This is a genomic window from Stenotrophomonas sp. TWI169 (assembly GCF_039674705.1).
Classification (GTDB): domain Bacteria; phylum Pseudomonadota; class Gammaproteobacteria; order Xanthomonadales; family Xanthomonadaceae; genus Stenotrophomonas; species Stenotrophomonas maltophilia_P.
Genome location: NZ_JBDJOB010000020.1, coordinates 1 through 57,200 on the forward strand (window position 1 = coordinate 1; position 57,200 = coordinate 57,200).

Consider the following 57,200-nt stretch of genomic DNA (forward strand, 5'->3'; position numbering starts at 1 on the left):
GTTTCTGACCCCAAGGAGGGTGGCGCCGGGCCATGCCCGGCGCTGGAATCAGCCGCGGCTGATACGGCCGACCGGCGTGTTGCCGCCGTCGCCGAGGAACTTGCGCGGGTTGACCACGTTGCCGTTTTCCCACACCTCGAAGTGCACGTGGGCGCCGGTGGAGCGACCGGTGGAACCGGCCTTGGCCACTTCCTGGCCGGCACGGACCAGATCGCCGACCTTCACCACCAGGCGCGAATTGTGCGCGTAGCGGGTGACGTAGCCGTTGCCATGGTCGACATCGACGACGTTGCCGTAGCCGCCCTTGACGCCGGAGAAGCTGACCACGCCATCGGCCACGGCCATGACCGGATCGCCGACCCGGGCGTGGAAGTCCATGCCCTTGTGGGTGGCGGCACCGCGGCCGAAGGGGTCGGCACGGGTGCCGAAGCCGGACGTGACATAGCTGTTGCGGATCGGCATGCGCGAAGGCACGGCGTTCTGCTGCAGCTGGTGATCGAACATCAGCGATTCCATCACCGACAGCTGGCGGCCTGAAGCAGCGAAACGCTGCTCCAGCACCTGTAAGTCGGCGTTGACATCCTTGACCGGGATGTCCGAGGTCGGGCCGCCGGCATCGCCGTCACCCAGGCCGGGAGTTTCGTTGAAGTCGAACTCGCCATCTTCCAGCTTGCCCATCTGGGTCAGCCGTTCGCCCAGGGCGTTGAGGCGGGTGGCCTGCGCCTGCAGCTCGCCGAGGCGGGCCGCCAACGCGTTGACCTGGGTCTGCGCATCGCGCTGGACCTTGGCCAGTTCAGCCTCCTGGCGGTCGACCTTGGCCTGCAGCCGCGAATCGTTGAACGCGTTGGCGCCGATTCCGCCTGCAAAGCCGATAATGCAGCCTACCCCGAGCACGCTGCCCAGCAGGGCACGGGGGCGGTCCTCGAAATAGAACCGCAAACGCGTGAGCGCCGATTTGGCCTGACCTTCACGCGTTTTGATTACGATCTTTTTGAATGCCATCAGTGAGTTTTCATGTCTGAGCCGAAATCCAGCGTTCGCCCCGCTTCCGTGCCGAAACCGGCACTGGATGCGGTAATGGCGGACAAAAGCGGGAACCCGCTGCGGCGTGCCTTGTGGCTCGACGCGCTGGACCGTCAGTTGCGCCCCCAGTTGCCGCCACCTCTGCGCAGCCGTTGCCGGCTGGCCAATGTGGACGGGGAACACCTCGTTTTTCTCGTCGAGTCCCCGGTCTGGCATGCCAAGTTCCGGCTTGCCGAGGCCCAGCTTCTCGACGCGGCCCGGTCCATCGGGCTGAAGGCCACCAGGGTGACCATCAAGACTGCGTCCACCACTCCCTCACGCTCCCCAGCGATCGACAACCGGAATGGCCCCCACGCAGTTTCAGCCGCCACGCACAAAGGGCTACGCGACGCCTTGGCAGCCCTGCAGGATGTTCCTTCGAAGCCGAAGAAGCGGTCCTGAGGACAACGGAGCCTCCTGCTCCGCTCCCCGTCGCGCGTGTCACCGCAGCGTGAAACATTTCGGGGGCCGGGTCGCATCCTAGCGGTCCCCGGTGGACCTGTCGTTAGATTGTTGTTAAAACAACGTTAAATTCAGGCTTCCGATCCAACAGGTTCACGAAACCGTGACGACAGACCGACAGTCGCGTCACCTGCTGCGTCGTATCCATCGCAGCCTCCAGAAATGCGGACGCCGCCCTGAGAGGCGGCGTTTTTTCCTTTCAATTCAAAACGTTATGTGGATCAGGCGTAGGCCGGGGTGGCGTACTCGACCGGATCCGGTACCGCCGGCGAGTCATAGCTGACCCACTCCCACGCGCTGGCATCGGCCATCAGCGCGCGCACCAGCTTGTTGTTGAGCGCGTGACCGGACTTGAAGCCCTCGTAGGCGCCCAGCACCTGGCCACCGGCGAGGTAGAGGTCGCCGATCGCATCAAGGATCTTGTGGCGCACGAATTCGTCGGCGTAGCGCAGCCCGTCTTCGTTGAGCACGCGGAACTCGTCAAGCACGATGGCGTTGTCCATCGACCCGCCCAGGCCCAGATTGCGTTCACGCATGTACTCCAGGTCGCGCATGAAGCCGAAGGTGCGCGCGCGGGAGATTTCCTTGGTGTACGCCAGCGTGGAGAATTCGATTTCCTGGCGTGACTGCTTGGCCGGGATCATCGGGTGGTCGAACTGGATGGTGAAGCCCAGCTTGTACCCCTCGTAGGGCGTGAAGCGGGCCACCTTGTCACCCTCGGTCACTTCCACGGTCTTGAGCACGCGGATGAAGCGCTTGGGCGCATCCTGTTCCACGATGCCTGCCGACTGCAGCAGGAACACGAACGGGCCGGCCGAACCGTCCATGATCGGCAGCTCGGCCGAGGACAGCTCGACGATGATGTTGTCCACACCCAGGCCGGCCAGAGCCGACATCAGGTGTTCAACGGTCTGGACCTTGGCGTCGTTGCAGGTCAGGCCGGTGCACAGGGTCACTTCGGTGACCAGCTCCGCCTTGGCCGGCACTTCCACCACCGGATCCAGATCCACGCGGCGGAACACGATGCCGTGGTTGACCGGTGCCGGGCGCAGGGTCATGTAGACCTTGTCACCGCTGTGCAGGCCAACGCCGGTGGCGCGGATCGTGTTCTTGAGGGTGCGTTGCTGGATCATGGGGGCAGACCGGAAGTGACACCTTAGATTAACACGCGCACTCCCCTACCCCGGCTGAAACGGCGGCAGGACACACCGGCGCGCGGGTGGGACACGCGTGAAGGGCCGCCGGGCCTATCCTGGCCCGGCGCCCGCACTTCAGGACATGGTGGCGCGACCCGGGGAGGACAAGCCCCGGGCAGCTCCGCTCAGTCCGCCTGGCGGCGCAGGAACGCCGGGATGTCCAGGTAATCGTTCGGCAGTTCCGCCGCCGCCGGGGCCGAAGAGGCCGGGGCCGACGCGGTGGAGGCTGCCGCGGTATCGCTGCTGGCACGACGCAGGCCCAGGCCCATGCCGCCCACGGCCTTGGAGACCGCATCGCCACCCGTGTCGAACTCGCCGAACTCCGGCTGGCCGGTGGTGGCATTGCGCACCAGCTTGATCGGCGCACGCTCGCCCGGACGCTGGCTCTTGCTGGCCGACACGCGGTTCAGGCCGGTAGCCACCACCGTCACGCGCACTTCGTCCTGCATGTCCGGATCCAGCACGGTACCGACCACCACGGTGGCATCTTCGGACGCGAAGCCATCGATGGTGCGGCCGATCTCGTCGAACTCGGCCATGGTGAAGTCGGCGCCGGCGGTGATGTTGACCAGGATGCCGTTGGCACCGGCCAGGTTCACATCGTCCAGCAGCGGGTTCTGGATCGCCGCTTCGGCGGCAGCCTGGGCACGGTCATCGCCACGTGCGGTGCCGGTACCCATCATCGCCAGGCCCATTTCTGACATGACGGTGCGCACGTCGGCGAAGTCGACGTTGATCAGGCCCGGACGCACGATCAGGTCAGCGATGCCCTGCACGGCGCCCTGCAGCACGTCATTGGCGGCACGGAACGCCTGGATCATGGTCGCGTTGCGGCCCAGCACGGTGATCAGCTTCTCGTTCGGAATCGTGATCAACGAGTCGCAGTGCTGGCTCAGTTCCTCGATGCCCTTCAGCGCAACCTGCATGCGGCGACGGCCTTCGAACGGGAACGGCTTGGTGACCACGGCCACGGTCAGGATGCCCATTTCCTTGGCCAGCTGCGCCACCACCGGCGCCGCACCGGTGCCGGTGCCGCCGCCCATGCCGGCGGTGATGAACACCATGTCGGCGCCCTGCAGGGCGTCCATGATGCGCTCACGGTCTTCCAGGGCGGCCTGGCGGCCCACTTCCGGGTTCGCGCCTGCGCCCAGGCCCTTGGTCACGTTGGTGCCCAGCTGCAGCTGCAGCTTCGCACCGCAATTCTTGATGGCCTGCGAGTCGGTGTTGGCGGTGATGAACTCCACGCCGTCCACCGCCGAGTTGACCATGTGCGCCACGGCATTGCCGCCGCCGCCGCCCACGCCAACCACCTTGATCACCGCATTGGGTGCCATCTTTTCGATCAGTTCAAAATGCGCCATGTCCGTGTCCTCGTTGTATCCGCTTTCGATGGCATGGGCATTCGGGCGTCCTGCCGTCCTGCTGCATGCCGCCGTTGCGGCTGTGTGGGTTGTGTGTTGCCGGTGTTGCGTTGTGTTGCGGGTGTTGCATCCGGGCGATGCCCGGCGTTAAGGGTTCCGCGTCAGAACTCGCCGCGGAACCAGGTCTTGAGTTTCTTGAACATGCTGCCGGCGCGCCCGGTCGGCAGCGATGGCCGGCGCGGATGCTCGATCTGGCTGCCCATCAGCAGCAGGCCCACGCCGGTGGCGTGCACCGGGTTGCCGACCACTTCGCCCAGGCCGGTGACGTGCTGCGGAATGCCCACGCGCACCGGCATCTGCAGCATCTCTTCAGCCAGCTCGACCACGCCTTCCATCTTCGATGCACCGCCGGTGAGCACCATGCCCGCGCGCACCAGCTCTTCGAAGCCGGAGCGACGCAGTTCGGCCTGCACCATCTCGAAGATTTCCTCGTAGCGGCCCTGCACTGCCTGCGCCAGCGAATGGCGCGGCATGCGCCGCGGCGGGCGATCACCCACCGACGGCACCTGGATGCTCTCCTCGGCAGTGGCCAGCTGGGCCAGGGCGCAGGCGTAGCGCACCTTGATCTGCTCGGCTTCCGGGGTCGGCGTGCGCAGCATGTGCGCGATGTCGTTGGTGACGTGGTCGCCGGCAATCGGCAGCGATGCGGTGTGGCAGATCGCGCCCTGCACGAACACCGCGATGTCGGTGGTGCCTGCGCCCATGTCGACGAGCACCACGCCCAGCTCGCGTTCGTCGGCGGTCAGCACCGCCACGCTGGAGGCCAGCGAGGACAGCACCAGATCATCCACCTGCAGGCCGCAGCGCTGCACGCACTTGCTGATGTTGGCGGCGGCGGACTGCGCGCACACCACCAGGTGCGCATGCACTTCCAGGCGCACACCGGTCATGCCCACCGGGTTGCGGATGCCTTCCTGCGAATCATCCAGCACGTACTCGCGCGGGATCGCATGCAGGATCTTCTGGTCAGCCGGAATCGCCACCGCCTTGGCAGCGTCGAGCACGCGGTCCAGGTCGCCCCAGGTCACCTCGCCATCGCGGATCGGCACGATGCCCGGCGAGTTCTTGCACTGCACATGGTTGCCGGAGATCGAGGCGTAGACCGAACGGATCTCGCAGCCGGCCATCAGCTCGGCCTCTTCGACCGCACGCTGGATCGACTGCACGGTCGATTCGATGTCCACCACCACGCCGCGCTTGAGGCCGCGCGACTCGTGCGATCCGATGCCGATCACTTCGATCGGGTTGCCCGGCGAATACTCGCCCACCAGCGCCACCACCTTGGAGGTGCCGATATCCAGGCCGACGATCAGCGATTTGTCACCCTTGCGATTCATGTCCTTTCCTGCGTCCTTCTTGCCGGGGTCGCCGGCGCGTCAGCCGGCGCGGCCGGGGTGCCCCAGCTCAGCGTGAAACCATTGGTGTAACGGAGATCGGCGCGCTCGATCGGCGCAGCCTGGTTGGCCAGTTGTGGCAGCACGCGCACGAAGCGCTGCAGGCGCGAACGGGCGTCATCGCGTCCGACCACCACTTCGGTGCCATTGCTCAGCACCAGCGACCAGCTGCCGCGCGCGTCCATGGTCAGCCGGCGCACGTCGACGCCGGCAGGCGCGAACAGCGCGCGTGAATCGTTGTACAGCTTGACCACTTCCTCGGTCTGGCTGTCGGGGCCATCCAGCTCGGGCAGCTGCAGGTCGGCCAGCTTCTTCGGCGTGGGGAACAGCTTGCCCTGCTCGGACAGCAGGCGACCCTCGCCCCAGCGGGCGAAAGGCTTGTGCTCGACCAGGGTCACTTCCAGCACGTCAGGCCACTGCTTGCGCACCTGCGCGCTTTCCACCCACGGCAGCTTCTCCAGTGCGTCCTGCGCATCCTGCAGCTTGACGGCGAAGAACCCGGCACGCGCATACGGCAACAGCACCTGCTGCAGCTGCTCGGCCGGCACGCGCTTGAATTCACCGTGCACGCGCAGCTTCGCCAGCGGCCAGCGCTCGGCGCCGACCCAGCCATTGACCACGGCCACCACCGGCAGTGCCACCACCGACAGCGCCAGAAGCCAGACGAAGATGCGCAGCACCGCGTTCATGCGTGGCCAGCCTCCAGGGTCTGTTCAAGCACGCGCCACACCAGCTCCTCGAAGCCGATGCCGGCCTGGCGGGCCGCCTTGGGCACCAGCGAGTGGCTGGTCATGCCGGGCGCGGTGTTCACTTCCAGCAGGAAGAAGCGGCCACTGGCCCGGTCACGCATCACGTCCACGCGCCCCCAGCCACGGCAGCCGGCGGCGCGGAACGCGGCCAGCGCGATGCGACGGATCTCGTCCTCGGCCTCGCCGTCAAGGCCCGGGCACAGGTACTGGGTATCTTCTGCGATGTACTTGGCGTTGTAGTCGTACCACTGGCCCTTGGGCACGATGCGGATCGACGGCAGTGCGACGTCGCCAAGGATGCCGACGGTCAGCTCGTCGCCGACCACCATCTGCTCCATCAGCAGCTGGCCGTCGTAGCGCGCGGCCAACGCCACCGCCTCGTCCAGGCCGGCTTCGTCGGTCACCCGGCTGATGCCCACGCTGGAGCCTTCGTTGGCCGGCTTGACCACCACCGGCAGGCCCAGCTCGCGCGCCTGTGCGTGGACGGTCTCGGCAGTGACCTTCCGGTACTGCGGGGTGGGTAAACCGACCGAGAGCCACACCTGCTTGGTGCGGATCTTGTCCATGCTCAATGCCGAACCCAGCACGTCCGAGCCGGTGTACGGCACGCCGAAGGCGTCCATCAGGCCCTGCACGATGCCATCCTCTCCGCCACCGTTGTGGCCGTGCAGGATGTTGAACACGCGATCGATGCCGCCGCCGGCCAATGCCCGGGCCAGGGCCGGAATGCCGTCCACGGCGAACGCATCGACGCCGCGCGACTGCAGCGCCTCCAGCACGTTGCGGCCGGAATCCAGCGACACCTCGCGCTCGCTGGAGGTACCGCCGAGCAGCACGGCGACGCGACCGAACGCGGCCGGGTCGGTACTGCGCAGCGGCGGGAAGGTCAGCGTGCTCACGCCTCGCCCTCCGCCTTGAAGCCTTCCACTGCGATGTGGGTGGCGACGGCGCCGATATCGCCGGCCCCCATCATCAGCAGCAGGTCACCATCCTGCAGCACGTCCGGCAGCACGCTCGCCAGCTCGGCGGCCTTGCCCACCACCACCGGCTCGCTGCGGCCGCGGGCGCGGATGGCGCGTGCCAGCGCATGCGAATCGGCACCTGCGATCGGCTCCTCGCCTGCCGGGTAGACCTCGCTCAGTACCAGCGCGTCGACGCTGGACAGCACTGCAGCGAACTTGTCGAACTGGTCGCGGGTGCGGCTGTAGCGGTGGGGCTGGAACGCGACCACCAGGCGCTTGTCGGCCCAGCCGCCGCGGGCAGCGGCGAACACCGCCTCCAGTTCGCTCGGGTGATGACCGTAATCATCGATGATCCGCACCCTGGCACCGCTGGCGGTGGTGACTTCGCCCAGGTCATTGAAGCGACGGCCGACGCCGGCGAAGGCCTCCAGCGCACGGGCAATTGCATCCGGTGCCACGCCCAGCTGCCAACCGACCGCAGCGGCGGCCAGCGCGTTGAGCACGTTGTGCCGGCCCGGCAGTGCCAGCACCACTTCCTGGCTGGTGCCCTGCGGCAGGCGCAGGGTGAAGCGCATGCGCGAGCCCTCCTGCACCACGTTCTCGGCGCGCACGTCGGCCTGCGGGCTCATGCCGTAGCTCATGACGTGGCGCGGCGTCCTAGCGGCCAGTGCAGCCACTTCCGGATCGTCGATGCACAGTACCGCCAGCCCGTAGAACGGCAGGCGCTGCAGGAACTCGGCGAATGCGGCCTGCACCCGGGCGAAGTCGTTGCCGTAGTTTTCCAGGTGGTCCGCATCGATGTTGGTGATGATCGACATCAGCGGATTCAGGCGCAGGAAGCTGCCATCGCTCTCATCGGCCTCTGCCACCAGCCACTGCCCACCGCCCAGCTTGGCATTGGCGCCGGCGGCCAGCAGCTGGCCACCGATCACGAAGGTCGGGTCCAGGCCGCCCTCGCTCAGCACCGCTGCCGTCAGGCTGGTGGTGGTGGTCTTGCCATGGGTGCCGGCCACGGCGATGCCGCGCCGGAAGCGCATCAGCTCGGCCAGCATCGCCGCACGCGGCATGATCGGAATGCGCTGGCTGCGCGCCTCCATCAGCTCCGGGTTGTCTTCGCGGATCGCGCTGGACACCACCACGCAGTCGGTGCCCAGCACATTGGCCGCCGAATGGCCACGCATGATGCGTGCGCCCAGGCCGGCCAAGCGGCGGGTGGCCGCATTGTCGGCATTGTCCGAACCGGACACTTCATAACCCAGCGTCAGCATCACTTCGGCGATGCCGCTCATGCCGGTGCCGCCGATGCCGACGAAGTGCACGCGCGGGAAGGCGCGCACCAGGTCGTTGGTGTCGTGCAGGCGACGGATCATGCGCGGCCTCGCGCAGGGCAGGCGCGCTGGCATGCCTTCTTCATACAGCTTCCTCGAGAATGATATCGGCGATGCGCTCGGCGGCATCGACCTTGGCCAGGGCACGCGCGGCTTGCGCCATCTGCATGCGGCGGCCGGGATTTTCGGACAGATCGCGCAGCAGTGCGGCAATGCCGTCTGCCAGCGTTCCGTCCTGCTTCAGCAAAACCGCCGCGCCGCGCTCGACCAGATACTCCGCGTTGCGGGTCTGGTGATCGTCGACGGCGGCGGGGAATGGCACCAGCACGCTGCCGACACCGACCGCGCACAGCTCGGCCAGGGTCGATGCCCCGGCACGGCACACGACCAGGTCGGCCCACGCGAATGCCTCGGCCATGTCCGCGATGAACGGCGTGATCTGCGCCTGCACGCCCGCCTTGGCATAGGCCTCGACCGCTTCGGCGTGCAGCTTCTCGCCGCTCTGGTGGCGCACCTGCACCGGCACTTCCGCACCGAGCGCTGCGATGGCCTGCGGCACGCCGCTGTTGAGTGCGCGCGCACCCTGGCTGCCACCCACCACCAGCACGCGCAACGGACCGTGGCGATCGGCGAAACGCTGTTCCGGCGGCGCGATCGCGGCGATCTCCGCGCGCACTGGATTGCCCACCGCTTCTTCACCCTTGGCGAAGGTGCCCGGGAACCCGGTCAGCAGGCGGCGCGAGTAGCGCGACAGGATGCGGTTGGTCATGCCGGGTGCGCGGTTCTGCTCGTGCACCAGCAGTGGCAGCCCATGCAGGCGGGTGGCCATGCCACCGGGTCCCGAGGCGAATCCGCCGAAGGCAATCACCGCACGCGGCTGGCGACGGCGGATGATCATGCCGGCCGCACGCAACGCGCGCATCAGCCGCCACGGTGCGCCCAGCAGTGCCAGCTTGCCCTTGCCACGCAGGCCGGTGATGGACAGCGTGTCGATCGGAATGTCGTGCTGCGGCACCAACCGGGTTTCCATCGCGCCTTCGGCGCCCATCCAGGTGACCGGCACGCCACGCTCGCGCAGCACGCGGGCCACGGCCAGCCCCGGGAAGATATGCCCGCCGGTACCACCGGCCAGGATCATCACCGGGCGCACATTGTGGTCGGCGGCGCTCATCCGAGCCTCCCGAAAGTCGGTTCGACGCGGGACTGCAGGCGGCTGGTGCCACGCACGGCAGGGCCCGCGCCGGCAGGCGCGTCCGCGCCCATCGGCAGCGACCCCGCGGACGGGGCGGACGGCTCTTCGGCCGGTGCGGTGGCAGCATCGTCGCCGCCGCCGATGCGCACGGCCTGGCGGCGCTCGGCACGCTTCAGCTCGTAGGACACGCGCAGCAGCAGGCCCATCGCCACGCAGGTCATCAGGACCGACGAACCGCCCGAGGAGATCAGCGGCAGGGTCAGGCCCTTGGTCGGCAGGATGCCCAGGTTCACGCCGATCGAAACGAAGGTCTGCATGCTGATCCACAGGCCGATGCCGAAGGCGATGTAGCCGGAGAAGTGGCGCTTCATTTCCACGCAGCGCATGCCCAGCCAGAAGGTGCGGCCGACCAGCAGCGCGAACAGGGCGATGATGACGCAGGTGCCCATGAAGCCGAATTCCTCGGCGGTCACCGAGAAGATGAAGTCGGTATGTGCTTCGGGCAGGTAGTACAGCTTCTGTACCGAATTGCCGAGGCCGACGCCGGTCCACTCGCCGCGCCCCACCGCCATCAGCGCGTTGGACAGCTGGTAGCCGTCGCCCTGCTGGTCGGCCCACGGGTCCAGGAACGAGGTGATGCGGCGCATGCGGTACGGCTCGATGATCGCCAGCGCGCTCATGCCGACCAGGCCGATGATCACCGGCATCGACATGCGCGGCATGTTGACTCCGCCCAGCACCAGCATGCCGGCCGTGATCGCCAGCAGCAGGGTCGACGAACCGAAGTCGGGCTGCAGCAGCAGCAGCACCACCAGCGCACCGGCCACGCCCAGCGGCTTGAGCATCGCCGGCCAGGTCGCGTTGACCTCGTCGCGGAAGCGCACCAGGTAGCTGGACAGCCAGACGATGTACAGCACCTTCACCGCTTCCACGGTCTGGAACTTGGAGACCCCCAGGTTGATCCAGCGGCGGGCACCATTGACGCTGCTGCCCAGACCGGGAATGAACACCACCAGCAGCAGTGCGAAGCAGCCCAGCAGCAGCACCTGGTTGTACTGCTCGATGGACTTCAGCTCGGTACGCGCGGCAATGGCCGCCAGCACGATGCCGATCGCCAGGAACACCAGGTGGCGGTTGAGGTAGTAGAACGGGCTGCTCATCAACGCGATCGAGCTCGACGCCACCATCACCACGCCCAGCCCGGTGAGCGCGAGCATCGCACCCAGCAGCCACTTGTCGTAGCTGCCTTCGATGGCTTCGAGGCGTGTTGCCTGGCGGGACAGGTCGTTCATCGTCAGCGCACCTTCAACGTGGCCAGGCCGATCAGCACGAGCACGACGGAGATGATCCAGAAGCGCACGATCACCCGCGGCTCCGGCCAGCCCTTCAGTTCGAAATGGTGGTGGATCGGCGCCATGCGGAACACGCGCTTGCCGGTCAGCTTGAACGAGGCGACCTGGATCATCACCGACAGGGTCTCGATGACGAATACGCCGCCCATGATCACCAGCACCAGTTCCTGGCGGGTGATCACCGCGATCGTGCCCAGCACCGCGCCCAGCGCCAGCGCGCCGATGTCGCCCATGAAGACCATCGCCGGATAGGTGTTGAACCACAGGAAGCCCAGCCCGGCGCCCGCGATGGCGGCGCAGATGATGACCAGCTCACCGGCACCGGGAATCTGCGGGATCTGCAGGTAGTTGGCGAACACCACGTTGCCGGAGGCGTAGGCGAACACGCCCAGCGCGCAGGCGACCAGCACGGTGGGCATGATCGCCAGGCCGTCCAGGCCATCGGTCAGGTTGACCGCGTTGGAGAAGCCGACGATCCAGAAGTAGGCGATGGTCACGAAGCCGATGCCGGCCAGCGGCAGCGCCACCGACTTGAACATCGGAATGTAGAAGGTCAGTGCGGCAGGCACATCGGCGGTATAGAACAGGAACAGGCCGGCGGCCAGTCCGAAGATCGACTGCAGCAGGTACTTCCAGCGCGACTTCAGGCCGTTCGGGTCGCGGCGGACGATCTTGATCCAGTCGTCGTACCAGCCGATCGCGCCGAAGCACAGCATCACGGCCAGCACCAGCCAGACGTAGCGGTTGCGGAGGTCGGCCCACATCAGCACCGACAGGGTGACGGTCAGCAGGATCAGCGAACCGCCCATGGTCGGCGTGCCGGCCTTGGAGAAATGGGTCTGCGGGCCGTCCTTGCGGATCGGCTGGCCGCCCTTGAACTGGGCAAGCTTGCGGATCATCGCCGGGCCGAGCCACAGCGACAGGAACAGGGCCGTCAACGCGGCAAGGATGGCGCGGAACGTCTGGTAGTTGAACAGCCCGAACAGGCTCTCCAACTGCTGCAACCATCGAGCCAGTTCATACAACATGCGGGGATTCCTCTCCTTGCGCCAGCAGCGCTTTGACGATCGTGTCCATGGCGCTGCCACGGGAACCCTTGACCAGGCAGCGCACGCCGGCGTGCAGCTCGTCCTTCAACGCCTGCGACAGCGCGTCATGGGTGGCGAATTGGCGGCCGCCTTCGCCGAACGCGGCGGCGGCGGCGGCACTGAGCGGACCGAGCGCATACAGGCGCTTCAGCCCTGCGGCGCGCGCGCGGACGCCGGCCTGCGCGTGCAGCGACTGCGCATCCGGGCCAAGCTCACGCATGTCACCCAGCACCAGCCAGCCCTCTTCCGGGGCGGCCGCCAGCGCATCGATGGCGGCGGCCAGCGAACCGGGATTGGCGTTGTAGCTGTCGTCCACCAGCACCGCACCATTGCGCAACTGGTGGGCGATCTGGCGTCCGGGCACCGGCTGTGCGTCGGCCAGGCCGGCGGCGACCCATGCCAGGTCGATGCCGGCGGCCAGCGCCAGGCTGGCGGCAGCAAGCGCATTGCTGACGTTGTGGCGGCCCGGCAGGCCCAGCACCACGCGTGCTTCGCCCATCGGCGAGACCAGCGTGAACTGGCTGCCCTGCGCACCGGCGCGGATGTCACGCGCGGTGATGTCGGCGGTGTGTTCCAGGCCGTAACGCAGCACGCGGCAGCGCGGCGGGACGCCGACGAAGTGCTGCTCGAACCAGCGTCCGTAGGCATCATCGACATTGATCACCGCCACGCCGTCGGCCGGCAGTGCGGCGTAGATGGCGCCCTTGGTGGTGGCCACGCCGAGCAGACTGCCCATCCGCTCGAGATGCGCAGGCGCGATGTTGTTGACCAGCGCATAGCGCGGGCGGGCGATATCGGTCAGGTAGGCGATGTCGCCCGGCTTGCCGGCGCCCATCTCGTAGATGGCGTAGTCGGCATCTTCCGGCGCATCGATCACCGCCAGCGGCAGGCCGATCTCGTTGTTGCGGTTGCCCGGGTTGGCATAGACCACCTTGTGCGCGTGCTGTGCCACCTGTTGCAGGATGGCCAGCAGCAGGCTCTTCACGCTGGTCTTGCCGTTGCTGCCGGTGATCGCGAACACCTCGGTGCTGCGGTCGCGCTGCATGCCCGTGGCGATCTTCGCCAGCGCCAGTTCGCTGTCGGCGACCAGCACCTGCGGCAGCTCGACCGGCAGCAGGCGCTCGACCAGCAGCGCGCTGGCGCCACGGGCCTGCGCGTCGGCGGCGAAGTCATGGCCATCGAAGCGCTCGCCACGCAGGGCCACGTACAGGCTGCCCGGGCCAAGACTGCGGGTATCGTTGCTGATGGCATCGATGGCGACATCGTCGCCGTGGATCTCGCCGCCGGCCCAGTGCGCGATCAGCGACAGCAGGGTGCGCTTCATCGTGCACCCTCCGCCGCCAGCACACCGGCCTTGGCAGCCAGTGCAGCGGCCGCCACTTCGGTATCGTCGAAGTCGTGGCGTACGCCCTTGATCTCCTGGTAGGGCTCATGGCCCTTGCCGGCGATCAGGATGATGTCGCCGGCACCGGCGCGCTTCACGGCCAGGCCGATCGCGCGCGCACGGTTGCGCTGCACGGTCACCGCGCCGGCATCGGTGAATCCTGCAAGGATGTCGGCGACGATGCGGTCACCGTCCTCGCCACGCGGGTTGTCATCGGTGACGATGACCTGGTTGGCCAGCCGCTCGGCAATGGCCGCCATCTGCGGGCGCTTGCCGGTGTCACGTTCACCGCCACAGCCGAACACACAGTACAGCGTGCCCTGCAGATGCCCGTGCAGGCTGTCCAGTGCCTGTTCCAGTGCATCCGGCGTGTGCGCGTAGTCGATGACCACGGTCGGCAGGCCCTGCTCGCCGCCAAGGCGGTTCATGCGGCCGCGGATCGGCTGCAGCGCCGACACTACCTCGGCGATACGCGGCAGTGACTGGCCCTGTGCGTGCAGGGTGCCGGCCACGGCCAGCAGGTTGTCGACGTTGAAGCGGCCCAGCAGCGGCGATCGGACAGCTGCGCGCTGTCCTTCGATCACCAGGTCGAAGGCGATGCCACGGCCATCAAGCTGCAGCGCGTCGGCGAGCACGACGGCGCCGTCGGTACCGCGCGAGCTCAGGCCGATCGGCAGCACGCCGGCCGGCAGGTCGGCGAACAGCTGACGCCCGAACGCGTCGTCGAGGTTGATCACCGCGGCCTTCAGGCCAGGACGATGGAACAGGCGGGCCTTGGCCGCGCCGTAGCTGGCCATGTCGCCGTGGTAATCGAGATGATCGCGGGTGAGGTTGGTGAACACGGCCACGTCGTAATGCACGGCATCGACGCGGCCCTGGTCCAGCGCATGTGAACTGACTTCCATCGCCACCGCACGCGCACCCTGGTCGCGCAGCTGCGCCAGCAGGGCATGCATCTGCAGCACCAGCGGCGTGGTGAAGCCGGTCGGCTCGACCGCGCCGTAAAGTCCAGCACCCAGCGTGCCGATACTGCCACTGGGCGTTCCCAGCAGATGCCAGGCCTGGGCCAGCAGCTGCACGGTGGACGTTTTGCCGTTGGTACCGGTGACACCCACCATCGCCATTGCCCGCGACGGTGCACCGTGGAACTGGTCAGCCATTGCGCCCATGCGTGCGCGCAGGCCCGGCACCGCGATGGCATCGGCCGGTGCGGGCAGATCGTCCGGTGCCGGTGGCTCGAACAGGATCGCGCCGGCGCCCGCCGCGCGCGCCTGATCGACGAAGCCCAGGCCATGTGCGCCGAAGCCGGCGATGGCCACGAAGGCATTGCCGGGGCGTACGGCACGGCTGTCCAGCACCAGGCCGGTCAGAACGGGATCATGGCCCGCCAGGGCCACGTCCGGAAGCAACTGCGAAAGCAACATCGAAGGGCTCATTGCGTGCCTCCCGTGGCGGGCGGCGTCTGGACCTGCGCGCTGGGCAGCGCGGCATCGAATTCGGCGGCGGCATCAACCGGCAACGCGGTCTCGGCCGGCGGGGCCGGCAGGATCGAGGCCGAGTGCCCCATCTTTCCGGACTGCTGCGCGGCCAGCCACGACTGCAGGTCGTCCAGCGGCACATCCATCAGGCGCAGAGTGCCTTCCATCACGTTGTGATAGACCGGCGCCGACACCAGGCCGCCGTAGAACTTGCCGGCCTGCGGATCATTGATGACGATGACAGTGGCGAAGCGCGGGTTGGTGGCGGGCACCACGCCGGCGAACAGCGCGTTGTAGTGACCGCGCTCGTAGCCGCCGGGGCCGGCCTTGCGCGCAGTACCAGTCTTGCCGGCGACGTGGTAGCCCAGGACCGCCGCCTGCTTGGCGCCGCCCTGGGTGACCACCGTTTCCATCATCGCCACCACCTGCTTGGCGACGTTCTCGTCGATGATCTGCTGGCCTTCGTTGCGCTGCCCCTTGACGAAGGTCGGTGCGATCAGACGACCACCGTTGGCCAGCGCCGAGTACGCGGTGGCGATCTGCAACGGCGTGACCGACAGGCCGTAGCCATAGGACATGGTGGTCTTGGTGGTTCCCGACCAACGGCCCGGACGCATCACCACACCTCCCGACTCACCCGGGAAACCGCTGTGCGGTACCGAGCCGTAGCCGAAGCGCCGCACACCGTCATAGAAGGTCTGGTCGGGCATCTTCGCCGCGACCTTGGCGGCACCCACGTTGGAGCTGCGGGTGATCACGCCGGTCACGTTCAGTACCCCGTTGTTGCGCGGCACGTCGCGGATGGTGAAGCGGCCCAGGGTCATGTAACCCGGATTGGTGTCGACGATGGTGTCCTTGGTCACCACGCCTGCCTGCAGCGCGGTGGCGATGGTCAACGGCTTCATCGTCGAGCCCGGTTCGACCAGATCGGTCACCGCGCGATTGCGGCGCGAATCGGGCAACGCACCGGTCAGCGAGTTCGGGTTGTAGGTCGGCAGGTTGACCATGGCCAGGATCTCGCCGGTGGTCACGTCCATGATGACCATCGAACCGCCGGCCGCCTTGTTGGCCACCAGCGCATTGCGCAGTTCCTTGAAGGCCAGGTACTGGATGCGGCGATCGATGCTGAGGGTCAGGTCCTTGCCCGGTTCGGCGGCACGCAGCAGATCGCTCTCGACGGTCTCGCCCTTGCGGTTGCGGATCACCCGCTTCGCGCCCGGCTTGCCGCGCAGCCATTCGTCGAACGCCAGTTCCAGGCCTTCCTGGCCGCGGTCGTCGATGTTGGTGAAACCCAGCACATGCGCCATCGCTTCGCCCTGCGGGTAGAAGCGGCGGAACTCGCGCTGCGCGGCCACGCCTGGAATCTTCAGCGCGACCACCTTTTCTGCCTCGTCCGGATTGATCCGGCGACGCAGGTACATGAATTCCTTGTCCGACTTCTGCGACAGGCGGCTGCTCAGCTCGTCCACCGACATGCCCACGGCCTGCGCCAGTTCGGGAATGCGGTCAGGGGCGCGCAGCAGGTCCTGCGGGTTCACCCAGATCGAGGCCACCGGGGTGGAGACCGCCAGCGGTTCGCCGTTGCGGTCGGTGATCATGCCGCGCGAGGTCTTGATCGGCAGCTCGCGCAGGTAGCGGGCCTCGCCCTGGCGCTGGTAGAAATCGCTGTTGATGATCTGCACGTAGGCCGCGCGGCCGACCAGCGACACCGAACACAGGCCGAGCGCCAGTGCCACCCAGCGCAGGCGCTGGCGCAGGTTGAAGGCGTTGCGTGGACGGTTGCGGCCGGTCTTGCTCATGGGCGCACCACCACTACGTCGGCGGCTTCGGGGAACTTCATGCCCAGCTTTTCACGGGCGATGCGGTCGACGCGGTTGGCTTCGGCCAGGGTGGCCTGTTCCAGCTGCAGGCGGCCGAATTCGATGTTCAGGTCATCGCGCGCACGCTCGGCGCGCGACAGCTCGATGAACGTCTGCCGGTGGCGGTGGCGCACGAACACCACGCCGATCGCCGAGGCCACGGTGGAGGCCAGCAGAATGATCAGCAGCAGGCGGCTCATGCGTCGGCCTCCCGCTTCTGGGCCACGCGCAGCACGGCGCTGCGCGCGCGCGGGTTGGCGGCCAGTTCGTCGTCCGTGGCCTTGATGGCCCCGCCGATCAGGTCCAGGGTCGGCACGAACGCGACCGCTTCAGGCAGGCGGCGGTTGGCAGGCGGCGCCTTGGCCAGACGGTTCATGTACTGCTTGACGATACGGTCTTCCAGCGAATGGAAGCTGATGACCGCCAGCCGGCCGCCGGGCTTGAGCCGCTCCACCGCCGCGTCGAGCCCGGCCTCCAGATCGGCCAGCTCGCGGTTGATGTGGATGCGGATGGCCTGGAAACTGCGGGTGGCCGGATGGATCTTGTCCTTGCCACGGGGCATCACCGACGCGATCAGTTCGGCCAGTTCGGCGGTGCGGGAGAACGGCTGCTTCTCGCGGCGGGCAACGATGGCGCGGGCGATGCGCCGGCTCTGCCGCTCTTCGCCGTAGGTCCACAGCACGTCGGCGATCTCGCGCTCTTCGACGCGGTTGATCCACTGCGCGGCACTTTCGCCGCTGTCCGGATCCATGCGCATGTCCAGCGGGCCGTCCTTGCCGAAGCTGAAACCACGTTCGGCCACGTCCAGCTGCGGTGAGGACACGCCGAGATCGAACAGCACGCCATCCAGGCCTTCGGCCGTCTCGTTCCACTGCAGCAGCTGGGCGAAGCTGCCACGGAAAATCGACACGCGCGGGTCCGGCGCGAAGTCGCGCTCGGCCACAGCGATGGCTTCCGGATCCTTGTCCATGACCAGCAGGCGTCCCTCCGGCCCCAACTGGGTGAGCACGCCACGTGCGTGACCGCCACGACCGAACGTGCCATCCAGATAACGTCCGTTTTCGATCACCCTCAGGCCGTCCAGGACCTGGGTGTACAGGACCGGCAGGTGCACCGCCGGCGACTGCGACACCGGAAGGTGACCGGCCTGCGCTTCTGGGCGCATCCGGGCACCCCGGCTCACAACTTCAGGTCGAGCAACCCATCGCCCAGATCCTCGTCAGACAACGTCTGCTGGATCAGGGCACGATGCGCCTGCTCGCTCCACAATTCGAACTTGTCGCCCATACCGAGCAATACCGCCTTCTTTTCTATGCCCACCGCACCGCGGTGGCTGGCGGGAATGCTGATACGACCGTTGCCGTCCAGCTCCAGGTGGGCGGCCGAGCCGACCAGCTTCTGCTGCAACAGGCGCACGACGCGCTGGGTATTGGGCTTGGACATGACATCGTCGCGGACCCGCTCCCATTCGGACTCGGCATACAGCCACAGGCAGCCGGCTTCGAACGGGTTGTAGGTCAACACGAGACGGTTGTTGCTGGCGCGCGCGACGAGGTCGCGGTAAGCGGTGGGAACCGCCATGCGCCCCTTGTCGTCAACTGTGATGGCCGTCTCGCCCTGAAACACGACGCCTGCACCTTGTCCTTCGCCCGGTGAAACATTGAACCACGAAAACCCACAAAACACCCGGATTTCCCTCTGATGCCCACCTTAGCAGCGAGCGAAGGGTTGTCAACAACTTTTCCGCAGGGAAATCGCCAGCCACATCAATGGCTTGCAGCAACCTTTAGAGAATTGTTCAAGGCTTATCCACAAGTTGCTGATCCGTCTCAATTTTTGAGATTGAACGGAAGTTCAGGCCTGTGCAGGGGGCGTGAAACATCGCCCCCGCATTCATCGGGAACTGGCTGAAAGCGGCGCCAGACTGCGCAAACCGGGCACAATGACGTCATGTGCCTGCTTGCTCTTGGCTGGATGCACCATCCGCGCTGGCGGCTGGTGATGACCGGCAACCGTGATGAGTTCCACGCCCGCCCCACTGCGGCGCTGGCCCGCTGGCAGGATGAGACCTCCGTCATCGGCGGGCGCGACCTCCGCTCCGGAGGAGGCTGGGCCGGCGTCGGTGCCAGCGGCCGGATGGCGGTGGTCACCAATGTGCGCGATCCGCTGGCCGCCCAGACCGGTCCCTCGCGTGGCGCGCTGGTGGCCGACTTCCTGCGTGGCCGCGACCCGGCCGCAGTGCATATCGACCGCTTGGCGGCCGTGGCCGGCGCCTACGCCCCGTTCAACCTGCTGCTGGCCGATAGCGACAGCCTGGAGTATCTGGGCAACCACCCTGCCGAACGGCAGCGCCTGGGGCCGGGCGTGCATGGCATGTCCAACGGTGCACTGGATGCCCCCTGGCCGAAGACACAGCGGCTGATGGCGGCGCTGACGGCCTGGCTGGAAGAAGACGGGGTCAGATCTCCTTCGCAAAGCGAAAGGGATCTGACCCCGGACCTGACCCCGCTATGGACCGCGCTGGCCGACGAACACCGGCCTGCCGACAGTGACCTGCCGGACACCGGCATCGGGCTGGAACGCGAGCGCTGGTTGAGCCCGGCCTTCATCCGCGGCGACGACTACGGCACCCGTGCCAGCACCGTGCTGCTGATCGATGGTGATGGCCACGGGCAGATCCATGAACGCCGCTTCGGGCCGCAGGGCGTATTTGTTGCCGGAAGCCGCATCGACTTCTGAGCGGCGGGCAGGATGCCGCCGGGCATGGCCTGGCGCTACAAAAGTGAATGGAGGCGGAGCCGGCCGATAAGCCGGGTTCTGTCGTGGACAGTCATTCCTCTAGGCGTTACGTCACCGCAACGCTCAAGCAACCTACCCGGATCCAACGCGGGCCGCGCCAAAGGATCCCTATTTGGTCTTGCTCCAGGTGGGGTTTGCCGTGCCGGTCTGTTACCAGACTCGCGGTGCGCTCTTACCGCACCATTTCACCCTTACCGGCCTTCCGAAGAAGACGTAGGCGGTATCTTTCTGTTGCACTTTCCGTCGGCTTGCGCCGCCCAGGCGTTACCTGGCACCTTGCCCTGTGGAGCCCGGACTTTCCTCGGCACCCCGCAAGGGATGACGCGACTGTCTGGCCGGCTCCGCCAGCGCGCATTCTACCGTACGCGGGTGGTTCCTGCCCGGTGGCTGTTCGATGCCGCGCGACGCGCACGCCGGGCATGGCCCGGCGCTACCGGCCGTACAACGCCTTGCGCGGTGCGCCGGTCAGCTCGGCGGCCAGCTTGGCGGCGGTCGACGGCGGCAGGTGCTCGCTCAATGTGGCGTAGACGCGACGGCCATGGGCCAGCTGCGCTTCCTCGTCGTCGCCGGCCCCCTGCACCATCACCACAAACTCGCCCTTGCGCTGGTTCTCGTCGGCTTCGACCGTTGCCAGCAAGGCCGCCAGATCGCCATCCAGCACGGTCTCGAACAGCTTGGTCAGCTCCCGCGCCAGCACCGCAGGCCGCTCACCGCCGAAGATCGCCGCCATGTCCGCCAGGGACTCGGCGATCCGGTGCGAGGATTCGTAGAACACCATCGTGCGCACCTCGCCGGCGAGCGCCTGCAGCCGGTCGCGGCGCCCGCTGGCCTTGGCCGGCAGGAATCCCTCGAAACTGAAGCGATCGCTGGGCAGGCCGGCCACGCTGAGCGCGGCAATGGCGGCACAGGCACCCGGAACCGGGCTGACCCGGATGCCCGCCGCGCGCGCGGCCCGTACCAGGCGGAAGCCGGGATCGCTGACCAGCGGCGTGCCGGCATCGCTGACCAGCGCCAGCGATTCGCCCGCCTGCAGGCGCGAGACCAGTCGCTGCGCCAGGGCGTCTTCGTTGTGCTCGTGCAGCGCCACCAGCGGCTGCTGGATGCCGAAATGGGACAACAGCTGGCCGCTGCGCCGCGTGTCTTCGGCACAGATCGCCGCTACCGAACGCAGCACCTCCTGTGCGCGCGGACTCAGATCGGCCAGGTTGCCGATCGGCGTGGCGACGACATACAGGGTGGGGACACTCATTTCAGCGGTACTCACGGGGCAAGGGTAGAATCCTAGCGTGTACCTGGCCAAGGCCGCTGCCCTCATCGCATGGACCCGATCATGAACAAGCCCGCCGCACGCATCTCCGCCCTTTCGTTGTCGCTGATGCTCCTGGCCGGCTGTGCCACCACCAGCTTCACCAGCGCGCCCGAATCGCCGGCCCAGAGCCAGGCGCTGGCGCTGATCGAACAGGGCAAGCCGCGCGACGCCGCGATGCAGCTGGAGGGCCTGGCGGCCACCCTGCGCGGCAGCGCGCGCAGCAATGCCCTGGCGGATGCAGCCTGGGCGTGGCACCTGGCCGGCGACAGCACCCGCGCGCGCAGCCTGCTGGGGCAGCTCAGCGCCCGACAGCTGTCCGGTGCCAGCCTGCAGCGTTACCAGCTGACCGGCGCCGAGCTGGCACTGGCTGACAAGCAACCCGCACAGGCGCTGGCCCTGCTCAAGGACAATGGCGACAACGTCGCACCCGGCCTGCGCACGCGCTGGCTGCTCGCCCGTGCCCAGGCCCTGCAGGCCACTGGCGATGCCTTCGGCGCCGCCAGCGACCGCGCACGCGCGCAGGCCGGCCTCACCGGCAGCGCGCGCAACGAGAACCAGGCGGCCATTTCAGGCCTGCTTGGCACCCTCGACGATGCCACGCTGCGCAGCCGTGCCGCCGCGCTGCCGGCCAACGATCCGCTGTACAACTTCGCCGGCCGTGCGTTGATCGCCCGCGGCCTGCCGCTTCCGCGTCCGTTCGACCGCGACGGTGCCGCCCAGTTCGATACCAGCAAGCGCCCGCCGGCAATGAGCGATGGCTACCGCCCGCCGGCGAAGCTGGCCGTGCTGCTGCCACTCAGTGGCCGCCTTGCCACCGCGGCACAGCCGGTGCGCGATGGCCTGCTCGCCGCCTATTACGGCGAATCGCGCCGCCGCCCGGACATCAATTTCTTCGATACCGCCGGCACGCCGGCCGGTGCATTGGCTGCTTACGACAAGGCAGTGGCCTCCGGTGCCGACTTCGTCGTTGGCCCGCTGGGCCGCGATGAAGTGGATGCGGTATACGGCCGCCAGCCGCTGCAGGTGCCGGTGCTGGCGCTGAACCGTGGCAAGGATTCACCGCCGGCCGGCAGCGCCGGCTTCTCGCTCGCCCCGGAAGACGACGGCATCGTCGCCGCCGAATACCTGCGCGGCCGTGAGCGCAATCGCGCCCTGGTCATCAGCAGCAGCGACGATACCGGCCGCCGCGCCGCCGCGGCCTTCTCCCAGCGTTTCACCCAGCGCGGTGGCCAGGTGGCCGCCACGGTATCGGTCCCTGAAGCGGTGGGCGATGTCGGCGCCCAGGTGCGCAATGCCGGCCAGGTCGACGCTGTGTTTCTCGCCGTGCGCGCTCCGCAGGCGCGGCTGCTCGCGCCGCAGCTGGCGCTGGCCGGTGTCGGCGGCGCCACCCGCGTCGGCACGTCCCAGCTGACCATCGGCAGCGGCAAGGTGGAGGAAGACGTGGCACTGGACGGCATCGTCTACCCGAATGAAGCCTGGAACGTGCGCAGTGTCTCCGGCCTGCCGTCGGCCAGCCAGGTCGCCAGCACGCTGCCCAGCGCGCGCGGTGCCGCCGGCCGCCTGTTCGCCTTCGGCGCCGACGCGTGGAAGATCAGCAGCTATCTGGACAAGCTGGCCAACGAAGGCGGCCTGGAAGGCGCCACCGGCACCCTGTTCCTCGATGGCAACGGCAACATCCTGCGCCAGCCGGCGTGGTCGACCTTCAGCGGCGGCCGGCCGATGCCCATCGTCGGTGGTCGCTGAGCGCACGCAGCGGGGCTCGGCGGTGGAAACCGCCGCCGAGCTGCACCTGCAACAGGCCGGGCTGCAGCCACGCGCGCGCAATGTCCGTTATCGAAGCGGTGAACTGGACCTGGTGATGGACGACGCCGGTACCGTGGTTTTCGTGGAGGTGCGGTACCGCGCGCGCAGCGACTTCGGCGGCGCTGCCGCCTCGGTCGACCCCCGCAAATGCCGGCGCCTGGTACAGGCCGCACAGTTGTACCTGCAGGCGCATCCTGCACTGGCCGATGCGCCCTGCCGCTTCGACGTGGTCGAGGCCAGCGGCGAACCGCCACAGCTGCACTGGCTGCGCGACGCGTTCCGGCTGGACGACTGCTGATGCCCTCGATCATCACCCACGCTGCCGTGCCGATGCCCGGCGCAGAGGCCGCCTGCAAGGCCATCCACTCCGTACCGGTTGTTCCACGAGATCCAACATGAGCCCTGCCCTGCCCGCTGCCCTGGTTGCCGAACTGTCCGCCCTGCTGGGCACGGAGGGCTGGCGCATGGATGACACCGCGCTGGAGGCGAATGCGCAGGACAACTCATGGCGCCGGCAACGCCCCGCCGCCGTCGCGCTGCCGGCCGACACCGAACAGGTGCAGGCGCTGGTCCGCGCCTGCCGTGTGCACGGCGTGGCCCTGGTCGCGCGTGGCGCGGGCACCGGCACCACCGGGGCGGCGGTGCCCCTGCCGGGCAGCATCGTGCTGTCGTTCACCCGCATGGATCGCATCGTCGAGATCCGTGCCGGTGATCGCTGCGCGGTGGTGCAGCCTGGCGTGCTCAACGGCGCCCTGCAGCAGGCGCTGACACCGCATGGGCTGTTCTGGGCGCCGGACCCGTCCAGCGCGGAGATCTGCAGCGTCGGCGGCAATCTCGCCTGCAATGCCGGTGGCCCACGCGCGGTGAAGTACGGCACCAGCCGAGACAACGTACTGGGGCTGGTCGCGGTCACCGGCACCGGCGAGGTGATCCGCTGCGGTGGTGCCTATACCAAGGATGCCACCGGCTACGACCTGACCCACCTGCTGGTGGGTAGCGAGGGCACCCTGGCGCTGATCGTGGAAGCTACCTTGAAGCTGACGCCGCTGCCGGTCGCGCAGGCCGGACTGCGCGTGCTGTACCGCGATGCCGATGCCGCCTCCGCCGCGGTATCGCGGCTGATGTCGCAGCCAGTGGTACCGAGCCGCCTGGAGTTCATGGACGCGCGCAGCCTGGAGCTGCTGCGCCTCAATGGCGCCGACGTACCGGAGGCCGGCGCGATGCTGCTGGTCGAGGCCGATGGCGACCACGACACCCTGCCCTACCTGCTGCAGGCGCTGGCCAGCGCTGCCGAAGGCGACGGCATGATGGAACTGGACGTAGCGATGGAGGGCCGCGCACGCGACCAGCTGTGGGCGGCGCGCAAGGCACTGTCGCCCGCGCTGCGCAGCGTTGCACCCGGCAAGATCAACGAAGACGTGGTGGTGCCGGTATCGCGCATTCCCGACCTGGTTGCCGGGGTACAGGCGCTGGCAGGCGAGTACAGCCTGACCATCGTCACCTTCGGCCATGCCGGCAACGGCAACCTGCATGTCAACATCCTGTACCACCCGGACGATGCCGATGAGAGCGCGCGAGCGCATGCGGCGCTGCCGAAGATCTTCGCGCTGACGCTGGCGCTGGGCGGCACACTGTCCGGTGAACATGGCATTGGCCTGGCCAAGCGCGATTTCATGGCGCAGGCGTTCACTCCCGCCACGCTGGCGACCATGCGCGCGATCAAGGCCACGCTGGACCCGGATGGCATCCTCAACCCGGGCAAGGTGCTGCCTCCTGCATGAGGCGCCGCCCTGTGCATGAACGCCGTCCGTGTCAGGACGGTAGCGCCGGGCCATGCCCGGCGTTCTCATTCGTCAGGCGAAGTGCTGATAACCACCGTCGGCCACTTCGCCATCCACGTGCACGCCCTGCCCTTCGGCGATGCGGCCAATGCGGGTGAGCGGCAGGTCCAGCGATTCGGCGAGGTAATGCAGTGCGTCGCGCTGATCGGCGGCCGCGGTGAAGCACAACTCGTAGTCGTCTCCGCCACGCAATGCACAGTCGCGCGCGCCATCGCGGCCGAGCAGCTCACGCAGCGCGTGCGAGATCGGCAACGCATCGGTATCGACATGCGCTGCCACGTCACTGCGGCGGGCGATGTGGTCCAGATCGGCCAGCAGTCCGTCGGACACATCCACTGCCGCATGCGCGAAGGCACGCAGGCGCAGGCCGAGGGTCACGCGTGGCGTCGGCCGTAGCAGGCGCTGGCGCAGGCTTTCATAGTCGGCCAGCAACGTGGCCGTGGCCACGTTCAACGCACCCTGTTGCCACAGGCGCAGCGCACCTGCCGCATCCCCCAGCGTGCCACTGACCCAGATGTCATCGCCGGCCTGTGCACGGTCGCGGCGCAGGGCCTGACCACGGCCCACCTGGCCCATTGCGGTGACAGACAACGACAGCGGTCCGCGCGTGGTGTCCCCCCCGATCAGCGCGACGTCATGCTGGTCGGCCAATGCGAAGAAGCCATCGGCGAATGCCTCGATCCAGTCTTCGGACGTTTCCGGCAATGACAGCGCCAGGGTGCACCAGGCCGGTCGCGCGCCCATCGACGCAAGATCGGACAGATTGACCGCCAGCGTCTTCCAGCCGATATCGAAGGCCGGCGTCTCCACCGGGAAGTGCACGCCACTGTTGAGTGTATCGGCGGTCACCACCAGCTGTTCATTCGCGCGCGGCTGCAGCAGCGCGGCATCGTCACCGATGCCAAGCAGCACGTCATCGCGCTCGGCGGTGCGGGCGCGGATACGGTCGATGAGGGCGAATTCGGCCAGGGACATGGGGCGTTCTGCTCTTATGTAGCAGCCGGGCCATGCGCGGCTGCAGTTCGATCACGCGCCACACTACCGGACGCAGCCCTGCCCTGCGCGGTGAGCCAGGCAGGGCACGGCTCTACAGCGATCGGATCAGTGGCCCGATTCGACCTTGCGCCATTCCACGGCGGCGCGGTCCAGCACACCGTTGACGTAGGTGTGGCCGTGTTCGGAGCCGAAGCGCTTGGCCGATTCGATGGCCTCGTTGATCACCACGCGGTACGGCACGTCCAGGCGGTAGCGCAGCTCGTACGCCGCCAGGCGCAGCACCGCGCGTTCGATGGCATCGACTTCCTCGATGCCACGGTCCAGATACGGGCCCAGCGCTTCGTCGATGTCGGTGCGGTTGTCGAGCACGCCGTGCATCAGCGCCTCGAAGTACGCCAGATCGGCGATCTCGCGGGCCTGCTCATGCGCGAACTGGGCGATCAGCGACTGTGCGTTGCCGCCGGAAATCTGCCACGCGTAGACGGCCTGCACGGCACGACGGCGCGCGCGCGAGCGCAGCACCGGATCAATGCCATCGCGGCGGACGGGTTTACCGGAGGGCTTGCCCTGGGTGTTCTTGTTCATGGCAGCTGCTCCAGAAGATTGACCATTTCCAATGCGGCGAGTGCGACTTCTTCGCCCTTGTTGCCGTGGCTGCCGCCGGCGCGGGCCTCGGCATCTTCCACGCGTTCCACCGCCAGCACGCCGTTCAGTACCGGCACGCCGAAATCCAGCTGCACGCGCATCAGGCCTTCGGCGCAGCGGTCGGCCACGTGTTCGTAATGACGGGTGTCGCCGCGGATCACACAGCCGAGGGTGAGGATGGCGGCGTGTTCATGGGCGGCGGCCATGCGTGCGGCGACCAGCGGCAGTTCCCAGGCGCCCGGCACCCGGATCACGTCGATGTTGGCTTCGGTGATGCCGTTGCCGGCCAGGCTCTGGCGTGCGCCGGCCACCAGCGTATCGGTGATGCGGGCGTTCCAGCGGCTGGCCAGGATGGCAAAGCGCGCCGACTCGGGAGTGCGAAGATCGCCTTCGTAGTGGCTCATATGCGGCTTGGGGGACTCGATAAGGGGTAATTCTAGCGTGGATGTGCCCCGGCCGTGGTTGGCGGGGGCCTGGCATCCGCCGGGCATGGCCCGGCGCTACCGGGGTCGGATCCCGCACCGCGGCCTCCGACCCCACGGGGCGACCGTTACAGGGCCACCGTCTCCACCACTTCCAGGCCATAGCCGGCCAGGCCGATCTGCCGGCGCGGCGTGCCCAGCACGCGCAGCTTGCCCAGCCCCAGATCGGACAGGATCTGCGCACCGGCGCCATTGCGGCGCCACTGGCCCACATCCTTGTCCTTGCCCGGCACCACCGGTGCGGGCTGCTGGCGCAGGCGGGCGAGCAGCGCCTCGCCATCGCGCGGCGCCGACAGCACCACCATCACGCCGGCACCTTCGGCGGCGATCGCACGCAGCGCGTCGGTGGCGGCCACGCCGAAATCGTCACGACGCCAGTGCAGCAGGTCAGCCAGCGGATTCTCCACCTGCACGCGCACCAGGGTAGGCGTGCCAGCGTCGGGAGTGCCGCGGACCAGGGCGAAGTGCAGGTCGTGGGCGATGCGGTCGCGGTAGGTCACCAGCCTGAACGGGCCAAACTCGGTATCGATGTCGCGCTCATCGACGCGTTCGACAGTCTTCTCGGTGGCCAGGCGGTAGGCGATCAGGTCGGCGATGGAGCCCATCTTCAGGCCGTGCTCGCGGGCGAACACTTCCAGCTCCGGGCGACGCGCCATGCTGCCGTCCGGGTTGAGGATCTCCACCAGCACGCCGGCCGGTTCCAGCCCGGCCAGCATGGCCAGGTCCACGCCCGCTTCGGTGTGGCCGGCGCGGGTCAGCACGCCGCCCGGCTGGGCGATCAGCGGGAAGATGTGGCCGGGCTGGTGCAGGTCCGACGGCCGCGCGTTGGGCTTCACCGCGGTGCGGATGGTATGCGCGCGGTCATGGGCGGAGATGCCGGTGGTCACGCCCTCAGCCGCTTCGATGCTGACGGTGAAATTGGTCTGGAACTGCGCGGTGTTGGCCTGCACCATCGGCGCCAGGCCCAGGTCGGCGGCGCGGGTGCGGGTCAACGGCAGGCACACCAGGCCACGGCCATGGGTAACCATGAAGTTGATGTCGCTGGCCTTGACCAGCTCGGCAGCCATGATCAGGTCGCCTTCGTTCTCGCGGTCCTCGTCATCGACGATGACGACCATGCGGCCCTGGCGGATGTCTTCCAGGATCTCGGGGATCGGCGCGAAGTTCATGCTGCGCCTCCCTGCAGGTGCCCGCCGACAAGACGTTCGACATAACGGGCGACCAGGTCGATTTCCAGGTTCACCGCACTGCCCACGCCGGAGGCGGAGAAGGCGGTGTTGGCCACGGTATGCGGGATCAGCGCGACCTCGAAGCCTTCCTCGTCCACTTCGTTGACGGTGAGGCTGACGCCGTCCACGCAGATCGAGCCTTTCTTGGCGATGTAGCGCAGCAGCGAGGCCGGCGCGGCGAAGCGCCAGCGCTGGGCGCGCGCGTCATCGTGGATGGACAGCACCTGGCCCAGGCCATCAACGTGGCCGCTGACCAGATGCCCACCCAGACGATCGGTCGGGCGCATGGCACGCTCGAGGTTGATGACCGCGCCCTGCTCGAGTTGGCCCAGCGTGGTCAGGCCCAGCGTCTCGGTGGAGGCATCGGCCTGGAAGCTGTTGGCGTCGAATGCGATGACCGTCAGGCAGACACCGTTGATGGCGATGCTTTCGCCCATCTGCACGTGATCGAACGGCAGGTTGCCGACATTGAAGGTGAAGCGGACATCGCCGCCGATGGACTCGCGTGCGGCCAGACGGCCGACGCCTTCGATGATTCCAGTAAACAAGTAACGTTCTCCGCAGGATGTGAGCGAAAAACGCCGCAAGGCAAACAGGCACGCGCAGGGCATGAGCCCTGTGGCACCGTCTTCTTTCATCCGGACTATGACCGTCGGCTCCGGCCTTGAACCGGATCTGCTGACCCCCGGCCGTGGACCGGGGCGCTCGCGGGCTCGTGCTTGCGCACCTACCGCCGGTGGGGAGTTGCACCCCGCCCTGAAGACGTTTGTGTACCGGCGAACCGGCGCAGCAAGTGTACCAGCCCGTGCTGAACGGGGTGGGATGCCCGGCGCCGCAGCCGTTTCCCGGCGGGAAACGGATCTGACCCCAAGCCTGCCCAGCCTGTGACGGCTGTCTCTCGCATTTTGTAAAACTTTCATTAAAATTCGCCGCGGACGACATGACGTCGCCACGGGCGGCGCCTCCGGCGCGCCCGCCAATGGACTGCAATTCACAGGAATTCCCATGCGCAAGCTCCTGATCATCGCCAGCCTGCTGGCCGTCGCTCCGCTGGCCTCGGCCGCCGAAGGGCTGAGCTACACCTACGTCGAAGGTGGCTGGACCCAGGTCAAGACCGACGACAGCGATTTCAACGACCCGAAGCTTGACGGCGGCTACGTGCGCGGTTCGTTCGCGCTGGCCGAGCAGGTGCACGTGTTCGGCAGCTGGTCGCGTACCAGCAAGAGCTACCACTTCACCGGTGCGTCGGCCAAGTTCGAACTGGACCAGCCTGAGCTGGGCATCGGCTACCACATGCCGTGGACGGACCGCCTGGACTACACCGCCGACATCGCCTGGGTGCGCCAGAACGCCGAGCTGACCGTGAAATCGGATCTGTTCGGCCGCGAACACCTGAAGGATCACACCAACCTGGCCCGCGCCACCATGGGCGTGCGTGGCAAGCCTTCGCCGAAGACCGAAGCGTGGGCCAAGGCCGGCTACATGGATGGCGGCAACGACTTCAAGGGCACCTGGGTCGGCACCGTCGGTGGCCAGATCAATTTCACCCCGACCTGGGGCCTGGTGGGAGAAGTCTCCGGCCAGCGCGATGTCACCCAGTTCTCGGCCGGCGTCCGCGCCAGCTTCTGATTGCCCGATCCTCGTCGTGCGATCGAACGGGCCCCGCAAGGGGCCCGTTTTTTTTCCGCTGCACACCGTTATCTGGCTGCATCGCGCCATCGAAAGCGTGGGCAGATGCGCTAGGCTTGCCCGCCTCTGGACCCGGAATCACTGTCATGAAGACCCCCCTGCGCTCCCTGCTGGCCACTGCACTGTTGTGCGCTCCCTTGTTCGCCAGCGCCGCCTCGACGCAGCTGAGCCCCGAACAGACGTTCGATCTCTATGCCCGCGTACTGCTGGAAGACGACGCGACCGCCACGCGCACGCTCAACGACGCGCTGAAGCCGGCGTTCGAGGGCCAGGATGCCGTGACCCCGAACCCGGGGGCGCTGGCCAAGGCATTGGCCGAACCCTGGCAGACCGTGCTGGCCAGCACCGGCGCCAAGGTCGACGCTGCGGCCACCGAAACCCTGTACGCCAAGGCGCTGCGTGATTCGAAGTGCCGCGCAACCCAGAGCGTGATCGAAGACAACGAATACGTTGAAGACCAGAAGCTGGCGCGGATCACCTACACCTGCCAGGTGCCCGACCTGGGCAAGGTCCGCCCGCTGTTCGCCGCCAGCCTGGCCGACCATGCCAGCCCGGCCTCGCGCAAGCAGTTCACCGACGCCTACACCCAAGCGCTGCAGCGTGGTGCACGCGTGCCGGTCAGCGGCACCTTCACCCTCTACCCGGCCAAGGACAACGGCTACTGGTACAGCGGCAACTTCGATGACTTGGTGGGCACCGTGGCCGGTGCGCTGGCACCGTTCGAAGACTGGATGCAGGACGCGCAGGCGGCCAACGCGCCGAAAGTGACCGGCATACCGGGCTGCGACCTGCTGCTGCAGCAGCACCGCGCCTGCGTGGCGAAGATCGCACCCGACCAGATCAGTGGCGTGGACGCGATGGCCGAAGAGCTGAAGGCCAAAGCGCAGGTGCAGTCGGTCGAGGAGATGACGCAGGAGTGCAAGGCACTGCGCCCGCTGGCCGAGATGATGTGGACCGACGAATGCACCTGAGCCGCTAAGTGGTAGCGCCGGGCCATGCCCGGCGACACTCGAATGCACCTGATCGCGTGATGATGGCATCGCAGCGGGGACATGCGCTGCATGACCCCGTTTGCAACTTGTTGCATTGCTTCACAGGATGCCGGGGCCGATCCTGCAGCACCTTCCCGGCCCCATACATGCGCCTGCTCGCCGCTCTGTCCTGTCTGTTCACCGGCGTGTGCATTGCCGCGCCACACACGCCGGAACAGGAGTACACGCTGCAGGCGCGTGTTGTCCTCCAGCACGATCCGGCTGCGCGCGACCAGCTGGCCCTGTGGGACGCTGCCGCTGTTCCTCGCAACGGAATCGATTGGCAGCGCAGCCTCGACGATCTGCCCACCTGGCTGCGGCAGCAGCACCTCGGCGTCGGTGATGCAGGATGTCACCGATGCACTGCTGGCGCGACTGTCGACGGCCACCTGCGCCGAGGCGTTCCTGCCGCTGGGCAGTCCCGAGATTGGTCGATTCACGCTCGCCTGCGCGTTGCCCGACCCGGCGCCCACGTTCGCGCTTTACCGGGCATTGCGCCAGGCCGGGCCCGGCGGGCAGGCGCAGCACAGCGATGTGTTCTTCAGCGCCTACGCCGTCCACCTTCGCAGTGCGCCGGCGGCATTGCATCGCACCCATGTGGTGGGGTGGTCCTCCTATCGCCATGGCGACGTGCATGAGGCACGTTCAGACCAGCTGTACCAGGCCATTCTGCTGACATTGCTGCCGTTCGAGGCATGGGACATGCGTATCGCGGGGGATGTTCCCCCAATCCTGCTCCACGACTGACCACCCCGGCTACCGCGCGTCCGTCTCGTCCGCCGCCTGCCAATGCTACGGCCGCAGCAGCAGGCGCAGGTCCTCACCCACCTGGCATTGCTCGACCACGCGCAGCCGGCGTTGCTGCTGCATCGCCTCGATGCCCAGCCCGGCCAGCAGCGGGCGGGCCCGGTCACCCAGCAGGGTGGGCGCCTGGTACAGCAGCAGCTCATCCACCCAGCCGCCGCGCAGCAGCGCACCGGCCAGCGTAGCGCCGGCTTCGGTATGCACTTCGTTGATGCCGCGCCCGGCCAGCAGGGTCAGCATCGCGCCAAGATCGAGACGGCCGTCGGCACTGGGCACGCAGGCGAACTCGGCATCGGCGGCATCCGGTGCGCTGACCGCCGCATCGTGCAGGTACAACGTGGGTGCCCCACCCTCGCGCACGCGGCTGCACTGCAGGGAACGCAGGCGCGAATCGAGCACGACGCGCAGCGGCGGCATCACGTCGACGTCCCGCAGGCGCACGGTCAGCATCGGATCATCAGCCAGGACGGTATCGGCACCGGTCAGGATCGCGCCGGCGCGTGCACGCCAGTGCTGCACGTCTTCGCGCGCCGCTGCTCCGGTGATCCATTTGGACGCGCCGTCGGCCATCGCCGTACGCCCGTCCAGGCTGGCGGCCAGCTTCACCCGCAGCCACGGGCGATTGCGCTCCACGCGTGACAGAAAGCCCTTGTTGAGCTCGCGTGCCTGCGCCGCCATCAGCCCTTCGGCGACCTCGATGCCGGCGCCGCGCAGCAGGTCGAATCCGCCGCCATCGACCTGCGGGAAGGGATCACGCAGCGCAGCGACCACACGCGATACACCGGCCTCGATCAGTGCCAGTGCGCACGGTGGTGTGCGCCCGTAATGCGCGCAGGGCTCAAGGGTGACGTAGGCAGTGGCACCGCGCGCCTCACCACCGGCCTCGCGCAACGCGAACACTTCGGCATGCGGGCCACCGGCACGCTGGTGCCAGCCCTGCCCGACCACACGTTCACCATGGGCGATCACGCAGCCGACCATCGGATTGGGGCGGGTGGTGTAGGCGGCGCGCTCGGCCAGACGCAGCGCGCTGGCCATGTGCAGATGGTCGAGTACGGAGAATGGGGTGGTCATCTGGCCATGGTAACGCTGCCGGTGTTGATCCATGCCATCGGTGCCAACCAAGGTTGGCACCCACCAGTGGATGCGCCATCAGTGCCAACCGAGGTTGGCACAGGCCACCGCAGAGGCGGTCAGCCCTTCTTCTTCTTGGCCAGGGCGATCACATCGCCCAACAGCTGCAGCTGTTCGGTGCTGGCCGGCAGCTCGCGTTCGAGTTTTTCGATTTCCTCGCGGAAATCGGCCACATCCTCGAAGCTGCGGTAGACCGAAGCGAATCGCACGTACCCCACGTGATCGAGCTTGCGCAGCTCGTTCATCACGAACTCGCCCACCTTGATCGAAGGCACTTCACGCTCGCCACTGAGGCGCAACTGATGGACCACCGCACGCACCGCCGCTTCGATCTTGTCTTCCGGCACGGCACGCTTCTGCAGCGCGCGATCGAAGCCGGCGCGTACCTTGCGCTGGTCGAAGGCCTCGCGGGTGCCATCGCTCTTGACGATGGCCGGCAGCTTCAGTTCGACGGTTTCCAGGGTGCTGAAGCGCTCGTTGCAGGCCTCGCACTCACGCCGACGGCGGATCGTCGCGCCGTCTTCAGAGACGCGCGAGTCGATGACCCGGGTATCGGCATGTTGGCAGAAGGGGCAATACATGGAACGCCTGGCTCAGGGGACAACCTACATGCCACGGTCATGGCAGCGTCGCAAAGGTACCTGAGAAGGGGCTTTCCGGCAAATTCCATGTGCTGTACGGCCCCCTCGTCAAGGGCAACCCTGCAGCCGTCCCAGATGCACCCCAATACTCGGAAACACCCTGATGCGTGAGGCTGGACAGGCGATCCCTGCACCACCATGCGACCTGCCTGGAAAGTCAGGCGCCCGGAAGGTGAGCAGGCCGCCAGCGCAGCCAGGCCAGATGCGCCGCCGGCAGCAGCAGCGGCGGGCCGAACAGCAACAGGCTGAAGCCCTCCATGCGTTCGGTCAGGCCGACCACCAGCCCGAGCACGACGGCGGGCACTGCTGCCAGCGCGCCCAGCGCCAGCAACGCCCACCACACCCGGCCCACTGCCTGCAGGCCAGACCGGCCCTGCAGCAGGAAACCGGCGCCGATGTACAACCAGGCAACAATGCCCAGCGCCCCGGCGGTGCCCCAGCACACCAGCAGCAGCCGGCTCGGCAGGCGGGTTTCCTGCGTCAGGCCGGAGTACACGCCCACCAAGGCCACGGTGCCTCCCAGCAGCACGCCTGGCAGCCCGAACAGCAGGGCCTGCACGAGGTGCAGGCGCTTGTGCAGACGTTCATCCATACGCTCATCCATGTGCGTTGCTCTCCCTGGGCCGGGGTCGGAGCCCTTCCCCTGCGGGACGGGATCCGACCCCATCAGCCGATCAACCGTAGACCGGGTACTTGCGGCACTGCGCGCTGACGGCATCGCGCACGCGGGCGATCACGGCGTCATCGTTCGGCGCATCGAGGACATCGGCGATCCAGTTGGCCAGATCCACGCAGTCCTGCTCGGTGTAGCCACGGGTGGTCACCGCCGGCGTACCCAGGCGCAGGCCCGAGGTCACGAACGGCGAACGCGGGTCGTTCGGCACCGAGTTCTTGTTGACGGTGATGTGCGCCTTGCCCAGTGCCGCTTCCGCGTCCTTGCCGGACACGTCCTTGCCGATCATGTCCACCAGCATCAGGTGGTTCTGGGTGCCGCCGGAGACGATCTTGTAGCCGCGCGCGATGAGCGTGCTGGCCATCGCCTGGGCGTTCTTCACCACCTGCTGCTGATAGGTCTTGAAGGCCGGCTCCAGCGCTTCCTTGAAGGCCACCGCCTTGCCGGCGATGACGTGCATCAGCGGACCGCCCTGGATACCCGGGAACACGATCGACTGCAGCTTCTTGACCAGGTCCTCATCGGCACCCTTGGCGACGATGATGCCGCCGCGCGGGCCGCGCAGGGTCTTGTGGGTGGTGGAGGTGACGACGTGGGCATGGTCCAGCGGGCTCGGATAGACGCCGGCGGCGACCAGACCGGCGACGTGGGCCATGTCGACGAACAGGTAGGCGCCGACCTTGTCGGCGATGGCGCGGAAGCGCGCCCAGTCGATCACCTGCGAGTAGGCCGAGAAGCCGGCCACGACCATCTTCGGCTTGTGCTCCAGGGCCAGGCGCTCGACTTCGTCGTAGTCGATCAGGCCCTGGTCGTTCACGCCGTACTGCACGGCGTTGAACAGCTTGCCCGAGGCGTTCACCTTGGCGCCATGGGTGAGGTGGCCGCCGTGGGCCAGGCTCATGCCGAGGATGGTGTCGCCCGGCTGCAGCAGCGCGAAGTACACGGCCTGGTTGGCCTGCGAGCCGCTGTGTGGCTGCACGTTGGCATAGTCGGCGCCGAACAGCTGCTTGAGGCGGTCGATCGCCAGCTGCTCGGCGATGTCCACGTATTCGCAACCACCGTAGTAGCGCTTGCCCGGATAGCCTTCGGCGTACTTGTTGGTCAGCTGGCTGCCCTGCGCTTCCATCACTGCCGGGCTGGTGTAGTTCTCGCTGGCGATCAGCTCGACATGGTCTTCCTGGCGCTGGGTCTCAGCGGCGATGGCCTTGGCCAGTTCGGGATCGTAGGATTCGATGCGGACGTCACGCGGGAACATCGGGTACTCCAGCAGGCAGGGAAAGGGGGGGTACGGCTCAGCCCCTGATTGTAGCCCCGCACCGGCCGGCTGGGGCCGAAACGGACGGGGCCGGATCCCTCGAAGGAATCCGGCCCCGTATGGTTCCGAGTGATGTTGCGGGGTCCTCAGCGGCTGCTGAGCACGTACTGGGCGATCACGCCGGTGGCGATGGCCACCAGCAGCATGTTGCCGCGGTCATCGCGGATCCAGTGGTGGCCATGCGGCGGACGGCGCAGGTGGTAGCGCGGATAGTCATTCACCACGTAGATCGGGCCGCGATAGTAGTCGCGGTAGCGGTGCCCCACCTTCCAGCCATAGCCGGGGCCGTAGGCAGGGCGGTAGACCACACGCGGCGGCGGTGCCGGGCGGTAGTAGCGGTCATGGTCACGGTGCCACTCGCGGCGGTCCTGCCGGTAATCGCGCCGGGCCTCACGGCGGTCGCGCTCCCAGTCACGACGGTCCTGTCGCCACTCGCGACGATCCTCCCGCCACTCGCGGCGGTCGTGACCGCGGCCGCGGTGGTCGTCGTCGGCAAATGCCGGGGCAACCGCGCCGAGCGCCAGCACAGAGGCCACGGCTCCGGCCATTACTCGATTGATGCGCATGTCAGACCTCTGCTTGGGTGGTGGTGACCCCATATTGCGCACCGGATCTGAACCGTTTCCGGCTGGAAACGCTTCCCGCTTCAGGACTGTGACGGCGATTCAGGCCGCGGCCAGCCCGGCCGGCTCCCCGTGGCGCGGCGGGTAACCGGTTCCGGCTATAATTGGCGGTATTCCATTCAAGTCTGTGCCCGCTGCCGCACCGGGAAACCTCCCGTGACGGTCGGGCGCAGGGTCGCGCCTACGGAGACCTCATGTCCTCGCAATACATCTACACCATGAACCGCGTGTCCAAGGTGGTCCCGCCCAAGCGGCAGATCATCAAGGACATCTCGCTGTCCTTCTTCCCGGGCGCGAAGATCGGCCTGCTGGGCCTGAACGGCGCCGGCAAGTCGACCGTGCTGAAGATCATGGCCGGCGTGGATACCGATTTCGAGGGCGAGGCACGCCCGCAGCCGGGCATCAAGGTCGGCTACCTGGCGCAGGAACCGGAACTGGACCCGAACAAGACCGTGCGCGAGTCGGTCGAGGAAGGCGTGGGCGAAGTGCTGCAGGCCCAGGCTGCGCTGGAGGCGGTGTACGCCGCCTACGCCGAGGAAGGCGCCGACTTCGACGCACTGGCCAAGGAACAGGAGCGCCTGGAGGCGATCCTGGCCGCCGGCGACGCGCACACCCTGGAAAACCAGCTGGACGTGGCTGCCGATGCGCTGCGCCTGCCGCCGTGGGATGCCAAGATCGCCAACCTGTCCGGCGGTGAAAAGCGCCGCGTCGCGCTGTGCCGCCTGCTGCTGCAGAAGCCGGACATGCTGCTGCTGGACGAACCGACCAACCACCTCGACGCCGAGTCGGTGGAATGGCTGGAACAGTTCCTGGCGCGCTACACCGGCACCGTGGTGGCCGTTACCCACGATCGCTACTTCCTGGACAACGCCGCCGAGTGGATCCTGGAACTGGACCGCGGCCGCGGCATTCCGTGGAAGGGCAACTACACCGAATGGCTGGTGCAGAAGGATGAGCGCCTGAAGCAGGAAGAAAACCAGGAAAAGGCCCGCCAGAAGGCGATCCAGAAGGAACTGGAGTGGTCGCGCCAGAACGCCAAGGGCGGCCGTTCCAAGGGCAAGGCCCGTCTGGCCCGCCTGGAAGAGCTGCAGTCGCAGGATTACCAGAAGCGCAACGAGACCAACGAAATCTTCATCCCGCCGGGCGAGCGCCTGGGCAACATGGTGATGGAGTTCAAGAACGTGTCCAAGAAGTTCGGCGACCGCCTGCTGATCGACAACCTGTCGATGCTGATTCCGCCGGGCGCGATCGTCGGCATCATCGGCCCGAACGGCGCCGGCAAGTCGACGCTGTTCAAGATGATCACCGGCCAGGAGAAGCCGGATTCGGGCGAGATCGTGATCGGCCCGACCGTGCAGCTGTCCTACGTGGACCAGAGCCGCGACAAGCTGGAAGGCAACCACAACGTCTTCCAGGAAATCGCCGGTGGCCTGGACATCCTCAACATCAACGGCATCGAGATCCAGTCGCGCGCCTACATCGGCCGCTTCAACTTCAAGGGCCAGGACCAGCAGAAGATGGTCGGCTCGCTGTCCGGTGGTGAGCGTGGCCGCCTGCACATGGCCAAGACCCTGCTGCAGGGTGGCAACGTGCTGCTGCTCGACGAACCGTCCAACGACCTGGACATCGAAACGCTGCGTGCGCTGGAAGACGCGCTGCTGGAGTTCCCGGGCAACACCTTCGTGATCTCGCACGACCGCTGGTTCCTGGACCGCATCGCCACGCACATCATCGCTTTCGAAGGCGACTCGCACGTGGAGTTCTTCCAGGGCAACTACCGCGAGTACGAGGAAGACAAGAAGCGCCGCATGGGCGATGACGCTGCGCCGAAGCGCCTGCGCTTCAAGGCACTGAAGTAACGCAACAGGAAAGGCCGCGCTCGCGCGGCCTTTCTCCTTCTGTGGGTCGCCCGCTTGCCGGGAGACACCTTCACGAGAAGCCCCATGTCCCTGTTCGAACGCCTGTTCCAGCTGCAGCAGCACGGCACCACCGTGCGCACCGAGCTGCTGGCCGGTGTCACCACCTTCCTGACGATGTCCTACATCGTCTTCGTCAACCCCGAAATCCTCGGCACCACCGGCATGGATGCGGGCGCGGTATTCGTCGCCACCTGCCTGGCGGCCGCGCTGGGCTCCACGGTGATGGCGCTGGCAGCCAATTTCCCGGTCGGCATGGCTCCGGGCATGGGCCTGAACGCGTTCTTTGCCTTCACCGTGGTCGGCGCCGCCGGCCTGCCCTGGCAGCAGGCGCTGGCGGCAGTGTTCATCTCCGGCCTGGTGTTCCTGGTGCTGTCGCTGACCGGCGTGCGTGCCTGGCTGGTATCCGGCATTCCTTCGTCACTGCGCTCGGCCATCGTCGCCGGCATCGGCCTGTTCCTGGCCATCATCGCCCTGCAGAAGTCCGGGGTGATCATCGGCAATGAGGACACGCTGGTGGCGCTGGGCCCGCTCAACACCGCCCCACCGCTGCTGGCACTGGCCGGCTTCCTGCTGATCGCCGTGCTGGAGGCGCGCCGCATCCGTGGTGCGATCCTGATCGGCATCCTGGCGGTCACTGGGGCCGGCTGGGCGCTGGGCGACGTGCAGTACCAGGGACTGGTGTCCCTGCCGCCAAGCCTGGCGCCGACCTTCCTGCAGCTGGACCTGCCGGGCCTGCTGCACCACGACGGCGGTGCCCCCATCGCGGTGCTGCTGCAGGTGGTGCTGGTGTTCGTGCTGGTGGAGGTGTTCGATGCCACCGGCACGCTGTACGGCGTGGTCGGCCGCGCCGGCCTGCTGAAGCTGCCGGGTGCGCAGAAGCGTTTCGGCCGTGCACTGCTGGCCGACAGCACGGCAATCGTCGCCGGCTCCATGCTGGGCACCAGCAGCACCACGGCATTCGCCGAAAGCGCCTCGGGCGTGCAGGTGGGCGGCCGTACCGGCCTCACCGCCCTGGTGGTCGCCGCGCTGTTCCTGGCCGCCCTGCTGTTCTCGCCGCTGGCCTCGATGGTGCCAAGCTACGCCACCGCACCGGCCCTGCTGTTCGTTGCCGGGTTGATGCTGCGCGAGCTGGTGGAAGTGGACTGGAGCGACCTCACCGAATCGGTGCCGGCGGCCCTGTGCGCGCTGGCGATGCCGTTCACCTACTCCATCGCCAATGGACTGGCTTTCGGCTTCATCGCCTACGCCGCGCTGAAGGCCGGCACTGGCCGCTGGCGCGAGGTGCATCCGGCGGTGTGGCTGGTGGCCGTGCTGTTCGTGCTGCGCTTCGCGCTGGAGTAATCAGGGCAGGGGCCCGCTGTCACGGCGGGCTTGTGGTGTACTCATCGCCATGCCGGTCGCAGCTGGCCATCCACGCCGAAACGCCAGCGGCCCTCGGCCCAGCCCCGGCCGAACAGGGCCAGCATCTGCGAATAGTAGGCCGGTGCCTCGGCACGCTGCTGTTCCGGGCTGGGCAGGCTGGCCAGCAGCGACTTCGCCAGCCCCCGCTCGCGCTGTGCCAGCACACAGGGCAGTACAGCCGCGCGGAAACCATAGTTGCCTTCGCCCTGCCCCTGCCCGCTGCGGGTATCGACCTTTTCCCAGAGTGCCGCACCGCTGCGCAGGCGCTGCAGCGGACCGGACAACGCCGCCAGCTGCCGCCGGAACAACGGATCGCGCGGGGCCGTCATGCCTGCCCACGTGTAGCAGCGGATCGCATCGTAGCCGCCCACCGCTCCGTTCACCGGATCGACCACGAAGCGCCCCTGCTGCCACGCCGCCCAGTCCGGTGCATAGCCATGCGGGCTGGTCTGCTCCAGCAGCGTGGTCGCGTTGTCCGCCAGTTCCGCCCAGGGCCCACTGCGATCGGCCGCGGCAAAGCGCCGCAGCAGCGGCAGCGGCAGATAGCTGGGATTGACCCGGGTCGCATCGCCTTCGACGAATCCCTGCGGTCCCGGCAGCAGCATCGGGCCGAGACCGGGCAGCTGCACGACTTCCCTTTCCCGCACCTGCCCCAGCATGCCCCCGGCGATGGCCTGCAACGCAGGACGGTGCCAGAGCCGCCCCGCTTCGAGCAGGGCGTAGGCCAGCCACAGATCGGAATCGGACGCCGGATTGTCGTCCAGTACGCGCCAGCCGCCCTTGTCATCGCGGCCCCACAGCCAGGCCGGCAACCGCTGCCGCATATCGCCCCCGGCCAGGTTGTCCTGGGTCCAGCCCAGAACGCGATCAAACAGCGCCTGATCGTTGTCGACCAGCGCGAAGAACAACGCATACGACTGCCCTTCCGACGTACTGCGCTGGTCGTCCTGGCTGCGATCGATCATGCGTCCGTCGTTGCTGACGCTGCTGTCCAGCAGCACCTGCCAAGCCGGCCAGCGCGGCGCTGCGAGCGCACGCCCTGCGCCCATGGCCAGCAACGGCAAGGCGGCCGTCGCCTGCAGCAGTCGGCGGCGTTGCGGGTCAGCGGAACTCGCCATAGGGCACCAGTGGCGACACGGGCAGCGGCAGGTTGCCCTGCCAGGGCTTGAAGGTATAGCGCAGATAGAGCTGGAATGTGTTCGGCGAGAAGTCACGGCTGCGCTGCAGGGTTCCCGCCGCGCCCAGGACGATGTGATCGCCCAGCCGCCGCTCCACGGCCGCGTAGAGCCGATAGCCGGTGCCGGTGCTGCGGCTGTCGCCGGTGTACAGGCCAGCCTCGTCCAGCGCGAGAGCACCGTACTGCGGCTCCAGCTGTGCCACCACGCGCTCGATCAGCGCCTGGTCCGGGAAGCGGCTGATCGACGCCGTACGCGCGCTGGAAACACTGACCGACCCATCCACCCGCAGCGACCACAGATCATTGCGCCAGGCAAAGCTGGCCGGCAGGCTCAACGAGGCATAGCGCTGCGGGCTGTAGTAGCCGCCCTGGCCCAGCGAGTAGCCGCCCAGATCCTTCTGGTAACGCCAGTACATGGCCGTGGTGCCGACGTCCAGGCGCATGTCCGTACGCTGGATCAGCTTGTGGTACCAGCCGACCATCGCACGCGCACGCGTGTTGTCCGCGACGTTGTGACCGGTCAACCGGTGCCAGCTCCAGTTCGACCAGACACCATTGCGCCCGCCCTCATCGAAGCCCAGGCTGAAGGTGATGCCATTGGCGGTCACCCCACCCCAGGCAATGCCGCTGCGAGGATCATAGGCACCGGCCTGTGACAGCAGGGAGTTGGTCATCGGCCGCCGCGACAGCGTCGCCCCCCAGCCGAGACGGCCCAGATCGCCATTGGCGGTGATGCCTCCCAGCCAGTTGCCGATCACATAGTGGGACGGCGTATGGCCAAGGTCGACATTCCAGCGATCGTCCAGCGTGCGCCAGCCGGCCGCGAACCCTGCGCCGGAACTGCGCCGCTGATGCACGAAGCGGGTACATCCCGGGGCCTGCAGCCGGGAGCCGTCGGCACGCAGCAGCGACAGGTCGCAGCTGCCGAAATCCTCGTCGTAAGTGCCGTCGGCGCCGGTGCGGAACCGCCCTGCGTCGAAGTGCACCTGTTCGATGCGCGCCCAGCCGAGCCCGCCTGCAAACGGCGCATCCAGATGCGCGATGCGGGTGTCGCGCCCGAGGCGGGAAATGCCGGGCGTTCCGTCGCTGCGACGACCGGTATCCTGCATCACCGTCAGCGTGGGATTTTCCTGCTGGTACAGCGTTTCCACGTCGCTGCGCAGGCTGCGCCGCAGCCAGTCGTCCCCCGCGGTCTCGCGACTGGCCAGGGTCAGCGCGCGGTTGTCGCGCGGCTGTGCCTGCGTTGCGGCCAGCAGGCCGTTGTCGGCCATCGCCTGCGCGTACATGTCCAGCGCCTGCTGCGGATCCTCGCGGCGCACCAGTCGCGCCGCGTCGCGCCAGGACTGTGGATCCGGACCGTCCCTGCGGGCCAGCAGCGCGCGCAGGATCGCCAATGCCTTGGCGTCCTCGTGCAGGTCGGTCCAGATGCCGGCCAGCTGGCGCTGCTGGCCGAGCGCATCTTCGGCGACCACCGGGGGCGACAGCCGCATCTGCCGCCGCGCGTTGTCCAGATCGCCGGCACCGATCCAGGCCTGCACCTGGCCAAGCTGTGCATCGACGTTGTCCGGCTGCTCCGCAAGTACCCGCTGGTAATACTGCAGGGCCTGCGGGTGGTCGCCGCGCAGGCGCGCCCAGTCGGCCAGCAGCAGGTTGTTCTCGGCACTGGCCGGTTGCTGTTGCAACAGAGCGATGGCTTCCGGCTCGCGTCCCTGCGCACGCAGCGACCAGAGATGATCGATGAGCTGCTGCCGGCGCAGCCGTGCGGACAGTGCGCGGATATCGTCATCCCATTCCGCCAGCGGCACCGCGTCCAGCACTGCCAGTGCCTGCGGCAGGCGATCGGTGCCGGACAGATACAACGCCTGCGCGTAGCGTGCTTCAGCGCTGTCATTGCGCGCCACCATGTCCGCGACCACCGCATCGGCCTCGGCAGACCGACCCACGGCCTGCAGCTCAACGGCCAGGGCACGGGCGAGCCACGCATCGGCGGGCAGCTCCACGCGCAGCTCATGCCCGAGCGCAAGGGCGGCCTCCGCATTGCCGGCCGCCAGGGCTTGCTCACGTCGTTCGCGCAGGCGACTGATCCGCAGCTGACGCAGATCCTCGGCGTACAACCGGCGCTGCGCGGCCGGCAACGCATCGATGAAGGTCTCCAGACGCTGCGGATCGGTCCTCCCATACAGCTGCACCAACCTGCGGATCACGTTGGCATCGTTCGGCGCCATCCGCCTCGCGGCCTGCAGCTGGCGTTCGGCCGAGGCGTCGTCGCCACGGGCCACGGCAACATCCACCTGCCCCAGCCGTGCGTTGACCTCGCGTGGCTGCTGCCGCCGCGCCTGCGCGTACAACGCATCCGCCTCGTCCAGCCGACCGGCACCGAGTGCGGCATCGGCCTGGTCCAGCAGCAGCCAGTAGCGCGTACTGGCAATGAGGTCGCGCCATTTGTCGCTGCTCTCGCCGACGGGCGTGGCCTGGATCGCGCGTTCGAACAGGCCGATCGCCGACGCGCGACGGCCCTGTCGCATCTGCGCCATGCCCAATCCGCCCAGGAAGGCGGCTTCGCGCGGATAGGCCCGCAACGCCTGCTGGAAGGCACGTTCGGCCTCGGCATCGCGCCCGCGTTCAAGCAGTTGCTGGCCACGCAGACCCGCCCGCCAAGCCGGATCACTGACCTGCCTGTGCTGCTCGGCATAGCGCTCGCGCACCAGGGCGATGTCATTGAAGGTGGGATTGCGGGTGATGAACTCCTGCAGGCGACGCACGCCGCGCTCATCGGCGGGCTGGTCCTGCAGGTACGCCCACTCGGCATCGGCAGCCAGCCCGCGGGCGTCGGGGTTGCGGCCCATGCGCCGCAGCGCGTCGAGCGCTTCATCGTCGCGACCGGCCGCGAACAGCAGCTGCGACAGCGTCTGCAGCAGCCCGGTGTTGCCTGGATACGCCTGGTCCAATGCGGTCAGCTCCCGGATCGCCAGCGCGCGGCCATCCGCCTGCGCGCCACGCAGACGCCAGTACTCCAGCCCCAGCTGCAACCCCGGAGGCGCGTCATTGAACAGGCGGCGGTAGATCGCCAGCGCATCGGCACTGCGGCCACCGGCTGCGAACAGGCGTGCCTGCTGCAGCTCCTGCTGCAGATCGCCCTGGTAGGCCTGCCAGAGGCGATCACCCGCAGCGAGTTCGCGACTGCCCGCACCGACCTGCCGCAATCGTTGCAGCGTCGCGGTCGCATCCTCCACCTTCTGCTGCGACAACTGCACCTCCAGGATCGCCAGCAGGGTGCCACGATCATCCGGTGCCAGCATGCGCAGCCGGGCCAACGCATCTTCGATCAGACTCTGGCGCCCGGTCGCCTCGCCGATGCGTACCTGCTGCAACAACCACTGCCGCTGCTCGGCCGCAGTGCCGCCGGGCATTTGCGGCAGCGCCTGTGCCGCGCATGCGCCGGTCCCGGCCAGACCCAGCAGCACCAGCCGGGACGCCATCAGCAGCGGCGGCGAGGTCCGGCTCATTCCTTGCCCGCATCCAGGCGCCGCGCGGCGACCCAGCGCAGTGCACGCCAGAGCAGGAAGGCGACCATCAGCACCACCAGCGTGGCCAGCACGGCCAGCAATGCCGGATGATCGGCCAGGTGGTACCACAGCAGCAGCCACCACGGCAGCGCGCCCACGTAGTAGTGTTCGCCCACGAACTGGCTGTTGATGCCGGAACTGCGCAGGATCGCCACCGATCCCGCAATGGCTTCGCGCTTGCCGGTGTCGCTGAGTGCATCATCGAGCAGCTGATAGTCGGCCGGATGGCTGGCCGCCAGCGAGACGATGCTGCGCTGTGCATGGCGGGGCGACTGCAGGCCGACGATGGCCGCGAAGGGCGCCTGTGCGGTGACCGCCACGCGGGTGACCGCAGGATCGCCCGCGCGGCTGCCGCGACGGGCCTGCTGCACCGCCAGCTCCGGCGATGACCACTGGCCATTGAGCAGGCGCGTGCGTTGATCGTCGATCAGCAGTGACAGCTGCTGGCTGCCGCGCAGCTCATCCGGCAATGCGCCCAGGACCAGCAGGTCCGCATCCAGCGCACTGGCCTGTTTCCAGTCTGCGGACAGGCGCAACCCGTAGGCCGGGTACCCACTCTGCACGCCCAGGCCTCCGATCAGGTTGAGCAGCAGGCTGACCTGGGCCTCGCTGGCGGACGGCGGCACCAGCACCACGGTTTCAGACAGGTCCGCCATGCGTGTGAACGGGAAGCCGCTGAGCGCGAACGCGGACAGGTCCGGCAGACCCATGTAGTGATGGAAGCCGGAGAAGTCGATGGTCGAATCCTCCTCGATGGCCGCCTGCAGGTTGGGCGGCAGCACGGTCTGGCAGTGGTCGCGCTGGGCACTGCCCATCACGCTGGCAAAGTTGAAGTCGAACCGCAGCTGGTTGCGGTCACCCAGCTTCAGCGCCGGAATCAACAGGCGGCCATCGTCGGCGCCGGCATCGCCAGCGAGCACAGGCAGGCGGATTTCCGCCACACCCTGCTTGCCGGTGCGGCGCACCAGCGGGAAGCTTGAAATGAACTGGTCGTTGATCGCCACGCCCAGCCGCGACTCATCACTGCCAAACGGCGGCGTGTAGCGGTAACGCAGGTTCAGTGGAATGCCCTGGTTGCGCCAGATGAACAGGTCCGGTGGCAGGTTGAGGTTGACCGTGATCGGCTGCGGCGATACCCCGTTGGCATGCAGCTGCTGCGGATAGTCCAGCAGCTCGGCCAGGCGCACCGCGCGATCGGTACGCACCCAGTTCGGCGCGTCGTACGGCCTGCGTGGCGCCAACGGCTTCATTTCGTCGATCGCGACCTGGCGGCCGCGGAACAGGACATTGCCGGCCGCCATCGCCGAAACGGCCTTCTGCAGGTCATCATCGTTGCGGCCGAGCACCAGCAGCAGCTTGCGCTGCGGATCCTCGGGCAGGGCCATCAGCTCGATCACCGGCCCCTGCACAGGCGCATGGTTGGCGATCACCGGCGGGAAGCGGCCATTCACCGCCAGCACCACCGCGTGGCCCTGCTCGGGCAGCGTGCCGAAGCTCACCGGAAAACGGGCCTGCCGCCACCATCCCGCCAGGCTGCCGAAATAGGACGCCATGACCGCCGCAGCCCGCTGCTGCGCCAGCGTGGGCGCCGCTGCAAACACCACCGGCAGTTCCAGCCGCGCGGTGTCGCGCGGATCGAAGAAGGGCAGAGGGAAATTGGCCAGATCATCCTGCATGTCCAGCGGCTGGCCGCCCAGCCTCAGCGTGCTGTTGCTCGAGAGGTTGACCCACAGCGAGCTGTGCGTGGGTTCTTCGCAGATGTCGGTGTAATGGCCGACGAATTCCAGGCGGACCTGGTTGAAATCAGCGATCAGGCGCGCGTCCAGCGGCAGCTTGGCCTGCACGGGGCGCCCCAGCTGGTCGTTGCTGATCGGTACCACGCCCATCATCGCGTCGTTCAGATAGACCCGCAGGTGCGACAGCGTCGGCAACAGCGACGGCGAGGGTGTGAAGCTCAGATCCAGTTCCGCTTCGCGCGCGAGGCGATCGCGGCGCACCTGGAATTCGAACGTGGTGCTGTTGCGGACGCCGGACAGCAGCGTGTCCTGGCGGCGGCCAAGCTGTGCGAAGGTGCTGTGCCGTTGCCAGGGCCAAGCGCTGCCGGCCCAGGTATCGGGCAAGGCCGGTTCGCCGCGCGGCGCGGGCACCGATGCCGCTGTGGTCGGGGTCGGTACCGCAACCTGCGCGGCCGGGGCATCCGGCGTTGAACCGGTGGCAGGCGCCGGCACGGGTGCTGGAGCGCCATTGCCGGACACCACTGGCAGTACCAGCAACGGCAGCAGCAGCCAGCGCAGAGAGGTCGGGATGCTCATGGACGAAGCCCTGGGTCAGCGGCTGGGTCAGCCGGGTGGGAGGGAAGCGGACGTCGTGGTGCGAAACTGGCCAGCCAGCGCAGCAGGCGACCGCTCCAGTGCACCGGGCGGTCGAGATCGAACGGCGTGAAGTCGCCCATCCGCCGATAGCCTTTCCAGCCCAGCACCAGCACGCTCCACAGGCTGCGTGGCAGGCTCTTGGGCTGGTAACCGGCATGCCAGTCCAGCCACGCATCGGCGCGGGCGAATGTGCATTGGGCGAACTCCACGCGCTGGCGCTCGTTGTCGAACTGCAGCAGCAGGCCAAGGCGATGGCCGACGCTGCGCTGTACCCGAGCCGGGAAGGCGAACTCGCGCCGGCCACGCCCGAGCAGCAGGTGTACGCGCGTGCCTTCGGCCAGTTGCGGATCCAGTCCCAACTCCAGGCCGACGCCATCGTTGGAATAGTCCTGCAGCACGCCCCGCAGTCGACGCCCATCGGGTATCTGCAGCGCCATCGGCAGGCGCGTGGTGACCCGGTGGGTGCGCCGCACCTGCTGTACCTCCGCCGCCACCGCCAGCGCGCCGCCGATGATCAGCAGGTTGTACAGCACCCACAACGAACTCACGACCACCGTGCCGCGCTCATCGGCAGGCCCCTCGATGAAACGCCACACGGCGAAGCACAGCCCCAGCACGTTCAGCAGCGCCAGTACCAGGTAGGGGCGCGCCACCCGCCAGTCGAAGCGGTCACCCGCCTGCGTGCCGCCCTTGTCGGTGACATTGAACTTGCCACGGCCGGGACTGAACAGGGCCACGGTGGTCGGCCGCGCGATGTACCAGGCCAGCACGGTTTCATAGACCTCACCCCAGAACGGGCGGCGGTACCGGCCCTGGATGCGCGCGTTGGTCAGGCTGGCGTGGGCCATGTGTGGAACGACAAACAGCAGGATCGCCAGCGCGGGGGCGTAGATGATGTAGACATGCAGCAGGAGGAAGGCCAGCGGCGCGGTGAGGAACACCAGCCGCGGGATGCCCGCGAGAAAGTGCAGCATCGCGTTGGCGTAGCAGAAGCGCTGGAACAGGCTCAGGCCCTTGCCAAGCAGCGGATTGTCGATGCGGAAGATCTGCACCATGCCGCGCGCCCAGCGGATGCGCTGGTTGACATGCGCGCCCAGGCTGTCGGTGGCCAGGCCGGCCGCCTGCGGAATGCGAAGGTAGGCCGAGTTCCAGCCCTGGCGATGCAGGCGCAGGGCGGTATGCGCATCCTCGGTGACGGTCTCGGTGGCGAAGCCGCCGATGGCATCGATGGCCTCACGCCGCAGCACCGCGCAGGAACCACAGAAGAATGCGGCATTCCACAGGTCGTTGCCGTCCTGCACCAGCCCGTAGAACAGCTCGCCCTCGTTGGGATCACTGCGGAACACCTGCAGGTTGCGCTCGAAGGGATCGGCCGAGAAGAAATGGTGCGGCGTCTGCACCAGCGCCAGCTTCGGATCGCGCAGGAACCAACCACAGGTGATCTGCAGGAACGAGCGCACCGGCAAGTGATCGCTGTCGAAGATCGCCACCAGCTCACCGTCGATCAAGGTCAGGGCGTGGTTGAGGTTGCCGGCCTTGGCGTGCCGGTTGTCGCTGCGGGTGATGTAGTTGACGCCGGTCTGCTCGGCGAAGGCACGGAACGCCTCGCGCTTGCCGTCATCGAGAAGGTGGATGCGAAGTCTGTCGGCCGGCCAGTCCAGCCCCATGGCGGCATGGACGGTATGCCGCACCAGTGACAGGTCTTCGTTGTAGGTGGGAATCAGCACATCCACCGTGGGCCACTGCCGGATGTCGGCCGGCAAGGGCGCCGGACGCCGTCGCAGCGGCCAGGCAACCTGTACGTAGCCCAGCATCAGCACCAGCCAGGAATACGTCTCGGCCACCAGCAGCACCAGACCGCAGACCAGGTCGAAGGTGCTGCTCCAGTTCAGGGTGGCGGTATAGCGCCACCAGAGGTAGCGGCAGGACACGGTGATCGACAGCACCACCAGTACCAGCGTCGCATAGCGGCCGGGCATGCGCCGTACCAGCAGCGCGATGACCCATAGCAGCAGCACGAACACGAACTGCGCCAGGTAGCTGAAGGGCTGGGTAATGCACAGCGCGGCCAGAGCCAGCGTAGCCAGGCCGGTGATGGCGGTCAGCGCGTGCCGCGCGCGCGGTGGCAGGTGCTCCAGGCGCTGTGCGAGCCACGCCGCGAGGCGACTGTTGCCGACATCGGCAGGTGCATCACGCATCGCCCGCAGGTAGCGCAGGCGACCGCGTCCTGCCGCTCCGCGCAGCTCGGCGATGCGCTGGCGCCGGGCCTGGGCCAGGCGCTGGCGGCGCAGCGAGGTATGCGGAACCAGCCGCACCAGCGACAGCCATGCGGCCTGGATCAGCAGCCGCAGTGGATCTCCGGGGCGCCAGCGGCGATCACCCTGCAACTGCGGGAACGCACGCCGCAGCCGCGGCGCCAGCGCCTGCCACGCAGGTCCTTCCAGCCTCAACAGCGCCCAGCCCAGCGCCTGCAGCGACCACAGCAGCGCGCACAGTGGCCATGCGGCGTACACGCGCTCACGCAGCCGGTTCCAGTGCAGATAGTGGATGCGTGCGCCCTTCATCGCCCGCTCTCCCGATCCTGCCGCCGCGCCGCCTCGGCCAGGCACCACAATGCCAGGCCGGCGACGTCGGCAGCCGCCAGCGCATCGGCCGCATGCTGCCCCAGCGGCTGCTTGCTGGCCAACGCGGCCGGCACCCGCGCATCTTCGTGCAGAGGCTGAGGCACCAGCATCGACGCGTGCGCATGCAGCCACAGCTGCATCAGATCGCGCTGCACCGGAACCGCCGGGTCATACCGGTTGGCCAGCAGACGGCGCGGATCGTCGTGCTGCCGCTGCAGGAAGACGTGGCTTGCCGGATCGACGCACGCCAAGCGCAACGGCAGCGTACAGCGCGCATATCGGTTGACCGCCGCCGCGTGTGCCGGCAGCCGCTGCGGCAGGTCGAACAGCAGCCAGTCGAACTGCGCCGACAGCACTGGCACGCGATCATTCCAGGTGTCGGGTGCCAGACTCAGCGCCTGCTCGATCTGCAGGGCTTCGGCCGCGCTGACACGGCCGTACGGCAGCACCGCCAGGCCCGGCGCGCAGGCGAAGGCCGCATCTCGCCAGTCGCGGCCGTCCAGCATTGCCCGCGCCCAGCCATCAGCCTCCCGTGCGGCCAACCCGACATGCAGGCCCAGCATCTGATCCGGACTGCACTCGACCAGCAGCACGCGCTGGCCCTGCGCATGCAGCGCCTGTCCCAACGCGGCCAGCACCGTGGTGACGCCTGTGCCGCCGTGCACGCCCTGCAGGGACAACAGTACGCTCATGGCTGCCGCTCCAGCTCGGCCAGCAACGGCCAGCGTGCCAGTGCCCGGGCACGTTCGTTCTGCGCCGAGAAGTCCACGTAGGGCAACCCGGGCATGCCCAGGCTGCGACGCAGCAGATCGATGTCGTCCTCCTCCACCGAAAGCGTGCTGGCAACGGCCAGGATGTCGGCCATCAGCGTTTGTCCTCCGGGTACGGGTTCCAGGCCTGGCTGCCCTGCAGCTGCAGCCAGGGCTTGCCACCGTAATCGATGACCTTGGCGCCTTCGTTCTCCGACACCGAGGGCGTACGTGGCAGCCCCTGCAGCAGGCTGTCCCAGTCGCGCGCTCCCGACGGCGACTGCGCGTTCAGCGCATACACCCGCGACACCAGTTCGGAGAGGGCCAGATAGCTGCTGGGTTCGGGCACATGACGCGGCCCTCCGCTGGCCGGCGTGCCCATCCCGACCAGCTTGACGCCGACCGGCACATGGGTGATCGAGGGGCTGGGAATCTCCCGCATGCCGGGAATCTGCATGCGGTCGCCATGCAGCGCCGCGCCATGCTCGGGCACCACGACGATCATGGCGCGACGGCCACTGCGCTCCACCGCTTCGACGAAGCCTGCCATGTCACCCAGCACCATCTGCGCGCGGGCCTTGTAGTCAGCCGCGTTGGCACGACCGTCGGCGCCGACGATGCGGTTGCCGTCGTGCAGGGAGATCGTGTTGTAGAACAGCGCGACCTGCTGCGCCTGTTCGGCCTGGCGCTGCTTCCACCAGGCGTTCAGCACGTCACCATCGCGGCGCAGCGGCGACTTGTCGAACGCGACCAGCGCCCGGGGAAACGCGCTGATGTCCATCGGCCGTGCCTGCAACCCACCGTACTGGCTCAGTTCGCCGATGAAGTTGTCGAAGTGCCCATCGTGGTTCATCGCCAGCTCGCTCTGGAAACCCAGGCGCTGCAGGTTGGAGAACAACTGGCATTCGGCTGGCACCGGGTCGAACAATGCGGTGTGCGAGGTCTGTCCGCAGCTGGCGCGCAGCAGGCGGATCGCCGCCGGTCCGCTGTAGGCGGTGGCCGAGTTGAAATCGTCGAAGATCAGGTCCATGTGGTCCAGCAGCGTGTTCTGGCGCATGCCGACTTCGTCCAGATCACTCCATGCCAGCGAACAGATGTTGAGGATGATGACGTCGAACGGCGCAGCGCTGGCCGGCGCCGGGAACACCGTCTTCAGGCCCGACTGCTGCTGGTAGAAGGCCGCCAGCCAGGCATTGAGTGTCTCGTTGCTGGCCGGCGCAAGTGCACCGGCAGCGCCGGCAGCGGCGTCAGCACCGCCGGTCGCTGCGGTGGCCTGCGACGTTCCCCAGTTCAGGCCCGCCGGCAATGGCAGTGCCACCACCGCCATGCCCAGCATGCCCAGCACGCTCAGCGTCGTGATGCGCAGCCACGGTTTCAGCAGCAGGTAGGCAACCACCAGCAGCACCAGCACCGCGACCATCTGCCAGTTGATGAAGCGCTGCGCCAGCTCCAGCCAGTAGTCGGCGGAGAAATCGAGCACGCCCGGCTGTGCGAGAAGACGCTGGAAGGGCGGCCACCAGGTGTCCTGGTAGTAGAGCACCACGGCCACCGGCACGGCGACGACCGTGCGTGTGATGCGTGCCCATCGCCACGGCAGTGGCACCAGCAGGGCGGCCAGGAACAACAGGTTGGGCAGGATCTTCAGGTCCAGCGCGCCCATCCAGGCCAGCACCACCTTGGACAGGAAATACAGGTTCCAGCCGCGCAGGTCCGACCACACGAACCGCGATGCGGGCGTCAGCTGTGCGCTCATTGCGGCCTCCGCGCATCGCGCACCCGCACGCCCGCCCGCCGCAGGTGCCGTGGGGGCAGCCAGGACGCTGCGCGGCGACGCATCGCGCGCCACAGCGCGCCCAGCATCACGCCGAACGGAATCATCACCAGCGCACAGGCCGCGATCAGCGTCCACAGCTGCTGGTCGGTGGTCATGCGGAATCTCCCAACCGGAACGGGATGGGGGCGTTGAATGCGACCTCGTTGACCGGGGCCGCGGGTTGCGGCAACGGAACGGCAGGGGCGGGCAGCGTCTCGGATTCGGAGTCGCTGCCGCGGGCATTCATCGCTGCGATGTCGTACTCGGCCAGGCGCTGGTAGCCATCGAACAGCTCGCGCCAGGGCAGCCGGTACAGGTTGGAGAGCGCCTGTTCGACCGCATCGCGGCGGCAGCCGAACAGGAACAGGCGGACCTGGCCGCGGTACACGCAGGCCACATCCCCCTGCCTGCGGATGTTCAACTGCTGCAGGGTCTGTTCCGCGCGCAGCCCGGCCACCGGCTGCAGCGCCAGCACGGCGCTTTCCACCGCGCTGCCGTCCTGATCGATGCGTTCGCCGACGATCTGCCGGAAGCGGTCGGCCGCCACGATTCCATTCACTTCCGGTGGCCGGTGGGCACGGATCAACGGTTCGGGGTCGGCCGCCAGCTGCCCCTGCCAACGCTGCCGCTGCACCGTCTCCAGCAGCGTCAGCAGCCGCGGCAGCGGAGTCGCCGCCGGCACCACCATGTTGCCGCCGCACTGCAGCAGCAGGCGCTCGTCGGCGTAGCGCAGGCACGGTTGCACCTCGCGCACCACCAGCTTCAGCAGGTCGCCGCGCTCGCGGCGCAGCCGATGCAGCAGGCGTGCCAGTGTGTCCACCTGGTCGTTGCTGCGGATCGCCAGCACCACGGTGGCCTCGCGCGCCTGCAGCGCCGAAGGCAGCAGGTCCGCCCAGCCATCGTGGAGCCGCCAGGCGGGCGACAGCGGCGGAGCGCCTTCCAGCACGTCGGCCTCGGCCAGGTACAGATCTCGATCGCCGCCGCTGGCCTCGACCGCAGAGAGCACGCTGTCCGCCTCTTCTGGCACGCGGCGCAACCCGCCTTCTGCCGCTTCGATCGCGAAGGCACGGCGGGCCACCACACCATGGGCGTTGGCCCAGTAATGCAGCAGCAGCTGCAGCGCACCGCGGTGCGGATGCAGCTGGGCGACGCCGGAACAGGTCCGGTTCAAGGCCAGCAGGCGCGGCGCCAGGGTGGCCACTTCACCGTGGCAAAGCAGCAGCAGCACCGTGCCGGCCCGCTCCGCCCAGGCTTGCAGCTGCCGGTTCCATGCCGCCAGCCGGGCATCGCTCCAGCCTTCCAGCGCCGCCAGCGGAAACTGCACCATGCACAGGCGGGTCGCGGCGGTGGCCGCGCGGGGAAGATCAACCGCCAGACCGCGCAGGGTCCGCTGCATGGCAGCGGCCGAGGAACGGAACAGACGCAACCGCGCCGGCCCCTCCCCCGGCGGCAGCTCGGCCAGCATCGCATCGGCGCCGCGCCCCAGCGTCGCCAGCACGGCGTCCTGCACGTCGCTGGCCGAACCCAGCACACCTGCGCCAACCAGGTCGGCCGGCGCGCTTCCGGCCGCGACGACCCAGTACAGCCCACCGCCGTGCATCTCGACGAACTCGGGCGGCAATCCGGCGATGGCAAGATGGGGCGCTGTCATGCCGGGTCCTTTCAGCGGACCTCAGCCGAGCCGACGCTGCGGCAGCGGAGGTGCTGTGTTGGGTGACTCGAATTTCATGACGCGCATCACACTCGTGCTGCGATACGTTCATGGCAGCTCCGATCTTGGTATTTCCGGGATCAAGACGCAGTCAACGTCGCCTGCGGAACAGGCAACGTTGGGGCACAGCGCAGCGGTGGAACGGCCGTTGGCCGCTACTCGTACTGGATGGTGAAAGTCGCCTGTCCGTTCGCGACACCGGCACCGACGGTACCGGCCTGGGTCTGTACATAGCGGGCGCGCAGCGGCAGGGTCATGGTGCTGGTGCCCGGTATGGTGGTGCCGACATTGATCGCCTGGCCGAAGCGCACTTCGCGCTCGGTGGTGCCGTCGCGCTGGACCATCTGGATGCCGATGCGGGTCGCGCTGTTGGCAGCCGCGCTGAGCTTCAGCACGCCCGGCATGTTGGAGCTGTCCTGGTCGGCATCCAGGCGGATGCCGATCTTGCTCTGGTAGGCAGCAACATTGCTGCCCTGGCAGTTCAGGCGGATGTCGAAGTCACGGTTGACCGCGCGCGAACCGACGCCGGTGAACGAGGTGTTGGGGACACTGCCGAAATCCACCGCGATGTTGCGGCTGCCGGCGTCCACCTCGCAGGTCGGGCTGACCACGGTCGTGCCCGATCCCTTGAAGGTGGAGGTCAGCACCGGCCGGCTGGCACCATCGCCATCGTAGTAATAGGTGGTGAAACGTCCATTCGGCGCGATAACGCCCGATCCTGTCTGAGCTGCTGTCTTGATCAGTTCGACACGGAAGCGGCCTCCGCTCAACGAGAGGTTGGTATTGCTTCGCAGGATCAGCGTGTGAGGATAGTAGGTCTGGATATCACCGGAATCGCGATAGACGCGAATGCCAACACCTGCCACGTCGGTTGCGTATACGTTGCTGAATCCTGGTACCGGCGTCTGCTGTGCCGCATTGACGAAGCGACCGCTGGCGTTGCCGCCCCGGCTATCGCAGTAAGCGACGCTGTTGCGTTGATTGATGTTGACAATGAGTTCCTTGATCACGCCGCCGACCGGGGTGCTGGGAAGAATCACGATCTGGCCCATGTCCATGGTCACGTCTTGGGGTTGGAACCCGGACTGGGTGATGTAGCAACTGGCAAACGCAGGCGCCGCCACGAGGGCGCCCGTGAGCACGGCCAGTGCGGCCAGCGCCTTGCGGCCACGGGAATGAATCATCGGCATGCTGCCTCCAGCGGGATGAAGCCGGTCTTGGACGCATCGGCGCCCGCCGGAACCTGGTAATCGACGGTGCAGCGCTGGTCGGCGCCGGCGCCCCACTCCACCTGCAGGCGGCCGTGATCCTGCTCGCTGCGCACATACAGGCGGCCACCCTGGCTGACCATGCCCACCGGCTGGCCCTGCTCGTCCTTGACCTGTGCGCCGAACGGCATGGTGCGGCCATCGGGATTGCGCACCTGGATCAGCAGCGCGTTGCCCTTGCGGGTATCGAAGCGCAGGTAGCTGATGGCACCGGCAAACGGTGCAACCGACTGGCTGCTGCTTTCCAGCTCGACGTCATGCGCCATGCCCTGCGGATCCAGGGTCACGGTGTTCAGGCGGTACGGCGATACGTACGGCACCACGGCGTAGCCGCGACCATCGATGCGCAGGCCCGGTGCGTTGGTCACCTGCGCGTCGCGCGCGCCCGGCGCCTCGACCAGCACCATGGTATCGCCACGCTGCGGAGTGAAGGTGACGCCGCCCGGATGCATGACCACGCTGCCGTTGGCGCCCACCGATGCCTGGCGGAAATCGCTGGAATGGCTGTAGGTCGCGTTCAACGCGGTGTAGCGGCTGCGGTACTCGGCGTTGCCGACTGCGGTGGTGTTGCCCTCGCGGGAATCGGACAGGGCCACGCCGTAGCTGAAGTTGTTGTCGACGCCGGCCGAACCGGTGATGCCCACGCGGCTGTTGTCGTAGCCACCACGGTCACGCGCGCCCAGGTCGGCGCTGAACGACACCGGATGGGTCCCGCGGCCCAGCGGAACGCTCATCGAGAACAGGTACTGGGTGTCGGCCCGGCCGAGGATGCCTTCTTCGGTGCGCAGTGCCGAGAAACCGTAGTTCACCGAGCGCCAGGCGTTGTTGTAGCCCACCTGGTACTGCTTGGAGGTGCCGGAACGGTCGTAGAAGTCACGCACCGAACCGGTGACGTACAGCGCACCGGCACGGCGGCCCAGCGGCTGGTTCAGGGTCAGCTGGAACTGGCTGCGCTGGCGGCCACGGGTGGTCGGGTCGATGCCGCGATCATCCGCGTCGCGTCCGTACAGAGCGTCCTGCAGGCTGTAGTAGCCTTCGGTCGAATAACGATAGGCGGCCAGGGTCAGGTTGGTCCCGGTTTCGCCGATCATGTTGCTGTAGCTCAGGCGCACGCTGGCGCCGGTGTGGTCGCCGTAGTGGTTGAACGACGTACGGGCATGGGTGACATCGGCCGCGAACGCACCGATCCGGGTGGACAGGCCAATGCCGTACAGCAGTGAAACGTAGCCTTCGCTCAGCGCGCTGCCGCCGTACAGGGTCAGCTGGTTGCCGATGCCGCGCTGGTAGGTACCCTGCGCCAGCCAGGGTTCATCGCGCAGCAGCTCGTTGCGGACCTGGCCGGCGGTCACCGAGTAGCGGGAGACGCCTTCGCGCAGCATCTGCGGCACCGAACCGAACGGCACCTTGAACTCGCGGCGGCGGCCATCGGCCTCGATCACGCTCACTTCCAGGTCACCGCCGTAACCGGTCGGGTACAGATCGTCGATGACGAAGCTGCCCGGCGATACGGTGGAGGAATAGATCAGCTGCTGGTTCTGCCGGACTTCCACCCGCGCATTGGTCTCGGCGATGCCGCGCACCACCGGCGCGTAGCCGCGCAGCGAATCGGGCAGCATGCGGTCGTCACTGGCCAGGCTGGCACCCCGGTATCCGATCGACTCGAACAGTTCGCCGGTGGTGTAGGCCTCGCCCACAGTGAGCATGCCGCGGATCTTCGGGATGCCGCGCTGGGCGTAGGTGGCGATGCTCTGCCAGTGGCGGCCGTCGCCCTCGGTCCAGGTCAGGTTGGAATCGTGGCGGAACTGCCAGCCACCCAGGTTCAGGCCGGCATTCAGGCCCAGATAGGCGCTGCGGTTGCGCTGTCCGCCTTCGACGCGGCTGTCGCTGTCGATGGCATTGAAGCTGTAGCCGACGAAGCCGGCGTTGATGCCACGGTCCCACAGCGCGGGGTTGACGTAGCCACGCGCTTCGCGGCGCAGGAACACCTGCGGGATGCTCAGGTCGTAACGCAGGTTGCCGCTGTCATAGACGCCATAGGCATTGGCCATGCGCTGCTGCACCGGCACGCACGTGGAGGTATCGGTCGGCACCGACGGATCCTGCTGCAGCAGCACCGCCTCGCTGTCCACGCCCATTTCCTCGAGCATCGGCAGCGCCAGGCAGGCATCGACGCGCCCCTGTGCATCCGCCTTGAACTGCACGTCGCGGCGGCCCTGCCAAGCGCCATTGACGTAGACGTCCACGCGATAGGTGCCGGCGACCATCGGATTGCCGTTGCTGAAGGCCGCCAGATCGACCTGCTTGGCCTGGCCGGAGAGGAAGCTGGAGTTGAACTGCGCCGACTCCGGCGCACGCGCGGTCGCCGCCCCAGTCTGCGCCATCAGCGCCTGTTCGCCGAGATTGGCCGGGGCAGCCAGCGCCCATCCTGGGCAGGCCACGCCGGCAGCCAACAGGCAAAGCGCCTGATGGATCGACAATGTCAATCTGTTTCCGATCACACTGACATTCCTTCAATTCGCCGCACGGCGGCGGTGGCGGGATGCGCAGGCCCTGGCCAGCGCGGCGCGTTCAGCCCCCGGTGCTGTCGAGGCGGACCTTGTGCTCCACCCGACCGCCGTAATCGTTGATGGTGATGAAGCGCACCTCGGTGGTGCCCGCC

The 57,200-nt window shown here is 67.8% G+C and carries 49 protein-coding genes, 1 other RNA gene and 1 riboswitch (1 of these 51 running past the window's edge); of the genes, 10 read left to right on the forward strand and 40 right to left on the reverse strand.

Features of this window, described 5'->3' with window-relative positions:
- Positions 1-48: 48 nt before the first annotated feature.
- Positions 49-1,002, reverse strand: coding sequence for a M23 family metallopeptidase (locus tag ABE543_RS14710; protein WP_053516446.1), 954 nt, complete (start codon positions 1,000-1,002; stop codon positions 49-51).
- 12 nt (positions 1,003-1,014) lie between these two features.
- Between ABE543_RS14710 and ABE543_RS14715 the strand changes: the two genes are divergently transcribed.
- Positions 1,015-1,464 (forward strand): DciA family protein, encoded by a 450-nt coding sequence (locus tag ABE543_RS14715; protein ID WP_053516447.1) that lies wholly within the window; start codon positions 1,015-1,017, stop codon positions 1,462-1,464.
- Positions 1,465-1,745: 281 nt separating this feature from the next.
- Here the strand turns inward: ABE543_RS14715 and lpxC are convergent, their stop codons facing one another.
- The 15 genes from lpxC to mraZ form a co-directional block, all read right to left on the reverse strand.
- The gene (lpxC, locus tag ABE543_RS14720; protein WP_053516449.1) at positions 1,746-2,657 is read right to left on the reverse strand and encodes a UDP-3-O-acyl-N-acetylglucosamine deacetylase; all 912 of its coding nucleotides are present in this window, start codon (positions 2,655-2,657) and stop codon (positions 1,746-1,748) included.
- 188 nt (positions 2,658-2,845) lie between these two features.
- Positions 2,846-4,081, reverse strand: a complete 1,236-nt coding sequence (gene ftsZ, locus ABE543_RS14725; RefSeq protein ID WP_053516450.1) for a cell division protein FtsZ — start codon at positions 4,079-4,081, stop codon at positions 2,846-2,848.
- 161 nt (positions 4,082-4,242) lie between these two features.
- Positions 4,243-5,478: a cell division protein FtsA gene (ftsA, locus tag ABE543_RS14730; RefSeq protein ID WP_005408083.1), complete on the reverse strand. Its 1,236-nt coding sequence runs from the start codon at positions 5,476-5,478 to the stop codon at positions 4,243-4,245.
- Positions 5,475-6,224, reverse strand: coding sequence for a cell division protein FtsQ/DivIB (locus ABE543_RS14735; protein WP_053516451.1), 750 nt, complete (start codon positions 6,222-6,224; stop codon positions 5,475-5,477). Before ABE543_RS14735 ends, ftsA begins: the two co-directional genes overlap by 4 nt.
- On the reverse strand, positions 6,221-7,183 hold the full coding sequence (locus tag ABE543_RS14740; RefSeq protein WP_346475834.1) for a D-alanine--D-alanine ligase: 963 nt from the start codon (positions 7,181-7,183) through the stop codon (positions 6,221-6,223). The genes ABE543_RS14735 and ABE543_RS14740 overlap by 4 nt, the downstream gene beginning before the upstream one ends.
- The gene (gene murC / locus ABE543_RS14745) at positions 7,180-8,616 is read right to left on the reverse strand and encodes a UDP-N-acetylmuramate--L-alanine ligase (protein WP_053516454.1); all 1,437 of its coding nucleotides are present in this window, start codon (positions 8,614-8,616) and stop codon (positions 7,180-7,182) included. The genes ABE543_RS14740 and murC overlap by 4 nt, the downstream gene beginning before the upstream one ends.
- Positions 8,617-8,656: 40 nt before the next feature.
- Entirely contained in the window at positions 8,657-9,745 is a 1,089-nt protein-coding gene (gene murG, locus ABE543_RS14750) for an undecaprenyldiphospho-muramoylpentapeptide beta-N-acetylglucosaminyltransferase (protein ID WP_065175811.1), read from the reverse strand.
- Positions 9,742-11,058 (reverse strand): putative lipid II flippase FtsW, encoded by a 1,317-nt coding sequence (gene ftsW, locus ABE543_RS14755; protein WP_065175812.1) that lies wholly within the window; start codon positions 11,056-11,058, stop codon positions 9,742-9,744. The genes murG and ftsW overlap by 4 nt, the downstream gene beginning before the upstream one ends.
- A gap of 2 nt (positions 11,059-11,060) precedes the next feature.
- A complete protein-coding gene (gene mraY, locus ABE543_RS14760; protein WP_053516457.1) occupies positions 11,061-12,146 on the reverse strand; it encodes a phospho-N-acetylmuramoyl-pentapeptide-transferase in 1,086 nt (361 codons plus the stop codon).
- Positions 12,136-13,530 carry a UDP-N-acetylmuramoyl-tripeptide--D-alanyl-D-alanine ligase gene (murF, locus tag ABE543_RS14765; RefSeq protein WP_253119408.1) on the reverse strand — a complete coding sequence of 465 codons (1,395 nt, stop codon included), beginning with the start codon at positions 13,528-13,530 and terminating at the stop codon, positions 12,136-12,138. Before murF ends, mraY begins: the two co-directional genes overlap by 11 nt.
- A complete protein-coding gene (locus tag ABE543_RS14770; protein WP_346475835.1) occupies positions 13,527-15,026 on the reverse strand; it encodes a UDP-N-acetylmuramoyl-L-alanyl-D-glutamate--2,6-diaminopimelate ligase in 1,500 nt (499 codons plus the stop codon). Before ABE543_RS14770 ends, murF begins: the two co-directional genes overlap by 4 nt.
- Positions 15,023-16,867 (reverse strand): penicillin-binding transpeptidase domain-containing protein, encoded by a 1,845-nt coding sequence (locus ABE543_RS14775; RefSeq protein WP_065182805.1) that lies wholly within the window; start codon positions 16,865-16,867, stop codon positions 15,023-15,025. The genes ABE543_RS14770 and ABE543_RS14775 overlap by 4 nt, the downstream gene beginning before the upstream one ends.
- Positions 16,864-17,127 carry a cell division protein FtsL gene (gene ftsL, locus ABE543_RS14780; protein ID WP_053516463.1) on the reverse strand — a complete coding sequence of 88 codons (264 nt, stop codon included), beginning with the start codon at positions 17,125-17,127 and terminating at the stop codon, positions 16,864-16,866. The genes ABE543_RS14775 and ftsL overlap by 4 nt, the downstream gene beginning before the upstream one ends.
- Entirely contained in the window at positions 17,124-18,092 is a 969-nt protein-coding gene (gene rsmH / locus ABE543_RS14785) for a 16S rRNA (cytosine(1402)-N(4))-methyltransferase RsmH (RefSeq protein WP_053516464.1), read from the reverse strand. The genes ftsL and rsmH overlap by 4 nt, the downstream gene beginning before the upstream one ends.
- Before the next feature lie 14 nt (positions 18,093-18,106).
- Entirely contained in the window at positions 18,107-18,553 is a 447-nt protein-coding gene (gene mraZ / locus ABE543_RS14790) for a division/cell wall cluster transcriptional repressor MraZ (protein WP_004143635.1), read from the reverse strand.
- A 324-nt stretch (positions 18,554-18,877) separates the two neighbouring features.
- Here mraZ and ABE543_RS14795 point away from each other — a divergent pair, with 324 nt between their 5' ends.
- On the forward strand, positions 18,878-19,666 hold the full coding sequence (locus tag ABE543_RS14795; RefSeq protein WP_346475836.1) for an NRDE family protein: 789 nt from the start codon (positions 18,878-18,880) through the stop codon (positions 19,664-19,666).
- A gap of 51 nt (positions 19,667-19,717) precedes the next feature.
- Here ABE543_RS14795 and rnpB read toward each other — a convergent pair.
- Positions 19,718-20,069: RNase P RNA component class A (gene rnpB / locus ABE543_RS14800), an RNA gene on the reverse strand.
- An 87-nt stretch (positions 20,070-20,156) separates the two neighbouring features.
- Positions 20,157-20,975, reverse strand: a complete 819-nt coding sequence (gene rsmI, locus ABE543_RS14805; RefSeq protein ID WP_053516466.1) for a 16S rRNA (cytidine(1402)-2'-O)-methyltransferase — start codon at positions 20,973-20,975, stop codon at positions 20,157-20,159.
- An 81-nt stretch (positions 20,976-21,056) separates the two neighbouring features.
- On the opposite strand from rsmI, the gene ABE543_RS14810 reads away from it, so the two are divergent.
- The 3 genes from ABE543_RS14810 (at position 21,057) to ABE543_RS14820 (ending at position 24,619) form a co-directional block, all read left to right on the forward strand.
- A complete protein-coding gene (locus ABE543_RS14810; RefSeq protein ID WP_128989130.1) occupies positions 21,057-22,778 on the forward strand; it encodes a penicillin-binding protein activator in 1,722 nt (573 codons plus the stop codon).
- On the forward strand, positions 22,768-23,136 hold the full coding sequence (locus ABE543_RS14815) for a YraN family protein (RefSeq protein WP_065182806.1): 369 nt from the start codon (positions 22,768-22,770) through the stop codon (positions 23,134-23,136). Before ABE543_RS14810 ends, ABE543_RS14815 begins: the two co-directional genes overlap by 11 nt.
- A gap of 97 nt (positions 23,137-23,233) precedes the next feature.
- The gene (locus ABE543_RS14820) at positions 23,234-24,619 is read left to right on the forward strand and encodes an FAD-linked oxidase C-terminal domain-containing protein (RefSeq protein ID WP_346475837.1); all 1,386 of its coding nucleotides are present in this window, start codon (positions 23,234-23,236) and stop codon (positions 24,617-24,619) included.
- 72 nt (positions 24,620-24,691) lie between these two features.
- Here the strand turns inward: ABE543_RS14820 and thiL are convergent, their stop codons facing one another.
- The 5 genes from thiL to ABE543_RS14845 form a co-directional block, all read right to left on the reverse strand.
- The gene (thiL, locus tag ABE543_RS14825) at positions 24,692-25,654 is read right to left on the reverse strand and encodes a thiamine-phosphate kinase (protein WP_346475838.1); all 963 of its coding nucleotides are present in this window, start codon (positions 25,652-25,654) and stop codon (positions 24,692-24,694) included.
- Positions 25,655-25,780: 126 nt separating this feature from the next.
- Positions 25,781-26,260, reverse strand: coding sequence for a transcription antitermination factor NusB (nusB, locus tag ABE543_RS14830; RefSeq protein ID WP_053516471.1), 480 nt, complete (start codon positions 26,258-26,260; stop codon positions 25,781-25,783).
- The gene (ribH, locus tag ABE543_RS14835) at positions 26,257-26,724 is read right to left on the reverse strand and encodes a 6,7-dimethyl-8-ribityllumazine synthase (protein ID WP_346475839.1); all 468 of its coding nucleotides are present in this window, start codon (positions 26,722-26,724) and stop codon (positions 26,257-26,259) included. Before ribH ends, nusB begins: the two co-directional genes overlap by 4 nt.
- A gap of 146 nt (positions 26,725-26,870) precedes the next feature.
- On the reverse strand, positions 26,871-27,971 hold the full coding sequence (ribB, locus tag ABE543_RS14840) for a 3,4-dihydroxy-2-butanone-4-phosphate synthase (protein ID WP_053516472.1): 1,101 nt from the start codon (positions 27,969-27,971) through the stop codon (positions 26,871-26,873).
- Positions 27,968-28,579 carry a riboflavin synthase gene (locus ABE543_RS14845; protein WP_111186317.1) on the reverse strand — a complete coding sequence of 204 codons (612 nt, stop codon included), beginning with the start codon at positions 28,577-28,579 and terminating at the stop codon, positions 27,968-27,970. Before ABE543_RS14845 ends, ribB begins: the two co-directional genes overlap by 4 nt.
- Positions 28,580-28,653: 74 nt before the next feature.
- Positions 28,654-28,799: riboswitch (FMN riboswitch) on the reverse strand.
- A gap of 237 nt (positions 28,800-29,036) precedes the next feature.
- On the opposite strand from ABE543_RS14845, the gene ABE543_RS14850 reads away from it, so the two are divergent.
- The 3 genes from ABE543_RS14850 (at position 29,037) to ABE543_RS14860 (ending at position 31,498) form a co-directional block, all read left to right on the forward strand.
- The gene (locus ABE543_RS14850) at positions 29,037-29,660 is read left to right on the forward strand and encodes a hypothetical protein (protein ID WP_053518907.1); all 624 of its coding nucleotides are present in this window, start codon (positions 29,037-29,039) and stop codon (positions 29,658-29,660) included.
- Between the two features lie 146 nt (positions 29,661-29,806).
- Positions 29,807-30,691 carry a hypothetical protein gene (locus ABE543_RS14855; RefSeq protein WP_346475840.1) on the forward strand — a complete coding sequence of 295 codons (885 nt, stop codon included), beginning with the start codon at positions 29,807-29,809 and terminating at the stop codon, positions 30,689-30,691.
- Between the two features lie 261 nt (positions 30,692-30,952).
- The gene (locus ABE543_RS14860) at positions 30,953-31,498 is read left to right on the forward strand and encodes a hypothetical protein (protein WP_346475841.1); all 546 of its coding nucleotides are present in this window, start codon (positions 30,953-30,955) and stop codon (positions 31,496-31,498) included.
- Between the two features lie 45 nt (positions 31,499-31,543).
- Here the strand turns inward: ABE543_RS14860 and ribD are convergent, their stop codons facing one another.
- From ribD to ABE543_RS14885, 5 genes are all read right to left on the reverse strand, one after another.
- Positions 31,544-32,629 carry a bifunctional diaminohydroxyphosphoribosylaminopyrimidine deaminase/5-amino-6-(5-phosphoribosylamino)uracil reductase RibD gene (gene ribD, locus ABE543_RS14865; protein ID WP_346475842.1) on the reverse strand — a complete coding sequence of 362 codons (1,086 nt, stop codon included), beginning with the start codon at positions 32,627-32,629 and terminating at the stop codon, positions 31,544-31,546.
- A gap of 119 nt (positions 32,630-32,748) precedes the next feature.
- A complete protein-coding gene (gene nrdR, locus ABE543_RS14870) occupies positions 32,749-33,270 on the reverse strand; it encodes a transcriptional regulator NrdR (RefSeq protein WP_053518899.1) in 522 nt (173 codons plus the stop codon).
- Positions 33,271-33,487: 217 nt separating this feature from the next.
- Positions 33,488-33,922 (reverse strand): hypothetical protein, encoded by a 435-nt coding sequence (locus tag ABE543_RS14875; protein WP_164151695.1) that lies wholly within the window; start codon positions 33,920-33,922, stop codon positions 33,488-33,490.
- A gap of 82 nt (positions 33,923-34,004) precedes the next feature.
- Positions 34,005-35,258 (reverse strand): serine hydroxymethyltransferase, encoded by a 1,254-nt coding sequence (gene glyA / locus ABE543_RS14880; protein WP_065175825.1) that lies wholly within the window; start codon positions 35,256-35,258, stop codon positions 34,005-34,007.
- A 146-nt stretch (positions 35,259-35,404) separates the two neighbouring features.
- Positions 35,405-35,884 (reverse strand): RcnB family protein, encoded by a 480-nt coding sequence (locus ABE543_RS14885; RefSeq protein WP_065175826.1) that lies wholly within the window; start codon positions 35,882-35,884, stop codon positions 35,405-35,407.
- Positions 35,885-36,135: 251 nt separating this feature from the next.
- On the opposite strand from ABE543_RS14885, the gene ettA reads away from it, so the two are divergent.
- Complete coding sequence (gene ettA, locus ABE543_RS14890; RefSeq protein ID WP_005415249.1) at positions 36,136-37,800, forward strand: energy-dependent translational throttle protein EttA; 1,665 nt, start codon at positions 36,136-36,138, stop codon at positions 37,798-37,800.
- Positions 37,801-37,884: 84 nt separating this feature from the next.
- Entirely contained in the window at positions 37,885-39,201 is a 1,317-nt protein-coding gene (locus ABE543_RS14895) for an NCS2 family permease (protein WP_053518892.1), read from the forward strand.
- 41 nt (positions 39,202-39,242) lie between these two features.
- Here the strand turns inward: ABE543_RS14895 and bcsZ are convergent, their stop codons facing one another.
- From bcsZ to ABE543_RS14955, 12 genes are all read right to left on the reverse strand, one after another.
- On the reverse strand, positions 39,243-40,379 hold the full coding sequence (bcsZ, locus tag ABE543_RS14900) for a cellulose synthase complex periplasmic endoglucanase BcsZ (protein WP_346475843.1): 1,137 nt from the start codon (positions 40,377-40,379) through the stop codon (positions 39,243-39,245).
- A complete protein-coding gene (bcsC, locus tag ABE543_RS14905) occupies positions 40,363-43,944 on the reverse strand; it encodes a cellulose synthase complex outer membrane protein BcsC (protein WP_346475844.1) in 3,582 nt (1,193 codons plus the stop codon). Before bcsC ends, bcsZ begins: the two co-directional genes overlap by 17 nt.
- A complete protein-coding gene (gene bcsB, locus ABE543_RS14910; protein ID WP_081279777.1) occupies positions 43,941-46,316 on the reverse strand; it encodes a cellulose biosynthesis cyclic di-GMP-binding regulatory protein BcsB in 2,376 nt (791 codons plus the stop codon). The genes bcsC and bcsB overlap by 4 nt, the downstream gene beginning before the upstream one ends.
- Positions 46,313-48,940: a UDP-forming cellulose synthase catalytic subunit gene (gene bcsA, locus ABE543_RS14915; RefSeq protein WP_346475845.1), complete on the reverse strand. Its 2,628-nt coding sequence runs from the start codon at positions 48,938-48,940 to the stop codon at positions 46,313-46,315. Before bcsA ends, bcsB begins: the two co-directional genes overlap by 4 nt.
- A complete protein-coding gene (gene bcsQ, locus ABE543_RS14920) occupies positions 48,937-49,692 on the reverse strand; it encodes a cellulose biosynthesis protein BcsQ (RefSeq protein WP_053518884.1) in 756 nt (251 codons plus the stop codon). The genes bcsA and bcsQ overlap by 4 nt, the downstream gene beginning before the upstream one ends.
- On the reverse strand, positions 49,689-49,865 hold the full coding sequence (gene bcsR / locus ABE543_RS14925; protein WP_080375313.1) for a cellulose biosynthesis protein BcsR: 177 nt from the start codon (positions 49,863-49,865) through the stop codon (positions 49,689-49,691). The genes bcsQ and bcsR overlap by 4 nt, the downstream gene beginning before the upstream one ends.
- A complete protein-coding gene (bcsG, locus tag ABE543_RS14930; protein WP_262217911.1) occupies positions 49,865-51,502 on the reverse strand; it encodes a cellulose biosynthesis protein BcsG in 1,638 nt (545 codons plus the stop codon). Before bcsG ends, bcsR begins: the two co-directional genes overlap by 1 nt.
- The gene (bcsF, locus tag ABE543_RS14935) at positions 51,499-51,678 is read right to left on the reverse strand and encodes a cellulose biosynthesis protein BcsF (RefSeq protein WP_065175832.1); all 180 of its coding nucleotides are present in this window, start codon (positions 51,676-51,678) and stop codon (positions 51,499-51,501) included. Before bcsF ends, bcsG begins: the two co-directional genes overlap by 4 nt.
- A complete protein-coding gene (locus ABE543_RS14940; RefSeq protein WP_346475846.1) occupies positions 51,675-53,213 on the reverse strand; it encodes a BcsE family c-di-GMP-binding protein in 1,539 nt (512 codons plus the stop codon). Before ABE543_RS14940 ends, bcsF begins: the two co-directional genes overlap by 4 nt.
- A 215-nt stretch (positions 53,214-53,428) precedes the next feature.
- A complete protein-coding gene (locus tag ABE543_RS14945) occupies positions 53,429-54,463 on the reverse strand; it encodes a fimbrial protein (protein WP_180876947.1) in 1,035 nt (344 codons plus the stop codon).
- Positions 54,454-57,018 (reverse strand): fimbria/pilus outer membrane usher protein, encoded by a 2,565-nt coding sequence (locus tag ABE543_RS14950; RefSeq protein WP_346475853.1) that lies wholly within the window; start codon positions 57,016-57,018, stop codon positions 54,454-54,456. Before ABE543_RS14950 ends, ABE543_RS14945 begins: the two co-directional genes overlap by 10 nt.
- A 91-nt stretch (positions 57,019-57,109) precedes the next feature.
- Positions 57,110-57,200, reverse strand: partial view of a molecular chaperone gene (locus tag ABE543_RS14955; protein ID WP_053518872.1) — the 3' end only. The gene runs 638 nt beyond the window's last position; the window shows 91 of its 729 coding nt (coding positions 639-729); its start codon lies beyond the right edge, outside the window; it ends in the stop codon at positions 57,110-57,112.

Excerpts from the sequence above, each read along its gene's own strand:
- ABE543_RS14710 (WP_053516446.1), bottom strand. The coding sequence starts at position 1,002 with ATGGCATTCAAAAAGATCGTAATCAAAACGCGTGAAGGTCAGGCCAAA.
- ABE543_RS14715 (WP_053516447.1), top strand. The coding sequence starts at position 1,015 with ATGTCTGAGCCGAAATCCAGCGTTCGCCCCGCTTCCGTGCCGAAACCG.
- lpxC (WP_053516449.1), bottom strand. The coding sequence starts at position 2,657 with ATGATCCAGCAACGCACCCTCAAGAACACGATCCGCGCCACCGGCGTT.
- ftsZ (WP_053516450.1), bottom strand. The coding sequence starts at position 4,081 with ATGGCGCATTTTGAACTGATCGAAAAGATGGCACCCAATGCGGTGATC.
- ftsA (WP_005408083.1), bottom strand. The coding sequence starts at position 5,478 with ATGAATCGCAAGGGTGACAAATCGCTGATCGTCGGCCTGGATATCGGC.
- ABE543_RS14735 (WP_053516451.1), bottom strand. The coding sequence starts at position 6,224 with ATGAACGCGGTGCTGCGCATCTTCGTCTGGCTTCTGGCGCTGTCGGTG.
- murC (WP_053516454.1), bottom strand. The coding sequence starts at position 8,616 with ATGATCCGTCGCCTGCACGACACCAACGACCTGGTGCGCGCCTTCCCG.
- murG (WP_065175811.1), bottom strand. The coding sequence starts at position 9,745 with ATGAGCGCCGCCGACCACAATGTGCGCCCGGTGATGATCCTGGCCGGT.
- ftsW (WP_065175812.1), bottom strand. The coding sequence starts at position 11,058 with ATGAACGACCTGTCCCGCCAGGCAACACGCCTCGAAGCCATCGAAGGC.
- mraY (WP_053516457.1), bottom strand. The coding sequence starts at position 12,146 with ATGTTGTATGAACTGGCTCGATGGTTGCAGCAGTTGGAGAGCCTGTTC.
- murF (WP_253119408.1), bottom strand. The coding sequence starts at position 13,530 with ATGAAGCGCACCCTGCTGTCGCTGATCGCGCACTGGGCCGGCGGCGAG.
- ABE543_RS14770 (WP_346475835.1), bottom strand. The coding sequence starts at position 15,026 with ATGAGCCCTTCGATGTTGCTTTCGCAGTTGCTTCCGGACGTGGCCCTG.
- ABE543_RS14775 (WP_065182805.1), bottom strand. The coding sequence starts at position 16,867 with ATGAGCAAGACCGGCCGCAACCGTCCACGCAACGCCTTCAACCTGCGC.
- ftsL (WP_053516463.1), bottom strand. The coding sequence starts at position 17,127 with ATGAGCCGCCTGCTGCTGATCATTCTGCTGGCCTCCACCGTGGCCTCG.
- rsmH (WP_053516464.1), bottom strand. The coding sequence starts at position 18,092 with ATGCGCCCAGAAGCGCAGGCCGGTCACCTTCCGGTGTCGCAGTCGCCG.
- ABE543_RS14795 (WP_346475836.1), top strand. The coding sequence starts at position 18,878 with ATGTGCCTGCTTGCTCTTGGCTGGATGCACCATCCGCGCTGGCGGCTG.
- rsmI (WP_053516466.1), bottom strand. The coding sequence starts at position 20,975 with ATGAGTGTCCCCACCCTGTATGTCGTCGCCACGCCGATCGGCAACCTG.
- ABE543_RS14810 (WP_128989130.1), top strand. The coding sequence starts at position 21,057 with ATGAACAAGCCCGCCGCACGCATCTCCGCCCTTTCGTTGTCGCTGATG.
- ABE543_RS14820 (WP_346475837.1), top strand. The coding sequence starts at position 23,234 with ATGAGCCCTGCCCTGCCCGCTGCCCTGGTTGCCGAACTGTCCGCCCTG.
- thiL (WP_346475838.1), bottom strand. The coding sequence starts at position 25,654 with ATGTCCCTGGCCGAATTCGCCCTCATCGACCGTATCCGCGCCCGCACC.
- nusB (WP_053516471.1), bottom strand. The coding sequence starts at position 26,260 with ATGAACAAGAACACCCAGGGCAAGCCCTCCGGTAAACCCGTCCGCCGC.
- ribH (WP_346475839.1), bottom strand. The coding sequence starts at position 26,724 with ATGAGCCACTACGAAGGCGATCTTCGCACTCCCGAGTCGGCGCGCTTT.
- ribB (WP_053516472.1), bottom strand. The coding sequence starts at position 27,971 with ATGAACTTCGCGCCGATCCCCGAGATCCTGGAAGACATCCGCCAGGGC.
- ABE543_RS14850 (WP_053518907.1), top strand. The coding sequence starts at position 29,037 with ATGCGCAAGCTCCTGATCATCGCCAGCCTGCTGGCCGTCGCTCCGCTG.
- ABE543_RS14855 (WP_346475840.1), top strand. The coding sequence starts at position 29,807 with ATGAAGACCCCCCTGCGCTCCCTGCTGGCCACTGCACTGTTGTGCGCT.
- ribD (WP_346475842.1), bottom strand. The coding sequence starts at position 32,629 with ATGACCACCCCATTCTCCGTACTCGACCATCTGCACATGGCCAGCGCG.
- nrdR (WP_053518899.1), bottom strand. The coding sequence starts at position 33,270 with ATGTATTGCCCCTTCTGCCAACATGCCGATACCCGGGTCATCGACTCG.
- ABE543_RS14875 (WP_164151695.1), bottom strand. The coding sequence starts at position 33,922 with ATGGATGAACGTCTGCACAAGCGCCTGCACCTCGTGCAGGCCCTGCTG.
- glyA (WP_065175825.1), bottom strand. The coding sequence starts at position 35,258 with ATGTTCCCGCGTGACGTCCGCATCGAATCCTACGATCCCGAACTGGCC.
- ABE543_RS14885 (WP_065175826.1), bottom strand. The coding sequence starts at position 35,884 with ATGCGCATCAATCGAGTAATGGCCGGAGCCGTGGCCTCTGTGCTGGCG.
- ettA (WP_005415249.1), top strand. The coding sequence starts at position 36,136 with ATGTCCTCGCAATACATCTACACCATGAACCGCGTGTCCAAGGTGGTC.
- ABE543_RS14895 (WP_053518892.1), top strand. The coding sequence starts at position 37,885 with ATGTCCCTGTTCGAACGCCTGTTCCAGCTGCAGCAGCACGGCACCACC.
- bcsZ (WP_346475843.1), bottom strand. The coding sequence starts at position 40,379 with ATGGCGAGTTCCGCTGACCCGCAACGCCGCCGACTGCTGCAGGCGACG.
- bcsC (WP_346475844.1), bottom strand. The coding sequence starts at position 43,944 with ATGAGCCGGACCTCGCCGCCGCTGCTGATGGCGTCCCGGCTGGTGCTG.
- bcsB (WP_081279777.1), bottom strand. The coding sequence starts at position 46,316 with ATGAGCATCCCGACCTCTCTGCGCTGGCTGCTGCTGCCGTTGCTGGTA.
- bcsA (WP_346475845.1), bottom strand. The coding sequence starts at position 48,940 with ATGAAGGGCGCACGCATCCACTATCTGCACTGGAACCGGCTGCGTGAG.
- bcsQ (WP_053518884.1), bottom strand. The coding sequence starts at position 49,692 with ATGAGCGTACTGTTGTCCCTGCAGGGCGTGCACGGCGGCACAGGCGTC.
- bcsR (WP_080375313.1), bottom strand. The coding sequence starts at position 49,865 with ATGGCCGACATCCTGGCCGTTGCCAGCACGCTTTCGGTGGAGGAGGAC.
- bcsG (WP_262217911.1), bottom strand. The coding sequence starts at position 51,502 with ATGAGCGCACAGCTGACGCCCGCATCGCGGTTCGTGTGGTCGGACCTG.
- bcsF (WP_065175832.1), bottom strand. The coding sequence starts at position 51,678 with ATGACCACCGACCAGCAGCTGTGGACGCTGATCGCGGCCTGTGCGCTG.
- ABE543_RS14940 (WP_346475846.1), bottom strand. The coding sequence starts at position 53,213 with ATGACAGCGCCCCATCTTGCCATCGCCGGATTGCCGCCCGAGTTCGTC.
- ABE543_RS14945 (WP_180876947.1), bottom strand. The coding sequence starts at position 54,463 with ATGCCGATGATTCATTCCCGTGGCCGCAAGGCGCTGGCCGCACTGGCC.